Origin of the sequence: Aeromonas sp. QDB56, assembly GCF_027705505.1 — a bacterium.
Classification (GTDB): Bacteria; Pseudomonadota; Gammaproteobacteria; order Enterobacterales; family Aeromonadaceae; genus Aeromonas; species Aeromonas caviae.
Map to the genome: position 1 here is coordinate 15,840 of NZ_JAPDBZ010000008.1, position 49,758 is coordinate 65,597.

Genomic DNA, 49,758 nt, shown 5'->3' on the forward strand with positions numbered 1-49,758 from the left:
GTCGAGAGGCGAAGTAATCAAGTCAGTCACCGCCAAGAAAGCCGACGGCACCACCAATCTGCCGCTGACCACCGAGCAGCTGGCAGCTATCGAGAATGCCTTCAGCATCAGCGCGGCGGCGGGTAATGACAATAACGGCACCGTCAATTGGGTCTACGACATCAAAGCCAGCGACCTGGAGTTCCTGGCTGAGGGTGAAGTGGTTACCGCGGTGTTTACTATCACCGTTGATGACGACAATGGCGGCACGGCGACCCAGGACGTGACTGTCACCCTGACCGGCAGCAACGATGTGCCGGAGATCAGTGTGGTGGATGTGACCGGCGAGATCACCGATGGCAGCAGTGACCTGACTGACAGCGGGTCGATCAGCTTTACCGATGTGGACCTGACCGACCGCCCAACGGCGAGCGAAGTAACCAAGTCGGTTACCGCCAAGAAAGCGGATGGCACCGCGCTGTTGCTGACCACCGAGCAGCTCGCGGCGATCGAGAATGCTTTCAGCATTAGCCCGGCGGAGGGTAATGACAACGACGGTACCATCAACTGGACCTATGACATTGACGCCGGCGACCTGGAATTCCTGGCTGAGGGTGAAGTGGTTACCGCCGTGTTTACCATCACCGTTGACGACGGCCAGGGTGGCACGGCGACCCAGGACGTGACTGTCACCCTGACCGGCAGCAATGATGTGCCGGAGATCAGCGTAGGTGATGTTGCCGGCGAGATCACCGACGGCAGCAGTGACCTGACTGACAGCGGTTCGATCAGCTTTAGCGATGTGGATCTGACCGACCGCCCGACGGCGAGCGAAGTAATCAAGTCAGTCACCGCCAAGAAAGCCGACGGCACCACCAATCTGCCGCTGACCACCGAGCAGCTGGCAGCTATCGAGAATGCCTTCAGCATCAGCGCGGCAGATGGGAATTTCAACGACGGTACTGTCGATTGGACTTACGACATCGACGCTGGTGACCTGGAATTCCTGGCTGAGGGTGAAGTCGTTACCGCGGTGTTTACCATTACCGTTGATGACGGCCAGGGCGGCACCGCGACCCAGGATGTGACCGTTACCCTGACCGGCAGCAACGATGCGCCGCAGGTCACTGTTGACGCGCCTGAGGACTTTACCGAAGCAGGTGATGCTGCCGCCCAGGATCTGGTGCAGTCCGGCGAGGTGCACTTTGCGGATGTCGATCTGACGGACACGATCAACGTCAGCTTTGAGTCGAATGACGATATCACCTGGAGCCGCGCGGATGACAGTGTCGTAGGTACGCTGCCTGCAGGGCTGGCTCAGGCTCTGGTTGACGCATTCAGCACCGGTGCCACCGGGCTGGATAACGAAGGAAGCATTGGCTGGACGTACGATGTCCGTGGCCTTGACCTGGATTTCCTCAATGCAGGAGATGAAATCAATTTCAGCTACACCGTGACAGTAGAAGACAGTCAAGGCGCGACTGATCAGGCTGTTGTGAACTTCCGGATCCTTGGCACCAACGATGCCCCAGAAGTCACCGCGCGCGAGCTGAGCCGTGAGGAAACCACTGTGCAGCTGGGCGACCGCTATGCGCTCGAAGTGGACAGTCTGTTCTCCGACAAGGACTCGACGCTAAGCAGAGAGGACCTGGACTTCAGCATCAGCGGACTGCCGCGCGGGCTGGTTTACAACCCGGAGACCGGCTCGATCTCAGGTTCGCCGCGCGAGCCAGGTGTGTTCGAGGTTCAGGTAACGGCAATTGATGCCGAGGGTGCCACTGTCTCCAGAGTGTTTGAGCTGACGGTGACTGCCGTGCCTAACGAAGCTCCGGCCAATCCGGGTCCGGGCAGCACTCCGCCCGCGGCGCCCGATAGTGACTTCCAGCCGGTTGAACTCCCGCAGTCGGGTATGCCAGATGGGCTTGTCAGCGAGAGCGGCGACACGCGTGACCCGCTCGATTCCAGTGGCTTTATGCCGTCGTCCGGCCTTGGCTTCGAAAGTGTTGTTGAAGATGCCATTGGTGAAGGTAGCGAGCCGTCTGATGATCTGCAGGGTGCGGACAACGGTAGTGAAGACCGATCCGAGCAGGTCATTCTGTCCGAGCCCGGCGCCATCGCGGTCCAGGTCAGGAACTCCGATGGGTCAACGACCGTTCGCGCATCGGTTGACGTCAATGTAAACGAGGCTGGTCAGGTCGAGTTCACCCAGGTTCAGCAGGATGCATTCGATGTTGTTTCTCTGGTGGTAACCAGCATCCAGAGCAATTCCGAAGGGCAGGTGGTGATCGCGATTCAGGACACCAGCACCAACGGTGGTTCCCAGCGATACGGCGGAACGCTGTCGAGTGGTGAACAGCTCCCCGGCTGGATTCAGCTGGATCCAACCACTGGGTCGGTCACCATCAGCAATCCGCCTGCTGGTCAGAAAGAGGTCAGTATCCGGGTTCAGGCGATCGGCTCCGACGGGCAGATTCGTGTGCTTGAGCTCAAGCTTGACCTTGAGGAGCTGTTCAAGCGGGCGGCCGGCGCTGATGCGGAAACTGCGGAGCCTGCCGACGTCGAGTCAACGGGATTCATTCCGCTGAATGACCAGTTGGCTGCGGAAATAGCGGCACGTGACCACTATGGCAGCCGACTCGTGTCGATGCTCCAGTCAGTTTAAGGGGTATTGGTGAGCGATACTGTCGCGGCCCTTTTGGGGCTTGAACAGCAACTGCGCAAGGCTGAAAGCCTTGCGCAGTTGTTTTATACATTGGTCAATCAGACACATACCTGCGTGCCTTACACCCAGAGCGTTTTGCTGGTCGGTGAGCGCCTGCAGCGGCCGCACGTCGTTGCCGCGTCTGATTTGCCTACCGTTGATTACACCTCACCCTACATCGCCTGGGTTGAGCAATTGGCGCGTTTTGTAATTGGGCAGGGGAGTCCGGAAAATCAGACCCAGCTGAGGCCGGCTGATCTGAGCGCGGACCTTGCCAACGAATGGCGAGAGCTTGGTCTGCCCGACCATATCCTTTGGCAACCGCTGCGGATCGAGGCCAGAAATGGCGAGGTTGCAGGCGTTCTGCTTCTTCTGCGAGACAAAAACTGGAGCGAGGCCGAGCAGAGTGTGCTGCAGCATCTGGCGGGAAGTGCCGGGCACGCGCTCTTTGCGCTGCGTCGCGGTCAGCAGTTCACTCGTTTGAAAAGCAATCTGCAGCACCGCAAGGTGTGGCTGGCCAGCCTGTTGGCGGTTCTGCTGATAATGCTGCTACCGGTGCGCCTGAGCACCCTGGCGCCGGTTGAAGTGGTACCGAAGTCTCCCCATGTTGTCGCAGCCCCCCTGGAAGGGGTGGTCAGGCAGGTAGCGGTAAAGCCCAATCAGCAGGTGCGCCCGGGCGATGTGCTGATCGAGCTTGAGCAAAGTGAGCTTGCCAGTAAGGAGGCGGTTGCCAGGCAGGCGTTATCCGTTGCCGAGGCCGAGTTGAAAACGGTTCAGCAGGGCGGCTTTCTGGATCCCACGCAGAAAGCCAGGCTCGCCGAACTGGAAGCGCAGGTTCGTTTGAGACAGGCCGAGTGGCAGTTTGCCCGGGACCAGCTGGAACGCTCGGTGATTACGGCTGACCGGCCGGGTGTTGCGGTACTTGACAACCCGGACGACTGGAAGGGCCGGCCTGTGAGGGTAGGGGAACGGATTATGCAGGTTGCGGATCCGACCCAGGTGGAGTTCAGAATCATGCTACCGGTCAAGGATTCGATTTCCCTGGTATCGGGATCGGAGGTAAGGGTTTTTCTCGACAATGATCCTCTGCATGCCTGGTCGGCACAGCTCAGTGAGTCCGGTTACGAACCACAGACGACGCCGGATCAGCAGCTGGCCTACCGTTTGATCGCACAGCTCAGCGAGTCTGAGCTGCAGGCAGAGTCTCCCCGTGTTGGCCTGCGTGGTACCGCCAAGGTGTACGGTGAGAAGGTGAGCATCTTCTTCTACCTGTTTCGCCGCCCCATTACCTCGGTTCGGCAGTGGCTGGGATGGTAGAGTTCAGGCTACCTGCACTCAGGCAGGACCTGAAGCTGCTGCCGGGAGGGCATGACGAAGATGGTGCGCCACGTTATCTGCTGCATGATCGAGTGCGTAACCGTTATTTCACCCTGTCGATAGACGCCCTGGCGCTGATTCGCCACTGGCAGCCAGGCCGCACGCTGGAAGAGATGCATGCATTTCTGCAGGCCCGAGGGCTGGATCATGCGGTCGATGAGATTCGTGCGTTTTCCGAATTTCTGATTGCAAACAACCTGGTGCTTGCCCGCAGCAACGGCGCCAGTGACGCCTTTTATCGTCAACAGCAGGGCAGCCGGCCCAGCGTCTTGCAATGGTTACTGCATAACTATCTGTTTATTCGAATTCCGCTGTTTCGGCCTGACAACTGGCTGAATAAAGTCGGCCCGGAGCTGTCATGGCTGCTCGGCAGTACTGCACATCGGATCGTTATGGTTCTCGGCGTCCTGGGCGGCCTGCTGGTGCTGCGCCAATGGGACGAGTTCAGTGCGACCTTTCTTTACTTCTTCAGCCTGGAAGGGTTTCTGCTTTACGGTCTGACGCTGGTGCTGGTCAAGAGTGCCCATGAATTGGGGCATGCGCTGGTATCGCAAAGACTAGGTTGCAGAGTGGCGTCCATGGGCGTCGCATTCCTGGTGATGTTTCCGGTGCTGTATACCGATACTACGGATGCCTGGAAGCTGAAGTCCCGTCGTGATCGCCTGCGTATTGTCACTGCTGGCGTCCGAACAGAGCTCTATCTCGCGCTCATTGCCACGTTCCTGTGGGGTGTCCTGCCGGATGGTTCGCTGCGCAGTGCCGCGTTTTTTATTGCGACCACCAGTTGGGTTACCTCTGTCCTGGTCAACATCAGTCCGTTTATGCGGTTTGACGGGTACTACGCGTTTTCCGACTTGATTGGGGTAGAGAACCTTCAACAGCGTGCGTTCGAACTCGGACGCTGGCGGTTGCGTCGCTGGCTATGGGGGCTGAATGATCCGCTGCCGGAGCCGATGCCACGTCGACGCGCACGGCTGCTGATTCTCTATGCCTGGGGCACATGGTTGTACCGCTTTTTCCTGTTCCTGGGTATTGCTCTGCTGGTGTATCACTTTTTCTTCAAGGTGCTTGGCATCTTTCTATTCATTGTCGAGGTGCTCTGGTTCATCGTCATGCCCATATTCAAGGAAGTACGTACGTGGCGAGAGCGTCGCGCTGATTTTCACTGGACAGGCTGGCGATTGGCCGGGTGGGCACTGCCATTGCTGGCGCTAGTCTGGATGTTGCTGCCCTTGTCGGTTGATGTTCGGCTTCCATCCGTCTTGCGTGCTCAGCAGGTGCAATCGCTGTTTGCGTCGGAGCCGGCTCAGGTAGTGGCGGTTCACGTGCAGTCCGGCGATCGTGTGACGGCGGGTCAGGTACTTGTGCAATTGCAGTCGCCGGAACTCAGGCAGCAAGTGCAGGAAACGCTGGAACAGCTTCAGCTGGTTCGCCTGAAGCTCTCTCGTCAGTCGACTTTTCGTGATGACCAGGTCGCTCAGGCGGTCAACCTTGAGCGTCTGCAGCAGTTGAATGAACAGTTGGCCGGGTTGCGCCAGCGGGAGGCGAAGCTGGTCGTCAGGGCTCCGATCAACGGGTTTGTCGGCGCCATGGCAAGCCTGTCTGACAACCAGTGGATCGGACGCGATGAGCCGATTCTTACTCTGGTCAACAGTGACCAACTGATCATTGAAGGATTGGTAAACGAGCGTTATCTGACCTCTCTTGAACACGGTCAGGTCGGTGTATTTGTCGCATCCTCCGGTGAGGGCGAGCGAATACCTGTGCGGGTTGCACAAATCGATATCAGCGCTGTTCCGGCGTTGCCCTACGCAGAGCTCGGCTCTGACGCGGGCGGCCCTATCGCGGCGCGACTCAAGGATGACCGGCTGATACCGGAAGCTGCACATTATCGCGTTGAAATGACGCTTGAAGGCCCCGTACCCGAGGTTCTTCGACAGAAAAGGGAGGCCGGCGTGGCCGTCATTGAAGGCAAGCCACGGAGTGCATTGCTGCATCAGTTGCAGCGTTTGATTGCGCTTTTTATTCGGGAGTCCGGATTCTGAGCAAAATGATTTGCGCGCCTGCCCGATCCATGAGCGGTGCGCTGGCATGCAGGTGCAGAATGTCACGCGGGGCAAAGGCACCCCCAGGCTACCAGTTCTGCCAGTGCCGGTATGGCTTCGGCTTCATCCTCTGAACTAAACGCCAGCACCTGACTGAGCGTGCTGCCTGACCGAAAGGGCGCTAGCAGATCAGCCTGAAGCGAGCTTATCCGCTCCGTGTGAAGTTGCCACTGAGGGCGCCACACCAGCACGTTTTCCGGTTGCCAGTCTTCGGCGCAAGGCATCGGCAGCTGGTCTGTCTGGCTTTGCCATATCCGTAACAGCGGGCTGGTTGAGCTCGCCAATGCTGAAGTCACACGCATCAAGCTTATTGAAACAAGTGGCCTGGATAGCTTCCTCTGGGAGCAGATGAAGCGCGCCTACGGTTATGTGTCGCAGCAGCCGGGACTGCACGACTTCGTGATCGAGCTGTTCAAGGCTTGCTTCATGATGGGCACGGATCCTGAGTACAAGTCGCGCTTGTCTGCAGAGTCCTTAGTCTTTCTCCGGCGCTGGAAGGACAGCCGTTCGCATGAGAGCAGCTTCGAGCTGCTCTCTGCGCAGTGTGCAGAGGTGCTACAGATTGGTGACAAGCTGCATAAGCTCGATTATCGAGCCCTCCTGGATCTTGATTACTTTGAGCTGATCGACCGCAAGATCCTCAGTGAGCTGGTTCGCGCGACGGTAGTCCGAACGGCGACTGCTGCCGATGTCGAACAATCTGTGCGTCAACGGCGCCAGAGCCATTGGTTCAGCCATTTCGAGGATGTCTATCTGGCGCTGGACCATGCCGCGCAGTTCTTGCAGACGTTGGATGCAGCCAAGCTGGAAATGGCCTCCTTGGCCGATGGCGTGGAGAAGTATGCCAAGAGCTGGTATCGGCTAGATCAGCTGTATCGCAAATTCGTCCATCACGCGCGCAAGTCTGGCCAGGCCTCCTTGCTGGAGGAGCTCAGCGCTCAGATCGAAAACCAGTACACCAACAACTATCTGGCTCGTCTCAATGATCGTTGGCAGCAGTTTGTGGACTCTGCTCCGAGCTGGACGGCTGCTCCGATCATGCTGCAGCGGAATTTCTTCAGCCGCTGTGTAAAGCCCTTCCTGGAGCGCAAGACTAAGGTCTGCGTGCTGATCTCGGATGCCTTCCGCTACGAGGTAGGCGAAGAGCTTCAGAGCCTGATTCGCCGTGAAGACCGCTTTGAGGCCGAGCTGGAGCCGGCGCTTTCCATGTTGCCGAGTTACACGCAGCTGGGTATGGCCGCACTGCTACCTAACCAGGCACTGCAGCTGGCTGAAAACGATAGCGGCGATGCAATAGTGGATGGTCAGAGCGCTCAGGGCTCGACTAATCGCGGCAAGATCCTTGCTGCTGCGGTGCCGAGTTCTGCTGTTGTTTTGGCCAAGGATCTGCTGGCTATGAACCAGGCCGACTCACGGGCACTCCTGCGTGATAATGATGTGGTTTACGTCTACCACAACCTGATCGATAAGACTGGCGATACCCGTGATACCGAGGAGCGGGTATTTGCTGCGGCAGAAGAGACATTGTCCGAGCTTGTCCGGCTGATAAAGAAACTGACCAACGCCAATGCCAGCAACCTGTTGGTCACTGCAGATCATGGCTTCATCTACCAGCACCGACCGCTGGAGGAGAGCGATTTTCTCAGCAACGTACCGGAAGGCGACGAGGTGCTCTATCGCGACCGACGTTTCGTCCTTGGGCGCGGTCTGCGTAGTCAAGCAGGTTTCCGGACATTCACCCCTGAACAGCTGGGACTTGAAGGATCGCTGGATGTACAGATCCCTAAGTCGATCAACCGCTTGCGTCTCAAAGGCTCAGGCAGCCGGTTCGTACATGGCGGAGCCACGTTGCAAGAAGTGGTGATCCCGGTTGTGCGTATCAACAAAAAGCGCCAAAGCGATGTGGGCAGTGTCGACGTCGAGTTCATCGGTGGCGGCAGCAGGAGTATCACGACTGGCCAATTGGCTGTTGTGCTGTATCAGTCCGAGGCGGTCACCGAGAAGAAACAAGCTCGCCGCTTGCGTGCAGGCCTGTATACCCTGGACGGGGAGCTGATCTCCGACTCGCATGAGCTGACGTTCGATTTTGCGTCCGATAACCCGCGTGAGCGCGAGCTGTCGGTGCGCTTCATCCTGAGCCGGAAAGCCGATGAAGCAAACAACCAGCAGGTTGAGCTACGACTCGAAGAGCAGGTTGAAGGCACCTCGCATTTCACCCAGTACAAGGCCACTCGGTATACGATTCGTCGTTCGTTCACCAGTGAATTCGATTTTTAAGCGGGAGCCTTCATGAGTCAGCTCGATGACAAGATCAACCAGCATTTCGCGGGTTTAGTCGTTCGCAAGGATCTTGTCAAAGCTGTTAAGGGCAACGCCATCGTGCCGTCCTACGTGCTGGAGTACCGTAAGCGTCCGCCGAACTCACCTTGCGTGATTCAGGCAGGTACCCACTGATGCGGCAGTAGTTGGCCGATCTCACTCGCCCGCTGCGTCGGCAGTCGTGTCAGCACGTCCTTGAGATAGGCATACGGATCATGTCCATTCATCCGCGCCGACTGGATCAGGCTCATGATCGCCGCCGCGCGTTTGCCGCTGCGTAGCGACCCGGCAAACAACCAGTTCGAGCGCCCCAGTGCCCATGGCCGGATCTGGTTCTCGACCTGGTTGTTGTCGATGGGCACAGCTCCATCCTCCAGGTAGCGCGTCAGCGCTACCCAGCGTTTGAGGCTGTAATCCAAGGCTTTTGCCGTGGCTGATCCGTTGGGCACAAGATCACGCTGGGCCAGCATCCAGTCATGCAGCGTATCGAGGATCGGTGAGGCCTTTTCCTGCCGTATTCGCCAGCGCTCTTCATCGCTCATGTCCCGTGCCTGCCGCTCGATTTCGTATAAACCGCCCATCGCGTGCAGTGCCTGTTCAGCCAACTGGCTTTTGTTCGCCGCGTGAAGATCGAAGAACTTGCGGCGGGCGTGGGCCATGCAGCCAATTTCGGTGATGCCCTGCTCGAAGCTGGCCTTGTAACCGGCGAAGTCGTCGCAGACCAGCTTGCCGTTCCACTGACCCAGAAAATTGCGCGCATGCTCACCAGCACGGCTGGGGCTGAAGTCGTACACCACGGCCTTCAGATCGGTGAAGGGCGTGGTGCTGTAGGCCCAGACGTATGCCCGATGGGTTTTCTTCTCGCCTGGGGTGAGCATTTGCACCGGGGTTTCGTCAGCGTGGATCACGCGTTGGGCCAGCACGGCTTCGCGCAGCGCATCGACCAGCGGCTGGAGCTGCACGCCGGTTTGTCCGACCCACTGGGCCAGTGTCGAGCGAGCGATGGCCAGGCCGGCACGGGCAAAGATTTTCTCCTGCCGGTACAGCGGCAGGTGGTCGGCGAATTTGGCCACCATCACGTGAGCCAGGAGGCCGGCGGTGGGGATGCCCTTGTCGATCACCTGGGCCGGCACAGGGGCCTGGATCAGGGTTTCGCACTGGCGACAGGCCCATTTGCCACGCACGTGCTGCTCAACGGTGAACACGCCCGGCGTGTAATCCAGCTTTTCGCTGACGTCTTCACCGATGCGTTGCAGCTGGCAGCCGCAGGCGCACTGGGTGTTCTCCGGCTCGTGACGAATCACGGTTCGCGGAAATTGCGCGGGCAGCGCTGTGCGCTTGGGTTGTTGGCGTGGTTCGGCTGGAGCAACCGGAGGATTGACGGCTTTCAACTCCGCCTCGATGGCGGCGATGTCGGTGTCGAGCAGGTCATCCAGCAGGCTGCCCTGGTCAGGGCTCAGCTGCTCGCTGCGCTTGGCGAACTTGTGCCGCTTGTACCAGGCGATTTCGTGGGTGAGCTGCTCGATGATGGTTTGATCACGGTGGATCTTTTTGCCCATCGAATCGACCTGCGTGAGCAACTGCGCGGCCAGGGCGCGCAGTTGCTCAGCTGTCAGTTGGTCGAGATTGGGCGAGGAAGTCATGCCGCTGATTGTGCCAGAGCAGGCGCTCAGCGCAGATACACCGATGGGCTAATGGCTGGTGCTACAGCACTGTGATTGCGCCGGCTGCACCAACGCGCTGCCAGGGCAAACCCAGAACCAACGCCTGAAGTTGCTCGCCGTCGAGTTCGACTTCCGAACCGTGGCGGATGCCTGGCCAGTGAAACTTGCCCTGGTTCAATCGTCGTGCGGCCAGCCAGATACCCACGCCGTCATGCACCAGGACTTTCATGCGGTTGGCGCGACGATTGGCGAAGAGATAGGCGCAGTGGGGCTTCGCGGCACCGAACACCGCCACCACGCGGGCCAACGCGGTTTCAGTACCCGCGCGCATGTCCATGGGTTCGGTGGCGAGCCAGATGGTATCGATGCGGATCACTGGGTGAGCCCACGGACAAAGCGGGCGCAGCCTTCAGGGTCGGAGGCTGGCCATTTGACGGTGATCGCTTGCTCGCCAAGCGGTAGCTCGATCATCACCGATGCTTCAGTCGACCGTTTAGGCGCAGCCCTCACTGGAACGAATGCCGGCAACGCAGCTGGCAGTTGATCTCGATAAAGCGGTAGCCACTTGCGAATGACGTTGGCGTTGATGCCGTGGCGGATGGCAACGCTGGAGACGGTCGCGCCGGGTTGCAGGCACTCCTGAACAACCTGGGCCTTGAATGGTTTGGGGTAAGAGCTTCGTTGGCGCATGGGAATCCCGGCGATAAGGGCTATCGCGTCCGCTTAAAAATACGCGGACACCATCGCCCTTAATGCTGGAGTTCGGAAGGTGACTTGGCTGGACGCTTACGGAGTACCTGCTGGGCCAGTACTGCGCAACGAATGATGAGTCGACGATTCAAACCGGCATCGAGACGGTTAAAGAAATCCTGCGCAAGCACTATGTGCATCGCAACGAAGCGGGACTAGTGCGTTCGACGATTAAGGAGAAGGGGCGCCACAAGGTCATTGACCGTATAAGTGTTTCTCTCAACGACAAGGACGATGTGTACGAGGCTGAATTCGCCAACCTCGGGATAAAGAAGGTGCTGATCGACTCCAGCACAGTGAAAGCACATCAGAAGCTGTTGGTCGGTGGGGTATGGTGCATCGCTGATCTGGAGTATGACTACACCGAGGATAAGTCCGCCTCTCCTTGGGTGCTGGCGTCGCTTAAGCCTATCCAGATCTCTCGTTTTGATTTCGACGGCTATTTGGAGTCTCGCAAGCAGTTCACCACGGACGAGTGGATTGATCTGCTTATCCAGAGCATCGGCTTCAATCCGCAGATGTTCGGCAAGCGCAACAAGCTCTTGCAGCTGATCCGTCTGATTCCATTCTGCGAGCGGAACTACAATCTGATCGAGCTAGGGCCAAAGGGCACCGGCAAGTCGCACGTCTACTCCGAGTTTTCGCCCCACGGCATCCTGATTTCCGGCGGAGAGGTGACGGTGCCCAAGCTGTTTGTCCACAACGGTACGGGCAAGCTCGGCCTGGTTGGCTACTGGGACGTGGTGGCCTTCGACGAGTTCGCCGGCAAGCAGAAGCGGGTGGACAAGGCGCTGGTCGACATCATGAAGAACTACATGGCCAACAAGTCGTTCTCGCGGGGTGTGGAAACCCTTGGGGCCGAGGCCAGCATGGTGTTCGTGGGCAACACCGATCACACCGTTCCGTACATGCTTAAGCACAGCGACCTATTCGATCCGCTGCCGGAGAAATTTCACGACTCGGCCTTCCTCGATCGCCTGCACAGCTACATTCCGGGCTGGGAAGTGGACGTAATCCGTGGGGAGATGTTCTCCAGCGGCTACGGCTTTGTGGTCGATTATCTGGCCGAGATCCTTCGTTCACTGCGCAGCCATGACTTCTCGGATCGCTACAAAGGTCTGTTCACGTTGTCGGATGAAATCTCCACGCGTGATCGTGACGGTATCAATAAGACCTTCTCCGGTCTGATGAAGATCCTCTTCCCTCATGGCGAGGCGACTGAGTCTGAAGTCGAGGATGTGCTGCGCTGTGCCATCGAAGGGCGTAAGCGGGTCAAGGATCAACTGCTGCGCATAGACACCACCTACCCAACTGTTCGTTTTGCCTATCAAGGAAAAGATGGCGTCGAGAAGCTTGTCAGCACCTTGGAGGAGGGGGAGCACCCGAACCAGTACCACCGGCGGGTGGCGACTGAGGTCTCGGAGTCAGATCTGTTCGATACGGCTAATGTCGCTCCTAGCGAGCCGGTTAGCGATGCGGCCAGTCCCCAGCCCATTCAACAGCCTGCTGGCTCGGTGAGTAAAGAGACAGAGCTGAAACCTCAGCACCTGATTATTCAGGAGAACCAGCGCGGTGTCACCTTCGATAGGCTGTTTGGGCCCTATCTGAAAGGGGCTAGGGACAGTCTGAAAAAGACTTTCTGATTTTGGCAAAATAGCCGAACGCCCCCCCACCGAGTTTTCTGATGAAGCAGATGACCTTCGCCGATGCCGAGTACGCCGGCAAGCGCAAGCAGACCCGCAAAGAGCTGTTCCTGATCGAGATGGGCCGGGTGGTGCCGTGGAAGGGGTTGATTGCCTTGATCGAGCCGCATTACCCCAAGGGTGAAGGTGGCCGTCCGGCGTACCCGTTGATGGCGATGCTGCGGGTTCATCTAATGCAAAACTGGTTCGGTTATAGCGATCCAGCGATGGAGGAGGCACTGTACGAGACCACCATCCTGCGGCAGTTCGCGGGGCTGAGCCTGGAGCGTATCCCCGACGAAACCACCATCCTCAACTTCCGTCGCCTGCTGGAGAAACACGAACTGGCTGGCGGAATTTTGGCCGTGATCAATGGCTATCTGGGCGACCGGGGTTTGTCGTTGCGCCAAGGCACCATCGTCGATGCCACGCTGATCAATGCGCCAAGTTCGACCAAAAACAAGGATGGCAAACGCGATCCGGAAATGCACCAAACCAAGAAGGGCAACCAGTACTACTTCGGAATGAAGGCCCACATTGGCGTCGATGATGAGTCGGGTTTGGTGCACAGCGTAGTCGGCACTGCCGCCAACGTCGCGGACGTTACCCAGGTCGACAAGTTGCTGCATGGCGAGGAAAACGTGATCTGCGCCGATGCCGGTTATACCGGTGTCGAGAAGCGTGCCGAACATGATGGTCGTGAGGTGATCTGGCAGGTGGCGGCACGGCGCAGCACTTACAAGAAACTGGGCAAGAGCAGCCTGCTCTACAAAGCCAAGCGCAAGATCGAGAAGACCAAAGCCCAGGTGCGGGCCAAGGTCGAGCACCCGTTCCGGGTGATCAAGCGCCAGTTCGGTTATGTGAAGACGCGCTTCCGTGGCCTGGCGAAGAATACGGCACAGCTGGTGACGCTGTTTGCGCTGTCGAACCTGTGGATGGCGCGCCGGCATTTGCTGACGAATGCGGGAGAGGTGCGCCTGTAATGTGGGAAATGGCCGCTGCGAGGTTATCGCGGCGGCCAGAAACACTGAAATGAGCGGGTGATCTGATCGTTTTTGATTGGTTTGCTGCTTTCAAAATCGGCGACGGCTGAAGTCGATTGAAAATACAGGACTACTTCAGACCATCCCTAAGCGGATCATCGTTATTGATCCGTACCTGCGGATGTTCCATCAACTGCGCAACCTGATGGAGCTGATGGAGACGATCAGCAAGCAGTTGGTTTCAGGTGAGGAAGTAGCTGTACATGTGGTCACCGTGGAGGATGAGTTCAATGGTGATCGCCAGACCGAAAGCCTGCAGAAAATTGCTGACGCATGTGCAGGGGTGGGTATCAATTTCACTTGGGCGTATGACACGACAGGGACTAAGCATGATCGTGACATCACCACTGATACGGGCTGGAAAATCGTGCTTGGACGTGGGCTGGACATCTTCCAGCGCTTCGAACTGAACGACGCGTTTAGCTTTGCGAACCGGCTGCAGCAACATCGCCAATGCAAGGAGTTCAGTGCGACGTTCGTTAAAGTCGGGGATGCCAGCGAGTGAGCGATCTTGCTCCTGGTAACCAGGCAGAGCAAAAAAAAGAAAGCAGACAGTGGCATGGTTACAGCCTCTCAGCTGTAACCATGCTTTCTGACCAACTAGCGTTCAGACTTCGGTAGCCGATTAAAGATCCAGCACGCCAACACCAGAGCGATCAGCAATGGCGGAAAGCGCACCATCAGAATCGTCAGTAGCAATATCGCTAGGCAGCCAGCCAGGATCCCGGCAAACATGAGCGCGGCTGCGAACGTGCGTAGCAGTAACTTCATATCGCCTCCTCACAGGTAGCCCAGTTCTGCCAGTGACACGCAGCCTTCGTCCGCCACTACGATGTGATCGAGCGTGCGCACACCGACTAGATTCAGCGCGTCCTGCAGTTTCGTGGTGAGGTTGCGATCCGCCATGCTGGGCTCAGGGTCACCCGAAGGGTGGTTATGCACCAGGATCAGGGCAGCGGCGTTGTGCTCCAGGGCGAGCTTCACGACCTCCCTGGGGTAGACACTGGCGCCGTCCAGGGTGCCGCGAAACACTTCCTCAAATGCAATCACTCGGTGTCGGCTGTCGAGCATGAGCAGGGCAAATACTTCATGCTCATAGTTGGCCAGCAATGTTTGCAGGTGGCAGAACACGTCCTTGGGGGAAGTCAGTGCTCGGCCCTTGCGCAGGCGCAGACTGGCCAGTTGCTTGGCCATCAGCAGGATGTCGTTTTCCGTCACCGGCGACTCGACCAGGTAGGTGCCTGTCGTGTCACTGGCTTTCAGCTTGTGCAGGCGCATGGCGGCCTCCTTGGTTTTGGTCTGTGGGTGGGGTTTGACGTGCAGCCTGTGCATCGAGCTTTTCAGCCAGGCTGGGTTTGGTGGGGTTGAGTTGAGACATTGTTGCTACAGCAGTTGCTTCACCCTCGGGGTAGAACTCATCGACGATGGCGCCGACATCCTCCTCGCTGTCCTCGAACGCACCGTTGCCGAAGCCGCGTCGTGCAGCCTCATCCAAAGCATCCTGGTTGAAGCCTGCAGCCTGCCGCTGCGAATCGAGTTCACTGGCGGACACCAGGGCCACGGCCATTTCCATGCCGCCGCGTACCGTCAGGTCGGCGTAGAAGATCGGCGTGCCATGGCTCTGGCGAGTCGACTTGCCACGCAGGCGCAGCTCCAGCGGCAGACAGGCTAGGCGGTTGCCTGAGATGGCCTGGAAGTAATGCAGACGAGCGGCGAGGGTGCGTATGCTGTTGAAGCCGGTGGTGCGGAACACGAAGCTGCCCAGCGGATCCTCATCGCCAATGACCACATTCAGTCGGCCATAGGGCTTGCAGGCACCGCCTTTGGCGAGCGGACAGGCATCCGGCGAAGGGCACGGCAACGACTGCATGCCGTCTTGGGTAACCCGCTTGCAGGTCTCGCCATTGCCGACGCAGATAGGACGTCCGGACTGCCGGTCGAACAGCGTGTAATCCGCGCGGAAATTCAGCTCTGGCTCGTTGAACAGCAGGCGTACCGGAATGCTGCGCAGCTTGTCGTCCTTGCCTTGGCGCAGCTCGTCGTTGAGGGGGTGCAACAGCCAGCCGTCCCTGCCTTGCACCTGGGAAGTGATGGTGAACTGGTCATCCTTCTCCGGCAGCCGCTTGCCGTTTTTCTCGATGACCTTGCCGATGGAAATCCGTCCGAGTACCGGCGGGGTGATAGCCAGACCTTTGAGCATGGTGACTCTCCTGGAAATGAAAAAAGGCCAGCCACGCAGCGCGAACTGCATGGACTGGCCAAGGGGAGGGAAGGTTTGGAAGAGTTGGGCTTCAGCTGACTAAGAAGCGCCGCGCACCCGGTTTCAGTAGTGTGTACTTGGCTTGTAGGTAGGGCTTGTCTTTGAGCAACTGAGCGACATCGAGACCGATGCTGTCCTTGGCTTTGCGCCAGCTGACATAGCCGCTGGAAAACTCCGCTCTGCTGGCATCGCCCATGGCCTGCTGCAGCATCTGCTTTAGCTCAGCCTCGCGTTTTTCCTTGTCGGCAATCGACTGACGAACTGCCCTCAGCTCGACGTAAGCCGCGCTGAGCCCGGCATGCTGGGTGAAGTCGACGACTTGGCCGTTGTCCTCCGGGTAGAGGCAGCGCAGTGCTGACTCTGCCGAAGCGGTGCCATCAGCCGGTGGCGGCGTATCAGTCTCCACGTAGTGCCAGAACTGGCGCTCCAGCTCGATCAGGCGAGCGATCATCTGCTCATCCCGCTCGATGCGGTGGATCTCCAGCGTCTGACCACCCAGCAGTACCGCCACATCCGCCGCCTGCTTGCCGGTGACGGCGAGCTGGTGCATCACCTGCAGTTGCACATACTCGGGTACGCCCTCTTTCCATAGGCGTGCGCCGTTTATGCCGGCGGTCTTGCATTCGAGGATTTGCACGCCATCGGCCCCGATCACCTCGCGGTCGATGTTGGCCAGCATCCAGGGCAGCTCCGGATCTGGGTGCTGCAGTACGGCGTTGATGCGCCGTACCTTGTTCTTCGTGCGCTTGCTGTAATGCCAGGCCACGATGGGCTCCAGCACGTTGCCCCAGTACATCGGGCTTTCCTCATCGTGCGGGTCGGCCTTGGGCAATGTGGTGTCGCGGCCGGTTTTTTCCATCCACAACTCCAGCTGCGATTTATACGGATTGAGGCCGACGGCTGCGCCGGCATCCGAGCTGCCGATGCCTTGCTTGCGGATCTGCAGCCAGTCCTCACGGGGCAATTCCTTGGTGCTGATCAGGCGTAGGGCTGGGCGGGGTTTGCTGGGGCTGCGGTTCAATGAAGTAGCTTTCATCATGTTTCTCCTGCAGGCATAAAAACGCCCAGCCAGCACAAGGCTGACCGGGCGTTTATGGTGGTAGGTGGATGGCTAGTTAGGGATATGCCTTTGACATATCCCGCTTGATTGGCACAATGGGCTATACGCAAGGCATATCCCCAGGAGGTTTCCATGGAACAAGGTGCAGTTTTTCAGAGCAACCGCAGTCAGGCGGTGCGTTTGCCCAAGGCGGTTGCGCTGCCTGAGGATGTGAAGCGGGTGGATGTAGTGGTAGTTGGTCGAGCCCGAATCATCACGCCGGCAGGCGAGGCCTGGGACGTCTGGTTCGATGGCGAAGGTGTGACCGCTGACTACATGGCGGATCGCGAGCAGCCTGCAGATCAAGAGCGAGATGCGTTCTGATGCTGAAGTACATGCTTGATACCAACATCTGCATTTTCACGATCAAGAATCGTCCTGAGCAGGTGCGGGAAGCCTTCAAGCGCCATTCAGGGCAGCTGAGCATCAGCACTGTCACCCTGATGGAGCTTATTTACGGCGCCGAGAAGTCCGCTAATCCCGAGCGTAATCTGGCGGACGTTGAAGGTTTTGCTGCGCGCCTGGAAGTACTGCCTTACGACGCTCAGGCAGCGGCTCATTCCGGGCAATTGCGAGCTGAGCTGGCTCGTATCGGCAAGCCTATTGGCCCGTATGATCAGATGATTGCAGGACACGCACGTGCCCAGGGACTGATTCTGGTCACGAATAATCTTCGTGAGTTCGAGCGAGTCCCAGGTTTGCGCGTCGAGGATTGGGTGAACGCCTGATTAAGGGCGATCATTTAATGCAGAGCAGCTGAACAACCCCTGATCACCCTTGTGGCGATCAGGGGTTGTGTTTATGCCGCATCAGCTTAAGCGGCGAGCTGCAGCGCTGCGTCCAAGGCGCGTTGCTTGATCTGCGCGCCCTGGCCGAACCAGGCTGAGTCGAGGCGATACTCAGTGCTGCGCGCCCGGCGCTCGTGATCGACGTACTCGGTGACGGCATTGAGCAGGCCCCAGGCGGTGCCACGTGCCGAGTCGAGCTGACTGCCACGGCCACGACCTTCGTACAGCTCCTGCACTTTGCGCAGAGCGCGCTCGTTCGGCAGCTGTTCAGGAAGCGGACCGGTCGGGCTGGTCTCACACATCACGTTCATAAAGAAGCTCAGTGCCTCATGCCACTGCACCTTGCGTTCCGCCAGGTGGCGCATGCGGTACATGAAGTCGTCCCATTGCGAGACGGCGACACCAAGCTGCTTCTTCACCAGCTCACCATCGAAGCGGGTGCTGTGCGGCACCTTGATCGCACGGCTGGTGCCGTCCAGGGCGATGGTGAGGGTGTTGTTGCAGACCACGCGAATGGTGGTGGGCGTTGCCGTGGTGGCCAGGGTGCCGTCGCAGGAAGTGGCCAACAGCAGGTAGCCATTCACTTGGTCGTTGCCCTTGAGCGCAGCGCCCTGGCCGGTGCGTGCAAGCGCCCAGAACTTGCGACCACCCTTGAGCACGCCAGCTGTTTCCAACTCGTAGCCGGAGACTTCGGTCAGGTCGCGATAGAACTCCAGCACTTCCCGTGGCTGCACAGTGTGGTAACGCTGCGAGACCACCGACAGCGGTGCCTTGGTGTCCGAACGGTAGAGCACCTTCTGCTCGGGGAATGAGTAGATCGCGCCCAGATGGCCGATTGCGTCCGACTTGAAGTGCACGGGGCTTTCCAGGATCTGCCAATCCATGCCGGCTTCGCGTTGCCAGGCTTCGATGGGCTGTTTCTGCGGCAGGTTGTTGCCCAGGCCGTGCCAGGGGGTAGCGCCGGCGTAAGCCATGGTTTCGACGAGATGAGCCATTACAATACTCCTTCTACGTATTTATACGTAATAACGTTTCGTTTATCGGTAAGATGAATTCAACGCTCATTTTGTGTAAAAGCAGTACCGCAGTGATGACATTCATAGTTGTCGAGTACGTGAGAATCAAACTCTTCACCCATCTTAGCGCCGGCCAAGCCTCCAGCAGTTCCACCGGCCAGGCCGCCCAGAATCGCGCCAGCCAGACTGCCAAGAGTAATACCCACGGGACCAGCGAAAGCCCCTATAAGCGCGCCGCTTTTTGCGCCAGCCATAGCGCCTGCTGCTCCGCTCGCCGTGCCGCCAACGGCACCAATAGCGCCCCCGACTTTCCGACCATGATTGCGCGCTACAACTCGAAGAGAACCGCAGGAAGGACAGCAAATACTCATCATTCAGACTCCTGTTCAAAAGAGGATACCCAGAGGTAGAAACGAGCCTTTCGTGCTCGTCTTCCCATGGGTAATAAAGGTCTGAAATATTTTTGAATCGACTTCTGCGGAGGGGCTTTAGGGCAAGCAGAGCTGCTGTGTGATTTTCCACGGGTGTTGAGCGGTACAGTGTTATTGCACCGTATTGCGCTGTCGGCTACTGTGCCGGGATAGCAATGCGAGATATCGCCGTGACCACTAGCAGCACCCTCCTGATGCGAGTCATCAAGGCCCTGGCCCGTTGGCGCTGGCGCGCCTGACTTCTCCTTGCCGGCTCGTCCGGTCCGTCCTTGTTCGTTCCTGCTTCCCTAGCCTTCGGCTGCTTACCCCTAGCTCACCGCAGCACAATAAAAAGCGGGTATATATGCGGGTGTCATGGCAGTAGAAGTTAATAAAAAAGCAGTAAAATCAAGAGGTTATGCTAAAAATGCTGCTAATGGTCGACAACGGATGCTTCTTCAGGTTGCGCAGCGAATCCCAACTGAAGGTGCCGATGGACACCATGATCATCACTGCCACCAGCGCAGCCATTGGGATCTGCTTCAGCCAGTCGCCGAGGAAAACCACCATCAGCAGCAGAAATACGCCTGCGGCAAGAGACGACAGGCGAGAACGACCGCCGGATTTCACGTTAATGATCGACTGACCAATCATCGCGCAGCCAGCCATACCGCCGATCAGACCCGAAGCAATGTTGGCCACGCCCTGGCCCTTGCACTCGCGGTTCTTGTCACTCGGGGTGTCGGTCAGGTCGTCGACAATGGTCGCGGTCATCATCGACTCCAACAGACCGACCACAGCCAGTGCTGCCGAATAAGGAAAGATGATGGCCAGCGTCTCGAATGTCAGCGGCACATCAGGCCAGAGGAAGATCGGTAGCGTATCCGGCAGTTCACCCATATCACCGACCGTGCGGATATCCAGACCAACCGACATGGCGACGGCGGTCAGCACGATGATGCACACCAGCGGCGATGGGATGAGCTTGCCGATCTTGGGGACATAGGGGAACAGATAGATGATGCCGAGGCCTGCGGCTGTCATGGCGTAGACGTGCCAGGTGACATTAGTCAGCTCGGGCAGCTGAGCCATGAAAATCAGGATCGCCAGTGCATTGACAAAACCGGTCACCACCGAGCGCGAGACGAAGCGCATCAGCGATCCGAGCTTCAGGTAGCCAGCAGCAATTTGTAGCACGCCACATAGCAGCGTGGCGGCCAGCAGATATTCAAGACCATGGTTCTTGACCAGAGTCACCATCAGCAGTGCCATGGCACCCGTTGCGGCCGAAATCATGCCTGGGCGGCCACCGACAAAGGCGATCACCACAGCGATACAGAAAGAGGCGTAAAGGCCGACCTTAGGGTCAACGCCAGCAATGATCGAGAAGGCGATGGCTTCAGGGATTAGGGCCAGTGCGACCACAAGACCGGCGAGGATGTCGCCACGGATGTTGGATAACCAGGTTTGTTTTAACGAGTGGAGCATCAGAATTCCCAAGGCAATGGATCGCGCAGCACAGCATGGCGCAGGCCAAGTGCAGCTGGTCGATACGAGGTCAAATGTCGGATGTAGAGGAGCTGTGGCGGGTGTTAAAACCTAAAGCACAGCAGAAAGCGACCGCTGGCAGAGCAAGCAGTCACAGATGATGCGGGGGGGCGAAGCGCTATGGCGGCGTAGGCAGCCAGATCATGTTTTGCAGGGTAAGCATGAGGTCTTATCGAGTGTCTTTAGTAACTCAATGGCCGCAACAGTCTACAGGAAGAGGGCAATTTCTGCGAGTCACCCCCGGACTAGGGCGTCCTGTTTGGATGTCAGCCTGAGCTATACCCTAACTGGATGTCAGGCAAGGCGCATCACGCCGTCAGAATAGAGTCCGCTTTCACATTCTTTGACACATGCTTGCCAAGGTCATAGATTTCAGCCTGACAAATTCAAGGCTTCGGGCGCAATGGAACCAAAAACCAACGCAAGCCCTGCCGCCCATCCAGCCCATGGAGGCATCTTGCAGGGACAACGCATCGGTTACGTCCGGGTCAGCAGCTTCGACCAGAACCCGGAACGCCAACTTGAACAGGTCGAGGTCGGCAAGCTGTTCACCGACAAAGCCTCGGGCAAGGACACCCAGCGTCCCCAGCTGGAGGCCATGCTCGGTTTCGTTCGCGAAGGCGACACCGTGGTGGTGCACAGCATGGATCGCCTGGCACGAAACCTCGATGATTTGCGCCGCCTGGTGCAGAAGCTGACCCAGCGCGGTGTGCGCATCGAGTTCTTGAAGGAAGGCCTGGTGTTCACCGGCGAGGACTCGCCGATGGCCAACCTGATGCTGTCGGTCATGGGGGCCTTTGCCGAGTTTGAGCGCGCCCTGATTCACGAGCGGCAGCGCGAGGGCATCGCCCTGGCCAAGCAGCGCGGTGCCTACCGGGGCCGCAAGAAAGCCCTCTCCGACGAGCAAGCCATCACGCTGCGGCAGCGGGCCGCTGCGGGCGAGCCGAAGGCGCAGCTCGCCCGCGAGTTCGGCATCAGCCGAGAAACCCTCTATCAGTACCTTCGCAAGGACGACTGAACCATGCCGCGTCGCTCGATTCTCTCGGCTACGGAGCGCGACACCTTGCTTGCGTTGCCGGAAAGCCAGGATGACCTGATCCGCTACTACACCTTCAACGACTCCGACCTGTCGCTGATCCGCCAGCGGCGCGGCGACGCCAACCGCCTGGGCTTCGCGGTGCAGCTCAGCCTGCTGCGCTACCCCGGCTATGCGTTGGGCACCGACAGCGAGCCGCCCGAGCCGGTCATCCAGTGGGTGGCCAAGCAAGTTCAGGCCGACCCGGCGAGTTGGTTGAAGTACGGCGAACGCGACGTGACTCGCCGCGAGCACGCCCAGGAACTGCGCACCTACCTACAACTGGCCCCGTTCGGCCTGTCCGACTTCCGCGCCCTGGTGCGCGAGCTGACCGAGTTGGCCCAGCAGACCGACAAGGGCTTACTGCTGGCCGGTCAGGCCCTGGAGAGCCTGCGACAGAAGCGGCGCATTCTGCCGGCGTTGAGCGTAATTGATCGAGCTTGTTCGGAGGCCATTGCGCGGGCCAATCGCCGAGTCTACCGCGCCCTGGTCGAACCACTCACGGACTCGCATCGGGCCAAGCTGGACGAGCTGTTGAAGCTCAAGGCCGGCAGCAGCATCACCTGGTTGACCTGGCTGCGACAGGCACCGCTGAAACCGAACTCCCGCCACATGCTCGAACACATCGAGCGGCTGAAGACATTTCAGCTGGTGGACTTGCCCGAAGGCCTGGGCCGACACATCCACCAGAACCGCCTGCTCAAGCTGGCCCGCGAGGGTGGGCAGATGACGCCCAAAGACCTCGGCAAGTTCGAGCCGCAGCGACGCTACGCGACCCTGGCCGCCGTGGTGCTGGAGAGCACCGCGACGGTGATTGATGAGTTGGTCGATCTGCACGACCGTATCCTGGTCAAGCTGTTCAGCAGCGCGAAGCACAAGCATCAGCAGCAGTTCCAGAAGCAGGGCAAGGCGATCAACGACAAGGTGCGCCTGTACTCGAAGATCGGCCAGGCTCTGCTGGAAGCCAAGGAAAGCGGTAGCGATCCCTATGCCGCCATTGAGGCGGTGATTCCCTGGGACGAGTTCACCGAGAGCGTCAGCGAGGCCGAGCTGCTGGCCCGGCCGGAAGGCTTCGACCATCTGCACCTGGTCGGCGAGAACTTCGCCACTCTGCGCCGTTACACGCCGGCCTTGCTGGAGGTGCTGGAACTGCGCGCTGCCCCGGCTGCGCAAGGCGTGCTGGCAGCCGTGCAGACCCTGAGCGAGATGAACGCCTACAACCTGCGCAAGGTGCCGGCCGATGCGCCCACCGCCTTCATCAAGCCGCGCTGGAAGCCGCTAGTGATAACCCCGGAAGGCCTCGACCGGCGCTTCTACGAAATCTGCGCCCTGTCCGAGCTGAAGAACGCGCTGCGCTCCGGTGACATCTGGGTCAAGGGCTCGCGGCAGTTCCGCGACTTCGACGACTACCTGCTGCCGGCAGAGAGGTTCGCCGCGCTCAAGCATGCGCAGGCTCTGCCCCTGGCGATCAACCCGAACAGCAACCAGTACCTGGAAGAGCGCTTGCAGCTGCTGGACGAGCAGCTGGCCACCGTCACCCGCCTGGCCAAGGACAACGAGCTGCCCGATGCCATCCTCACCGAGTCCGGGCTGAAGATCACCCCGCTGGATTCCGCGGTGCCCAATACCGCGCAGGCGCTGATCGACCAGACCAGCCAGTTGCTGCCGCGCATCAAGATCACCGAACTGCTGATGGACGTGGACGACTGGACGGGCTTCAGCCGCCACTTCACACACCTGAAGGACGGTGCCGAGGCCAAAGACCGGACATTGCTGCTGTCAGCGATCCTGGGCGATGCAATCAACCTCGGGCTGACCAAGATGGCCGAGTCGAGCCCCGGCCTGACCTACGCCAAGCTGTCCTGGCTGCAAGCCTGGCACATCCGAGACGAAACCTACTCGGCGGCCCTGGCCGAGCTGGTCAACCACCAGTACCGTCATACCTTCGCCGCTCACTGGGGCGACGGCACGACCTCTTCTTCCGATGGCCAGCGCTTCCGGGCGGGTGGTCGAGGCGAAAGCACCGGCCACGTCAACCCGAAGTACGGCAGCGAGCCGGGGCGGCTGTTCTACACCCACATCTCCGACCAGTACGCACCGTTCAGCACCCGCGTGGTGAATGTCGGCGTGCGCGACTCTACCTATGTGCTCGACGGTCTGCTGTACCACGAGTCCGACTTGCGGATCGAGGAGCACTACACTGACACGGCTGGCTTCACCGATCATGTCTTCGCCCTGATGCACCTGCTGGGCTTCCGCTTCGCACCGCGCATCCGCGACCTCGGAGAAACCAAGCTGTATGTTCCGAATAGCGTCCAGGACTACCCGACATTGCGCCCAATGGTTGGCGGCACCCTGAACATCAAGCACGTCCGCGCCCATTGGGACGACATCCTGCGCCTGGCCAGCTCGATCAAGCAGGGCACGGTCACCGCCTCGCTGATGCTGCGCAAGCTCGGCAGCTATCCGCGCCAGAACGGCCTGGCCGTGGCCCTGCGCGAGCTGGGCCGGATCGAGCGCACGCTTTTCATCCTCGATTGGTTGCAAAGCGTCGAGCTGCGCCGGCGCGTGCATGCTGGACTGAACAAGGGCGAAGCCCGCAACTCCCTGGCCAGGGCGGTGTTCTTCAACCGCCTCGGCGAGATCAGGGATCGGAGCTTCGAGCAGCAGCGCTACCGGGCCAGTGGCCTCAACCTGGTGACGGCCGCCATCGTGTTGTGGAACACGGTGTACTTGGAGCGCGCCACCCAGGCGATGGGCGATGCGGGGAAGTCGGTGGATGGTGAGCTGCTGCAATACCTGTCGCCGCTGGGGTGGGAGCACATCAATCTGACCGGCGATTATGTCTGGCGGCAGAGCCGCAGGCTGGAGGACGGGAAGTTTCGGCCGCTAAGGCTGCCCGGAAAACCTTAGCGTACGATTTTTTCCGTTTTCTCTATTCGCCCCAACAACCCCGCCAACCCGGATGCCCACTACCGCTCCACCGGCCCCGAGATCTGGCGCCAGAGCGGCGGGGCGGTCACTCACTTCGTCTCGGCCATGGGCACCACGGGCACCATCATGGGGGTCTCCCGCTACCTCAAGGAGCAGAACCCGGCGGTGGCGGTGATCGGCCTGCAACCGGCCGAGGGGAGCCAGATCCCCGGCATTCGCCGCTGGCCCGAGGCCTACCGGCCCGCCATCTTCGAGCCTGCGCGGGTCGATGGGGTGCTGGATGTGACACTGGAAGAGTCCCTCGTCATGATGCGCCGCCTGGCGCGGGAGGAGGGGATCTGCTGCGGTGTCAGCTCGGGTGGCGCCGTGGCCGGGGCCTTGCGGGTGGCGGCAGAGATCGGGCAGGGGGTGGTGGTGGCGATCATCTGCGATCGGGGGGATCGCTACCTCTCCACCGGGGTCTTCACCCCCGATGCCTGACGGGCAAGGGCCCGTTACTCCCAGACTCGCTCCAGCAGGACCAGCAACTGGTCCCTGTCCGCATCCTTGCGGTTGTAGAGCAGGGCGCCATCGTTGATGGCGAGATCCCGGATCCCGGGCAGCAGCGCCTTGTCGGTGAGGCCCGCCTCCCGCAGGGTGCGGGGCAGCTTGACCGTCTGCCACAGGGTATCGCGCAGTGCCTGCAACGCCTCGATGGTGGCCTGGGGTCTCCCCTCGGCCGGGGTCGCGGCAAAGCGCTCCGGCCCCACCAGGGGCAGCAGCAGGCGGGCGAGCTCGGGGTCGATGCCGGGCCGGTTGTAGTCGAGCACGGTGGGCAGGAAGAGGTTCATACAGAGGCCATGGGGCAGGTGGCAGCGCGCCCCCAGACTGTGGCCGAGGGCGTGCACCAGCCCCACCATGGAGTTGGAAAACGCCATGCCCGCCAGGGTGGAGCCCTCTGCCAGTTGCAGCCGCAGGCCCTTGTCCGTCGGGTGGGCCAGCACCCTGGGCAGGGCGGTGGCAATCTTCTCCACCGCCATCAGGGCCAGGGCGTCACTGACCGGGTTCTTGCCGTTGCCGATGAAGGCCTCGATGGCGTGGGTCATGGCATCCATGGCGGTGGCAGCGGTGATGGGCAGCGGCAGCCCCAGGGTGAAGCGGGGATCCAGCACCGCCAGCCGGGGCAGCAGGAAGGGGGAGGTGAAGGGCACCTTGCGCCCGCTCCCTTCATCCTTGATCACCGCCACCAGGGTCACTTCGGAGCCGGTCCCCGCCGTGGTGGGGACCACCGCCAAGGGGTTGAGGGGATGGGTCAGGCAATCCGCACCGGCATAGTCGAGCAGCCGTTCGCCCCCCAGGGTCGCCAGTATGTTCACCGCCTTGGCGGTGTCGATGACGGAGCCGCCGCCAAGGGCTAGCAGGCTGTCACAGCCCAGCTCCCGGTAGTGGCGGGCGATCCGCTCCACCACGGCGGTGGAGGAGTCTGCCGGGATCTCGTCCCAGATGGCGGCGACCGGCAAGGCCCCTTCGGCCATCACACCGGCCAGCAGGGTGGCGAGCCCGCTGCCGCTGACCCCCTTGTCGGTGAGCAGCAGCGGGCGGCCAGCCCCCAATCCCCTCAAGGCATCCGGCAACTGCTCCAGTGCCTGCTCCCCTGCCATCAGCTTGACCGGGCAGAAAAAATCGTAATAACGGCTCATCCCGTTCTCCTCGTGTTCAACCGGTCAGCAGACCCAGATAGATGTGGCAGGCCCGCGCGAGCTTGCGATGCGGGTCCGGGTAGTGGCGAAGCAGGGGCCGCGCGATGAAGGCGGGCAGGATCAGGCTCTGCAACTGCTCAAGCGCCCGCACCAGGTGCATGGCCGCGTCGAGATCCCCCTCCACCAGCAGCCGGTTTTCGCAAAAGGCCTGGTTGATGCCGAGGCGAAAGCTGAGGGCGCGAAAGGCGACGGCGGGGTGCTTGAAGCGCACCCGCAGGAGGTGGTGGCCGTCATGGGCACAGGTCGAGTGCGCCCTGCCAGCCTCCTCACCGCAGTGCCAGCGCCCCGCGAACTTGTAGAGACTCAGCCCCCGGGTCATGCCGTTTACCTCGAGCCTGATGGTGAGGCCGTCCGGCAGGGGGGCAAGCTCGCGGCGCACCGCCTCGTCGACCCGGGCGGCGCGGCACAGGGTGCGGCCGATGATCCAGAGCAGGCTGCCAATCCAGAGGCGTCTGCCGGTGGCAAGCAGGGCGTCAGGGCGCATGGGAACCTCCGCTGATGGCGGACCAGAAGAGGGTGAAGGCGCTCTCCTGCCAGTGGGGGTCTTCTCCCAGTTCAGGCTGATCGACAAAGAGGGAGGCGCAGGCCAGAAACTGGCCCTGGCACACCTCCAGCATCAGGGCAGGCGGGGCCGACATCAGCTCGCCGCTGGCCTGGCCCCGGGCGAGCAGGCTCGGCAGAAAATGCAGGGTCTCCGCCAGGATCTGGCTGCGCAGGGGGCGGGCCAGCAGGGGGGAGTGGAAAAAGCCCAGCACGAACCTGAGCTCACGGGGGTGGGCCTGCATCCAGCCCATGGCCTGGTGCCAGTAGTGGCGGGCCTGCGCCTGGAGCGGCAGGGCGGCATCGGCCTCGGTGATGGCGGCGCCAAGGCGCAGCTTGATGTCCTGGTAGAGGCACTGGATCAGCACCTCCTTGCTGGGAAAGTGATGAAACAGGGTGCCATTGGCCACCCCGGCCGCCTTGGCGATGCGGGCGGTGGCGGCGCCCTGCAGGCCATCCTCCGCGCACAGGGCCAGGGCGGCATCCAGGATCTGGCGGCGTTTGTCGGTCATGGTTTCTCGCATCTCGCCTCCTAGCGCAGGAACAGGGCCATCATCAGCCGCTGGTACCAGCGCCGATAGGGGGGGTGAATGAGGGAGCCTGTGCTGAAGCGCCCGCGGCGCAGCACGGTCTTGGCCTTGGAGAAGGTGAGAAACCCCTCGCGGCCGTGATAGTGGCCCATGCCGGAGGGACCGATGCCGCCGAAGGGGGCATCGTCCGCCGCCACCTGGAACAGGCTCTCGTTGATGGCCATGCCCCCGGCGTGGGTCTCCCGAATGAGGCGGCGCTGCAGCGTCTCGTCCAGGCTCATGAGATAGAGCGCCAGGGGGCGGGGCCGGGCCACCACATAGGCCAGGGCCTCCTCGATGTCGTCATAGGGCACCAGGGGCAGCAGGGGGCCGAAGATCTCCTGCTGCATCACTTGGCAGTGGCCGGGTACCTCGGTCAGCAGGTGGGGCACCAGTTTGCGGGTGGCGTCATCCCGGGCGGGCGTGACGCAGGGGTGGGTCTGGGCGCCGGCCTGCCTCGCCTCTTCCAGCCAGGCGGTGAGCCGCTCGTACTGGGGAGCGTTGATGATGGCGCCATAATCCGGGCTCTCGAGCCCTTTGGGGTAGAGGCGGCGAAAATGGGCCTGATAGGCCTCGATGAAGGCCTGCTCCTGCCCCCTCGGCAGCAGCACGTAGTCGGGGGCCACGCAGATCTGGCCGGCGTTGAGGCTCTTGCCGAAGATCATCCGCTCCACCGCCAGGGCCAGGGGCATGTCGGGGGCGATGAGACAGGGGCTCTTGCCGCCGAGCTCCAGGGTGAGGGGGGTGAGCTGGGGGGCGGCCGCGGCCATCACCAGCCGACCCACCGCCGTGGAGCCGGTGAAGATGAGATGGTCGAAGGGGAGGGCGCTGAAGGCGGCCGCGATCTCCGCATCCCCCTCGATGACCACCACCTCGTCACCGCAGAGGGCCTCATCGAGCAGGGAGCGCAGCACGGCGTTGGTGTGAGGGGTGAACTCGGAGAGCTTGATCATGGCGCGGTTGCCGGCGGCGAGGGCGCCGATGAGGGGCCCGAGGCTCAGCATCACCGGGAAATTCCAGGGCACCATGATGCCGACCACGCCGAGGGGCTGATAGTGCACCTCGACCCTGGCGGGGGCCAGCAGCAGGCCGGAATGACGGCGCTCCGGTTTCATCCACCCCTTGAGCCGTTTCAGGGTGTAGTTGATCTGCATGACGCAGGGGAGCACATCGGCGATCAGGCTGTCGTAGTCGCTACGCAGGCCATAGTCCCGGGCCAGGGCCTGACACAGTGCCTGCTTGTGGTGCAGCAGCCCCTGCTTGAGGGCGTCAAGTCTGGCGAGGCGGGACGCCAGATCCGGCATGGGGGTGGCCTGGCTGGCCTGCCTGAGCCGATGCAGCTGCTCGGGGAGGGAGAACTTGTCCGGTGAGGCGGGGGTGACGGTGGTGTCCATGGCATGCTCCGCACGAAAAGTGACCGACTGATTAGTCGGTCCAAATCTAGCGATTCGTTGCCGACTTGTAAACCGGGTGAGGGCAGAGGGTGGCTGCCAGTGGGCAGCGTTGCCCGGAACTGTGTCCGGGCTCCCATTTTTGAGGCATCCGGATTGGTCTTCTATCTAATAAGGGGTAATTGTGGGGCACCAACTCGGAGGGAGAACCGCACATGACCAGGGAATTGCATAGCCTGCTGGCCCGGCTGGATGACGTGATCGCGCGCATGCCGGACAGTTTCAACACCTATGAGTTTGCCCAGAAGCTGGCGCTGCAACATCAGCAGGAGTATTTCGCCGCGGGCCACTCCCTGGCGGGCCAGGAGAAGAACCTGCTGCGCCTGCTCCACGAGAAGATTGCCCTGGCGCTGGCGAGCCATGAGGACGTCATCGAGGGGGCCCTGCTGCCCTGCATGACCCCCTGGGGAGAGCGCGCCACCTCGCCCCGCTGGCACCGCAAGCACTGACCCGGCAACAACATGAAAAGGCCCCGAGGGGTCTTTTCATGTTTGGGGTCGCACCTACTGGACCAGCCTGCGGGCCTGCCAGTAGCGGCTGTTCCAGTAGACGTTGTCGAGGCGCGAGCGGATCACGCCCTTGCTGGTGGAGGCGTGGATGAACTCACCTGCCCCGGTGTAGACCCCGACGTGGTACTGCTGCCAGCCGGTCTTGAAGAAGACCAGGTCCCCGTGCTGGAGACGGTATCTGTCCACCGGGCGGCCGAGGCTCGCCTGGGATTCCGTGGTGCGGGGCAGGGTGAAGCCCAGCACCTGGCTGTAGGCGAGCTGGGTGAAGGCGGAGCAGTCGAGACCGGCGCGGCTGGTACCGCCCATGCGATAGGGCACGCCGCGCCACTGCTGATAGAAGTTGTCGAATGCGCCGCTCTGGCGCACGGGAGGGGGAGGCTCCGGCGTGCTGGAGCAGGCGGCGAGAAGCAGGGCCAGCAGGGGAAGCAGCAAGGTGCGAAACATCTCAACTCCTTGATAGGGCACGGGGTTCATCATAGACGATGATCCTGCCTGGAACCTGAATGACAACGGCATTGAGGAGTGGCCGCCTGTGGGGGCAGCCACTGGATCACCCCGCCGGTTTGGGGGTAATGAGCGGCGTCAGCAGCTCGGCAATCTTGTAGAAGGTCTGTACCCGGGTGGTGCTGGGGCGCCACACCAGGCCTATCTCCCGATAGGGTTTCTCACCGGGCAGGGGAATGGCCACCAGGTCCGTGTTGTCGAGGATGCCCGCATCTATGGCCATCTGGGGCAGGAAGGTGGTGCCAAGACCGGCCCCTACCATCTGCACCAGGGTGTGCAGACTGGTGGCGGCGAACGGGTTGATCTTGCTCTTGTCCCGCAGCCGACAGGCGCTCACCGCGTGCTCCGTCAGGCAGTGCTCCCGCTCCAGCAGGAAGATGCTCTGGTTGGGCAGCTCCTTGTAGTCGAACGGCATGTGCAGGCCCGCCGCCATGTGGGAGGGCATCACCATGTGGAAGGGATCCTGGCCGACGGTCTTGCTGTGGAAGCCGCCGATCTCCACCGGCAGCGCCAGGATCAGCAGATCGAGCTGCCCCTGCTCCAGCTGCTTGAGCAGATTGGTGGTGGTGTCTTCCCGCAGCAGCAGCTCCAGATCCGGATAGGCCTTGCCGCACACCTGCAGCAGCTTGCTCAGCAGGAAGGGGGCGATGGTGGGGATGCAGCCCAGGCGCACCGTGCCGTGCATGACGCCCCCCTGCTGCTGCCCCAGTTCCATCAGATCCCGGGCGTCGGAGAGCAGGTTGCGCGCCCGCGCCACGATTTCCATGCCGACCGGCGTCATGATGAAGCTCTTGTGATCCCGCTCTACCAGTTGCAGGTTCATCATGTCCTCCAGGGTCTGGATCCCGGTACTCAGGGTCGACTGGCTGACATGGCAGGCCTTGGCGGCGCGGTTGAAATTCTTGTGCTCGTCCAGAGCGACCAGATACTGGAGCTGCTTCAGGCTGGGCCAACGTTGCATAGGAGAAACCCGATCGATGCTATCTATTTGATTTGATTAATCTACCATCGAGAGGCACCGTTGTCGCCGACAAATCGGTGCCCCCTGGCAGGCGCACTGCTTCACGCACATGGGGGCCTGCGCCGATGAGCTGGCGACCCCTGATGCGTCAGGAGCTTATCCCCTTGTGCCGCGCCATTGAAGGGGCGCCGCCATGGGATGTGACGGGGATCGGCCTTCCGGCGGGGCGCCCTGCGCGCAGGAGCGGCCATAAAAAAACGCGCCGGTGGGCGCGTTTTTGCAGAAGGGGGACGGACTATTCGTCGAAGATACCGAAGTGATCCTTGGCGAAGTTGACCCGCTGCTCCACGTTCATCTTGACCTGACCCAGCTTCTCGATGGTCTTGAGGTTGGGCACCAGGCCGCGACCGTTGGCGATCTGGATGGCAAGGCCCGGACGGGCGTTGAGCTCCAGCAGCATGGGGCCGCGGAACTTGTCCAGCACCATGTCGGTCCCGATGTAGCCAAGACCGGACATCTCGTAGCAGGAGGCCGCCAGGTTGAGCAGGGTGTCCCAGTGGGGCACCTTCAGATCATAGAGATCCAGGCCGGTGTCCGGGTGGTGGCGCAGCGGGTTGCCAAACTGCACCGCCCGCAGGGCGCGGCCGGTGCGCAGGCACAGGCCCACCCCCACGGCGCCCTGGTGCAGGTTCGCCTTGCCATCGGAAGCCGAGGTCGAGAGGCGCATCATAGCCATCACCGGGAACCCCTTGAAGATGATCACCCGGGCATCGGGGACCCCTTCGAAGGAGTAGCCGTCGAACACGTCGTCGAAGTTGATGAGCCCTTCCACCAGCGCCACGTCGGGCTTGCCGCCGAGGGAATAGAGCCCCGCCAGGATGTTGGAGACATGGCGCTCCAGATCCTGGCCGTTGGCGGCGCTGCCGTTGGGCTTGTAGAAGAGGCCGTCCTCCTGGCGGAGGATCACCAGGATCCCCTTGCCGCCGGAGCCGCGGGCCGGCTTGATGCAGAAGCCCGGCCAGTCCTTCACCAGCTCGGTGATGCGAGTCACGTCGTGCTGCTCGCGGATGGTGCCGATGAGTTCAGGCACCGTCACCCCCGCATCCAGCGCGATGCGCTTGGTCTTGAGCTTGTCATCCACCAGCGGATAGAGGCGGCGCGGGTTGTAGCGGCTGATATAGGAGTGGTTGCGCTTGTTCATGCCGAGGATGCCTGCCTGGGACAGGCTCCACGGACTGGTGTATTTCTGCCAGAACCACATCTGTTACTTGTCCTTACCCGGGGTGGCACCAGACTTCATCTCGTCCACCAGCGGCTTGAAGCGCTTGAGCTCGCTCAGCTTGTAGCCGGTGTAGTTACCCATCAACAGCACGGTCGCCATCAGCACCAGCTGCAGGCCGAGGAAGTTGAAGGTGAGGTGACGAATGAGCTCGTTGTCCATGGCCAGGTAGGCGATGACCGCCACCAGCAGGGAGCCGCCGCCCTGGCGGAACACCTCTTTGGGACCCTCTTCTTCCCACAGGATGGACATGCGTTCGATGGTCCAGGAGAGGATGATCATCGGGAAGAAGGTGATCTTCATGCCGTCGGTCAGCCCCAGCTTGAAGGCGAACGCCGAGAAGATGCCGATCATCGAGATCACCATGATGATGATCGCCGATATCCGGGCGACCAGCAGCAGGTTCAGCCTCGAGAGGTAGGAGCGGATCACCAGGCCGGTGCCGACGATCAGCAGGAAGCCGATGAGGCCGGTGACCAGCGAGGTCTGGATGAAGGCGACCGCGATCAGCACCGGCATGAAGGTGCCGGAGGTCTTGATCCCCACGATGACCCGCAGGAACACCACCATCAGCACGCCGATGGGGATGAGCAGCAGACCCTTGAACAGGGCTTGCTCTTCCAGGGGCAGGCTGTGGATGGAGAAGTTCATCATCTCGGATTTTTCGAACTTCTGGGCCAGGGCCACGTTGACCGGTTGCTCCTGCTCGATCATCGAGAAGGTGACGCGGGAGTTGTGACCGCCGGTGACGTCCAGGAGGGCGCCGGAGTTGTACTCCCACAGCAGCAGGTTGGCCGGTTGACCCTGTTCACCGCTTTGCGGGTTGAACAGCTTGTAGTCGGTCGGGCTGTTGAAGACCTGCAGGTAATCCACCAGCTCCTGACGGCGGCGGCCATCTTCCAGACTGAGGGCGTGAACCACCCGGGCCGGGACGTCCGCGTTGTTGAGCAGCTCGGCAATCAGATTGGCGCGGCTCTTGTGGGACTTGAGCAGCTCGGCGTTCTGTTCCTGCTTCTCGATCTCCTTGATGATCTCGCGGGTCAGGGTGTAGCCGTCGGCGGAGCGCTCCTGGGCGCGCTCCAGGATTTGCTTCATGGCCGTGGCGTAGGGCTCGCTCTCGATCTGCTTCTCGATGGCGGGCGGCTGCGGGTTGGCGGCGGGCTTGGCATGGGCATCGGCCATCATGTCGACCCGGTAGTAAAGCTCCTGACGGCCGGAGGCGGTGCGGATGGACCACTCGGCGCGGGCATCCCCATCTTTTTCCACGAACGACAGGCCATAGCCCGGGCTCGCGGCGTTCTCGTTCATCAGGGTGAAGCCGGGCTGGGTGCCCGGAATGGCCAGGGAGGCGATCACCGGCTCGCCGGTGGCCTCGAACTCGAGCTTGGCTTCGATGGACCAGATCTGGCGCTTTTCACCCGGCGTGAGCGGGACGTCCAGCGCGATGTGATGATAGAAGGTCATCCCCAGGCCGACGATGTAGAGCAGGGCGACCAGCAGATAGAACGGCTTACGGGAAACCATGGATTATTTCACATCCTTGAGCTTGGGTTTGGGTTGGATATATTCGCGGGCCACGTCGACCACGGCGATGTCTTTGAGGAATTCACGGCCCAGCAGCACGGGGAAGGTCATGTCGCTGCGGTCCTTCAGGGTAAATTCGGCCTTCTCGGTCATGTCGCCGATGCGCACGGCGAGGCGGACCACGGGGCGACGGTCGAGATCGTCGGCGGAAGCCTGACGGACCCGCACGTGACGCACCAGGGGCGCTTCAATCTGGATCTTGTCGTCCATCTCCTGGTGGCTCAGGAAGAAGCGCACCCAGTTCTTGCCGTTGCGCTCGAAGATGGTGATCTCCTGGGCGCTGATGGAGGAGGTAGTTGCGCCGGTGTCGACCCGGGCCTGGAAGGCGTCGTTGGCGGCGTCAACCCAGATCCACTCCGCTTCACCCACCAGCAGCTTGCCATCGACGGTGTGGCCCTGGCTCGGCGCCGGGCACTTCTCGGCGGGAATGGGCATGGCCTTGGGCGGCTCGGGAGGCAGGGTAGCCAGCTTGCTGTCGACTTTCTTCACGGACTCTTTCATGTTGGTGACATCGGTGTTGAGCTGAACCAGCAGGTGCTGTTGCTGCACATACTGCTTCTGTTGCTGTTCCATGGATGTTTGCAGACGTTGCTCGCTCAACGAGATCTCGTTGCGCAGCTCGGCCAGCGTCAGGGTCGGGGCCGGGGGGGCTTTTTCCATACTGACACACCCGCCGAGACTGAGCAGGGAGAGCAGGGTCATTCCTTTTAATTTGCTTTTCATGTCATTCATTTAACTGTGCTTCCTGGAATTGGGTCAGTGTAACTTCCACAGCCGCCATCGGCTAGTCTTTGGCCTTTCTGGCGATCAGTACGGCACGTTTGGGTGCCGGGTATCCTTCGACCGTGAGTGCAGGATTGTGTGGATCCAGATAGTCACTCAGGGACTCGTTAATCATCCAGTCGGTACGACGCTGTTCGTCGGTGCTGGTCATATTCTCGTCGACGATGCGCACCTCGGTGAACCCGCAGCGCTCGACCCAGCGTGTGAGGGCCGCGCTCGAGGGGAGGAACCAGACGTTGCGCATCTTGCCGTAGCGATCGGAGGGCATCAGCACCTGGTTTTCGTCGCCGTCCACCACCAGGGTCTCGAGCACCAGCTCCCCATCGTCTTTGAGCTGGTTGCGCAACTGCTCGATGTGCTCGATGGGGGACTTGCGATGATAGAGCACCCCCATGGAGAAGACGGTGTCAAAGGCCCGCAGATCCGGCAGCTCCTGGATACCGAGGGGCAGCAGGTGGGCGCGCTGGTCGTTGCCTGCGAAGTGGCGAATGGCTTCGAACTGGCAGAGGAACAGCGGGCTCGGGTCGATGCCGACCGCCAGTTTCGCCCCTTCCCCCACCATGCGCCAGAGGTGGTAGCCGCTGCCGCAGCCCACGTCCAGCACGTAGCGGCCCTGGAGCGGGCTGATGTGGGGCAGCACCCGATCCCACTTCCAGTCGGAGCGCCACTCGGTGTCGATGTGGATGCCGTGCACATGGAAGGGGCCCTTGCGCCAGGGCATGAGCTGGCGCAACAGGCTCTCGGTCTTCTTGCGCTCACCCTCTCCCAGGCTATCGGAGCCGCCGATGGCGACCCGCTCTTTGAGCTCGATCCGGCCGGGGGCCACGACGGGCAGCTTGGCGAGGGCGCGGTTCCAGCGCGGCAGATCCCCGTGCAGGTTGTCGTGCTGCCAGGCGTGCAGCTGGGCGGGCAGGGTGTGCAGCCAGTGGCTCAACCGGTTCTTGGCGATCAGTTGATAAAAATGGGCGAAATCGATCATGGCTTAGTTGGTGTCGCTGGCTTTGATGGCAATCATGGAGCCGAAGTTGAAGCACTGGAACCAGAGGTCCAGGTGGGTGAAGCCGGCGTCCCGCAGGCGCGCCTGATGGACCGCCAGGGTGTCGGTACGCATCACGTTCTCAAGGGCGGTGCGCTTCTGGCTGATTTCCAGCTCGCTGTAGCCGTTGGCCCGCTTGAAGTCGAGGTGCAAGTCGATGAGCAGCTCGTTGACCTGCTCGTCATCGAAGCGGAACTTCTCGCTCAGGATAAGGATGCCGCCGGGGCGCAGGCCGTCAAAGATGCGCGCGATGAGGGCGGCCCGCTTCTCGGGGGCGACGAACTGCAGGGTGAAGTTGAGCACCACCACGGAGGCGTTCTCGATGGGGATGTCGCAGATGTCCGCCTCGATGAGTTCCACCGGCACCTCGGACTTGAAGCCCGAGAGGTGAGCGCGGGCCCGCTCGATCATGGGGTGGGAGAGATCCACCGCCGTGATCTGGCAGCCGGGCTGGGTGACGTGGCGGCGCATGGCCTGGGTCGCGGCGCCGAGGGAGCAGCCGAGATCGTAGAGGCGGCTCTGGGGCTGGGCGTAGCGGGCGGCCATCATGCCGATGGCGGAGATGATGTTGCTGTAACCGGGCACCGAGCGCTGGATCATGTCGGGGAAGACGTCGACGACCTGCTCGTCAAAGCAGAAGTCTCCCAGACGGGCGATAGGGGCGGCAAAAATCTGATCGTGCATGCTGACGCAACCTGACAGCCGGTGTGGTGGGCGGCTGTTTTATTCAATTGAATCTTGGGTGGACGGGCATCGAAATGGCGTCGTCACCGGTTGACGAACGGGGTGGCTTGCTCCGGGATCCTTCGGGCTGCCCCTGTTCGCAACGGGCCATGGTCCGGGCCCTCAGGGTGCCGGGCTGGGGTGGGCAACGCATTGCCATGCACCCAGGCCCGGGACCTTACTTGGGGCGCTAGTGTAGAGGAAAGGCGGGCGTTTGTCTTGACGCCAACCCCGGTGGGACCACAAAAAAAGCGGCTTTTTTTGGGGACGGAGAAGGGGCGGGGAGGGGGCCGCTCAAAAGGGCAGCACCCCCTGGCGGGCGCGATCGTTTTCTCCTGGCCAGGGGGCCATCTCCTGGCCGAGCAGGCGGCTGATCTGCCGTGCGAGTTCGGGGGCCTGGGCATTGTCAGCGGTGTGGACAAAGAGGTAGAGATCCTTGCCCTCCTGGAGCCATCGTTTCCAATGTGGCAACCATGGTGGCAAAAATGGGTGATTGTCCTCGATTTGAGGCAAACCAATCAGGCGCACCACCGGGGCACCCCCCGTGGCCAGCAGATGGACCGGCAACCTGGGTTTCTTGCCCTGGGCATCGATCATGGCGGCCGTGGTGGCGGGCACCGAGAAGAGCGGTCGGCTGTCGAGCATGATGCGATTGATGTCCCGCGCCATCAGCATCCGGTTGAGGGCCCGTTCCGCCTCCCCCTTGGCGAAGAAATCGGGGTGGCGCACCTCGAGGGCATAGGTGAAATCCTGGGGCAGCCGCGCGAAGAAGGCATCCAGACGGGCCAGCCCCTCTGGCCCGAAGCGGGCGGGCAGTTGCAGCTTGAGCAGCCCCAGCTTGTCATGCAGGGGGGCCAGCAGGCGGATGAAGGCCGTCACCTGTTTGTCCGCGCTCACCAGATCGCTCTGGTGGCTGATCTCCTTGGGAAACTTGAAGCTGAAGCGAAAGTGGTCGGGGACCGCATCAGCCCAGCGCTGCACCGTCTCCGGGGTCGGTGAGGCGTAGAAGGTGGTGTTGCCCTCCACGGAGTTGAACACCCGGGCATAGTCGGCGAGGTGCTCGGCGGGCCTGGCATTCATCCCCAGCAACTGGCCGGGCCAGGCCGGGTGTGACCACTGGGGCAGGCCCAAATAGAGGCTCATGATGGTTCCTGTCGGCAGGTTGGCGCACTTTTGCCCTCCTTTTTGCGCCAGAACAACAAAAAACAGGGTAAAGGGGGCTGCGGGCCATTTTACCCAAATGGAGGTTTTCCTCTATAATGCCAACCCTTTTGTTTGCCACATTGTCGTAATGCGCGCGACCGAGCCCCCGGGTGACGATGATCGCGGCCCGGCAGTGGCCAGACAACGACGCCAGCCGATACCCCGGCGCCCACTCGTCATCCCGGTCGGGATCGGGGGCATGCCTGGGGCGGCGGCAAGAATCCGGCTCGGGGAGCCGGATGACCCGAGACAGATTTCAAACCGGGCAAGAAGCAGGATCTGGCCAGCTGTGAGACAGACGGTGCTTGCCAGTCGTGCCCGGCGACCCAGGATGAACCGTCTCTCTACCATTTCGAAGGAAGAAGTCCATGCGCTCTATCTATTGCGGACAGGTCAATGAGGCCCATGCCGGGCAGACCATTACATTGTGCGGTTGGGTCCATCGTCGTCGTGATCTCGGCGGCCTCATCTTTATCGACATGCGCGACCGCGAGGGCATCGTGCAGGTGTTCTTCGATCCGGACAAGCCGGACGCCTTTGCCCTGGCCTCCGAGCTGCGCGGCGAGTTCTGCATCCAGGTGACCGGCGTGGTGCGTACCCGCCCCGACTCCCAGCGCAACAGCGACATGGCCACCGGTGCCATCGAGGTGTTCGCCCACGAGCTGACCATCATCAACCGTGCCGAGCCGCTGCCCCTTGACTTCAACCAGGTCAACAGCGAAGAGGTGAGCCTCAAGTACCGCTACCTGGATCTGCGTCGCCCCGAGATGGCCAAGTACCTGAAGACCCGTGCCAAGGCCAGTGCCTTCGTGCGCCGCTTCATGGACGAGCACGGCTTCCTCGACATCGAGACCCCGATGCTGACCAAGGCGACCCCGGAAGGGGCCCGTGACTACCTGGTGCCGAGCCGCGTGCACAAGGGCAAGTTCTACGCCCTGCCGCAGTCCCCCCAGCTGTTCAAGCAGTTGCTGATGATGTCCGGCTTCGACCGCTACTACCAGATCGTCAAGTGCTTCCGCGACGAAGACCTGCGTGCCGACCGCCAGCCGGAATTCACCCAGATCGACGTGGAGACCTCCTTCATGACCGCGCCCCAGGTGCGTGAAATCATGGAAGAGATGATCCGCAAGCTCTGGCTGCACATCCTGAACGTGGACCTGGGTGACTTCCCCATCATGACCTTCGACGAGGCCATGCGCCGCTTCGGCTCCGACAAGCCGGACCTGCGCCTGCCGATGGAGCTGGTGGACGTGGCAGATCTCTTGACCGAGGTGGAGTTCGCCGTGTTCGCCGGTCCTGCCAAGGATCCGAAAGGCCGTGTGGCGGCCCTGAAGGTACCGGGTGGCGCGGAGCTGTCCCGCAAGCAGATCGACGAGTACACCAAGTTCGTCGGCATCTACGGTGCCAAGGGCCTGGCCTGGATGAAGGTCAACGACGCGGCCAGCGGCCTCGAGGGCGTGCAGTCCCCGGTGGCCAAGTTCCTCTCTGACGCCATCGTGCGCGAGATCCTGGCCCGCACCGGCGCGATGGATGGCGACATCATCTTCTTCGGCGCCGACTCCAAGAAAGTGGTGTGCGACGCCATGGGCGCCCTGCGCCTCAAGGTGGGCCGCGATCTGGGTCTGGTGGAGAACGTCTGGAAGCCGCTCTGGGTCATCGACTTCCCCATGTTCGAGGAAGACGGCGAAGGCGGTCTGGCGGCCATGCACCACCCCTTCACCGCCCCGAGCAACCTGGGCCCGAGCGAGCTGAAAGCGAACCCGGTGGGCGCTTACGCCAACGCCTACGACATGGTGATCAACGGCTACGAAGTGGGTGGCGGCTCTGTGCGTATCCACAACAGCGAGATGCAGGCCACCGTGTTCGACATCCTGGGGATCACCCCGGACGAGCAGCGCCTGAAGTTCGGCTTCCTGCTGGATGCCCTGAAATACGGCACCCCGCCCCACGCCGGCCTGGCGTTTGGTCTGGACCGCCTCAGCATGCTGCTGACTGGCACCGACAACATCCGGGATGTCATCGCCTTCCCGAAAACCACGGCGGCCGCCTGTCTGATGACGGACGCCCCGAGCTTTGCCAACCCGACCCAGCTGGGCGAGCTGGCGATTGCGACCACCGTCAAAGACGAGTCGGTGTTTAAAGGCAACAAATAAGAAAGGGACTGGCCGCTAATGCGGTCAGCCCAATAATTCTCTAATTGATTGAAATATAACGGAGAGTCCCTATGGCAGGTCACAGTAAATGGGCCAACATCAAACACCGCAAGGCGGCGCAAGACGCCAAGCGCGGCAAGATCTTCACCAAGCTGATCCGCGAAATCACCACCTCCGCGCGTCTGGGTGATGCGGATCCTGCCAACAACCCCCGCCTGCGTGCGGCGGTAGCGGCAGCCCTGACCAGCAACATGACCCGCGACACCATCAACCGCGCGATCGCCCGTGGGGCCGGCGGCGGTGACGGCGAGCAGCTCGAGACCATCGTGTACGAAGGGTACGGCCCGGCCGGTTCCGCCGTCATGGTGGAGTGCTTGACCGACAACCGCAACCGTACCGTGGCCGAAGTGCGTCACGCCTTCAGCAAGTGCGGCGGCAACCTGGGGACCGACGGCTCCGTGGCCTATCTGTTCACCAAGAAGGGGGTGCTGACCTTCGTGGGCGCCGATGAAGACGCCCTGATGGACGCCGCGCTGGAAGCCGGTGCCGACGACGTGGTGACCGAAGAAGATGGCACCATAGAGGTCTACACCACCCCGAACGACTTCGGCACCGTGCTGGACGGTCTGGAAGCTGCCGGCTTCAAGCCCGAGAGCGCCGAAGTGACCATGATCCCCTCCACCGAGGCGGAACTGGATGCCGAGACCGCGCCCAAGCTGATGCGCCTCATCGACATGCTGGAAGATCTGGACGATGTGCAGGAGGTGTACCACAACGGCTCCATCTCCGACGAGATCGCCGCGACCCTGTGATCCCCCAGGGCAAGGGGAGGGCGACCACAACGGTCCTCTGCCCTGGCTCCGACGAGATCGCCGCGACCCTGTGATCCCCCAGAGCAAGAGGGAGGAGGCCATAACGGTCCTCTTCCCTGGCTCCGGCGAGATCGCCGGCCTCTCGCGACCCTGTTCAGGTTCGCGAACACACAGGTGCGACACCTTGTTTACCTTCGCAAAAACGGCAGCCCGGGCTGCCGTTTTTTTATGTGCCAGACCGCGCACCTCCCCTTGTGGTTCGATTTCCTCTCTTAATGTTCGCTTAAGTTTGCCGTCCTAGGATGACCCCGTATCTGGATCTCCCTGGCTCTTGTCCTGTTTTTCAGGGCCGAGTGTCGGGATGGTCACCACGAAGCCTGCTGGCAGGTTGTTAGTTCCACTGGTTTGTCGGAGTCTCTCTATGCGTCTCACTCTGGGAGTGATGAAGGTCAATCTGTTGCTGGTGCTGCTGTTTGCACTGGTCTTCAACTGGCCCATTTTCCTGCACTTTTATCGCATTCTCAGCGCCCTTGAACACGTCAAGGCGGGGTTTGTCCTTTCCATTCCCCTGGTACTGGTGGCGGCCCTCAACGCGGTGTTCCTGCCCTTTACCTTCCGTTATCTGCTCAAGCCCTTTTTCGCCTTGCTCATCCTGACCGGCTCCCTGGTCAGCTACGCCATGCTCAAGTACGGGGTGATCTTCGACATGGGCATGATGCAGAACATCATCGAGACCAACAGCGGGGAGGCGGGCTCCTACCTCAACGGCTCCGTGGTGCTCTGGTTCCTGCTGACCGGCCTGCTGCCGGTGCTGGTCCTGCTGTGGGTGAAGATTGAGTACCCCCGTCCCTGGTACAAGGGACTGGGTCTGCGCCTCGGTTCCATCGCCCTCTCCTTGCTGTTTCTGATGGGGGCTGCCGCCCTCTATTACCAGGATTACGCCTCGGTCGGGCGCAACAACAAGTCCCTCGGCAAGGAGATAGTGCCCGCCAACTATGTGCATGGGCTCTACAAGTACGCCCGGGATGTGGTCTTCGCCACTCCCATTCCCTACCAGCAGATCGGCACCGATGCCAGGGTGATCGGCCAGCATGAGAAGCCGACCCTGATGTTCCTGGTGGTGGGGGAGACGGCCCGCAGCCAGAACTACTCCCTCAACGGCTACGAGAAGGAGACCAACGGCTTCACCGAGAAGGAGGCCAATGTGGTCTCGTTCAGGAACGTGCGCTCCTGCGGCACCGCCACGGCGCTCTCCGTGCCCTGCATGTTCTCGAACATGACCCGGCGCGGCTATGACGAGGCCAGGGCCCAGTCCCAGGACGGCTTGCTGGACGTGCTGCAACATGCCGGGATCTCGGTGCTCTGGAAGGAAAACGACGGCGGCTGCAAGGGGGTGTGCAAAAACGTCCCCACCATCGAGATTGAGCCCAAGGCATTCCCCGCATACTGCTCCGGCAATGCCTGTCATGACGAGGTGCTGTTGCAGGGGCTGGATCAGCAGATCGCCGACATGCAGGGCAAGCAGGGCAGCAAGCTGGTGGCCTTCCACCTGATGGGCAGCCACGGTCCGACCTACTATCGCCGCTACCCGGCCGCCGATCGCGTCTTCCTGCCGGACTGCCCGCGCAGCGACATCGAGAACTGCAGCAACGAAGAGCTGGTGAACACCTATGACAACACCATCCGCTACACCGACAAGGTGCTGGCCCAGCTCATCGACAAGCTCAAGAGCCTGGAGAGCCAGTACAACGTGGGGCTGGTCTATCTGTCGGATCACGGCGAATCCCTCGGCGCCATGGGGCTCTATCTGCACGGCACCCCCTACAAGTTCGCACCGGACGATCAGACCCGGGTGCCGCTCCTGACCTGGTTCTCTCCCCAGTTGCAGGCAGACCGTCAGCTCAATCTGGATTGCCTGCAACAGGAGGCAGCCAGCAAGCGCTTCTCCCACGACAACCTGTTTCACTCCATGCTCGGCATCATGGACGTGCAGACCCAGGTCTATGACGGCAAGCTGGATCTGTTCAAACCGTGCCGGGCAGGGTGAACCACGGCGTCCGATTACGCCGCTACGGGGCTAATCGAACCTACGCTCTGTTCAAACTTTGTAGAGCGGGGTGAACCGGCGATAACAGACCATAAAAAAACGGCAGCCACTGGCTGCCGTTTTCGTATCCGAAGGGGTGGGCCTACTTCTGCTCCATGATGATCTGCAGCAGATCCCCTTCCAGCAGGGAGCGCTTGACCAGGGCGAAGCCGCCGATGGTGGGCTGGTTCTGGAAGCGCGCCTTCACGATGGGCAGGCCGCGATGGAAACTTGGCAGAGACTGGTGTTCGACGCAGCGGCGGATGGCCGGGATCAGGATCTCTTCGGCGGCGGTGATTTCACCGGCGATGAGCACCTTCTGGGGGTTGAACAGGTTGACCGTGATGGCGATGGCGCGCCCCAGGTGCTCCCCCACGTTCTCGATCACGCTGCGGGCCAGCTCGTCACCGGCCACCGCCGCCTTGCACACCTCCTGGATGGTGATGTGCTTCTCTTGCAGCGAACTCAGGTGACCGCGGCTGATGAGCTCCTTCACCTTGTCGACGATGGCCTCGTTGGAGGCGATGGTCTCGAGGCAGCCGAAGTTGCCGCAGTGGCAGCGCTTGCCGAGCGGTTCGACCTGGATGTGGCCTATTTCACCGACGTTGCGGTTCTGGCCGAGAAACACCTTGCCCTTGGTGATGATGCCAGATCCCGTCCCTTGGTGGACACTCACCAAGATGGAGTCCATGCAGTCGCGGGACTCGCCGAAGAAGTGTTCGGCCAGCGCCAGCGAACGGGTGTCGTTGCCCACGTAGCAGGGGAGGTTGAAGTGGTGCTCCAGGAGCTTGGCGAGCCCCAGGTTGCGGATCTGGTAGGTGGGGGTGTAGATGACCATGCCGGATTCCGGGTTGACCAGACCCGGCATGGTCAGCGCGATGCTGATGAGGTTGCGGCTGCGATCCTGATTGGCGTCGATGAAGGCGCCAATCTCCCGCAGCAGCATGTCCACCACGGGTTGCTGCTCGATCTCGGTCACCTGGGTGATGTGTTGATCGAGCTCCTTGCCGTCGAGGTCATACAGGGAGAGCTGCAGGTAGCCGCGACCCAGCTTGGCGGACACAAACTGGAAGCGATGCTTGATGGTGGTCAGGGAGATGGCGCGGCGCCCGCCAGTGGAGGCTTGCGGCGAGGTTTCCCTGATGAGACCGTGCTCGATCAGTTGCCGGGTTATCTTGGTCACGCTGGCCGGGGCCAGCTGACTCAACTCGGCAATTTTGACCCGCGAGATGGGCCCCTGCAGGTCAATGAGGCGATAGACGACCGCACTGTTTACCTGCTTGATAAGATCTACGTTTGCTATTTGTCCGCCAGTCATAGTGTCACTGTGTTGTGTAGTGTCCGTTAACCACGGTCCCGCAGACCGCGAAGGCCTGATCAAAGACGGTGAGGTTGGCAATTTTTCCGACCTGGATACTACCGAGACGCGAGTCCCATCCAATGGCGCGAGCGGGGTAAAGGGTGGCCATTCTCAGTGCTTCGTCGAGCGGCAATCCGACCTGTTTGACCAGATTTTCCACCCCTTCGATCATGGTGAGGGCGGAGCCGCCGAGTGTACCATTCTCATCGACGCACTGACCATCGCGGAAATAGACGGTTGCGCCGCAAAAATCAAATTTCTCAAAGCCTTCCGGTGCACCTGCCGCCGCGGTGGCATCGGTGACCAGCACCAGCCGCTCCCCCAGCATCCTGTGCGCCAGGCGCACGTTGGCCCAGTGTACGTGGTGGCCGTCGACGATGATGCCCGCATAGACATCCTTGCGATCGTAGATGGCACCGACCACGCCGGGCTCGCGACCGTTCAGGGTCGGAGTCATGGCGTTGTAGAGGTGGGTGGCAAAGCGCATGCCGTTGTCAAAGCCCGCCATGGCCTGGTCGTAGTTGGCGGCGGTATGGCCGGCGGAGACCAGGATGCCGGCTTCCACCAGACGGCGGATGTGCTCGGGCTTGTTGCGCTCCGGCGCCAGGGTGATCTTGGCGATGGCGTCCGCGTTGTCGCAGAAGAAGTCGATCATCTCGTCGGCGGGCTGGCGGATCTGTTCGGCCGGGTGGATCCCCTTGCGCTTGAGGTTGGTATAGGGCCCTTCCAGATGGACGCCAAGCACCTCGTTGGGGTGGGCGGCCATGTAGTCGCGGGTGACGGCGACGGCCTGCTTCATGTCCGCATCCGGGCTGGTGATCAGGGTCGGCAGGAAGCTGGTGGTCCCGGATTTCAGGTTGGCCGCCTGCATGGTGGCCAGGGTGTCCGTGGTGATGTGACCGTTGAACATGACGCCACCGCAGCCGTTGAGCTGCACGTCGATGAAGCCGGCGCTGAGGTTGGCGCCCTGGAGGTCAATCTGCTCGATGCCGGCGGGCAGTTCTGCCTGGCGGGAGATGGCGACAATCTTGTCGCCATCGATGACCACGCCATAACCGGTCAGCACGCAGCTGCCGGTGTAGAGAGTGCAATTAGTCAGAGCGTACATGGGGGCTCCTCAGAGGTGTTTGATGTTGTCGGCTTCCAGTTGCTGGAAGTAGCGCACCGTCTTGACCTTCAACTCCATGGTGGAAGGTTCGTCGCACACCACAATCCCTTTCGGATGCAGTTGCAGGGTGGAGATGGTCCACATGTGGTTGACGCTACCCTCCACGGTGGCCTGCAGGGCCTGGGCCTTGGCGTGACCGACCACCAGGATCAGGATCTCTTCGGCGTCCATCAGGGTGCCGACACCCACGGTCAGGGCCAGCTTGGGCACCTGCTCCATGTCGCAGCCAAAGAAGCGGGAGTTGGCGATGCGGGTGTCTTCGGTCAGGGTCTTGACCCGGGTACGGGAAGCCAGGGAAGAGGCCGGTTCGTTGAAGGCGATGTGGCCGTCATTGCCGACGCCGCCCATGAACAGGTGGATTTTGCCGTAGGACTTGATCTTGTCTTCGTAGCGCTGGCACTCGGCCACCAGATCCTCGGCGTTGCCATTGAGGATGTTGATGTTTTCCGGGCGAATGTCCACGTGATTGAAGAAGTTGTTGTGCATGAAGCTGTGGTAGCTCTCCGGATGTTCCTTGGGCAGCCCCACGTACTCGTCCATGTTGAAGGTGACCACGTTCTGGAAGCTCACCTCGCCGGCTTTATGCAGCTCAATCAGGCGCTTGTAGGTGTTGAGCGGGGTGCCGCCAGTGGGCAGACCCAGCACGAAGGGGCGCTCGGCAGTGGGTTTGAACGCATTGATGCGGTCAACGATGTAACGGGCAGACCAGAGACCCACCTGGCTGGCAGACTTCAACGGGATCAGGCGCATTCTATATACCTCAGTACGGTTGCCGCACAGGGAATGACGGCAAGGGACCAGACACGGATTCAAGTTGTTTTATAGCGTAAATAAAGATTGCGAACTAAGCCACATCTATCGGCTACCTTTATCTCTGTTGAGTGATAATGATCACGAAAGCTGGTTTATTAATTTGCGCAGCGAAATAAAACACATAGACTGCCAATCAAGCCTTGATGGCTTATGCGTCGAACGTGATAAGCACTTAATTTCTAGAAAAACACCAACTAAGGAGAGGAACCGTGAACATTCTCGGTTATTTGCAAAAGATCGGCCGTGCCCTGATGGTGCCGGTAGCGGTATTGCCTGCCGCCGCGATCCTGATGGGGATTGGCTACTGGATTGACCCGAACGGTTGGGGTGGCGGAAGCCCTCTGGCTGCGTTTCTGATCAAGGCGGGCGCCGCCATCATCGACAGTATGCCCATTCTGTTCGCCGTCGGCGTCGCTTACGGCATGTCCAAGGATAAAGACGGTTCCGCCGCGCTGGCCGGTCTGGTCGGCTTCCTGGTGGTCACCACCCTGCTGAGCCCGGGCGCCGTGGCCCAGATCAAGGGTATCCCGGCCGACCAGGTGCCGGCAGCCTTTGCCAAGATCAGCAACCAGTTCGTCGGCATCCTGTGTGGTGTCATCGCCGCCGAGCTGTACAACCGCTTCAGCAGCGTGGAGCTGCACAAGGCGCTGGCTTTCTTCTCCGGTCGTCGTCTGGTGCCGATCGTGACCTCCGTGGTGATGATCGTCGTCTCCTTCATCCTGATGGCCGTCTGGCCGGTCATCTACGGTGGCCTGGTGAGCTTCGGTGAATCCATCGTCAGCATGGGCTCCACCGGTGCCGGCATCTATGCCTTCTTCAACCGTCTGCTGATCCCGGTCGGTCTGCACCACGCCCTGAACTCCGTGTTCTGGTTCGACGTTGCCGGCATCAACGACATCCCGAACTTCCTGGGTGGCCAATCCTCCATCGACGCCGGCAAGGCCGTCGTGGGCGTGACCGGCATGTACCAGGCCGGCTTCTTCCCCATCATGATGTTCGGTCTGCCGGGTGCCGCACTGGCCATCTACCACAGCGCGAAGAAAGAGAACAAAGAGAAGGTTGCGTCCATCATGATCGCTGCCGCCTTTGCCGCCTTCTTCACCGGGGTGACCGAGCCGCTCGAGTTCTCTTTCATGTTCGTGGCGCCGGTACTGTACGTCATCCACGCCCTGCTGACCGGTATCTCCGTGTTCATCGCAGCCTCCATGCACTGGATCGCCGGTTTCGGCTTCAGCGCCGGTCTGGTGGATATGGTGCTCTCCAGCCGCAACCCGCTAGCGACCCAGTGGTACATGCTGCTGGTACAGGGTCTGGTCTTCTTCGGCCTCTACTACGTGGTCTTCCGCGCAGTGATCGCCAAGTTCAACCTGAAAACCCCGGGTCGTGAAGATGACGAAGCCGTGCCGGTACAGGCTCAAACCACCGACCGCACCGAGCTGGCCAAGCAGTATCTGGAAGTGCTGGGTGGTCAGGACAACCTGGTGACCATCGACGCCTGCATCACCCGTCTGCGTCTGACCCTGAAAGACCGCAGCATCGTTGACGAGCGTAAGCTCAAAGCCCTGGGCGCGGCCGGTGTGGTCAAGCTCGGTGAGCAGAACCTGCAGGTGATTCTGGGCCCATTGGCCGAGATCATCGCCGGTGAGATGAAAGCCCTGCGTTAATCGAGCGACTCGCTCACCTCAAGTCTAAGTCCATTGTTGACATAACTAAGGGCCCCGCCTCGGGGCCCCATATAAAAAAAGCCAAGAAAATCCAACCTTTACTTCAAATGAGAGCAGCAGTTATGAACTTGAAACATTCTCTGTTAGCCATTGCCATGTCTACCGTTTTCGCCGGTCCCGCACTTGCAGCTGATGCTGCCAGGCAAGCGGTGGTCGACGCCCTCGCCAGCAACCTCGTCGTCAAGTACGAAGTCGTCACCAATGACGGTGCCGGCGCCGGTCTTGACTGCCAGGCGCTGGGCTCCGAGTGGGCAAGCTGCGGCGTTGCCAAGCTGCACCTGACCAATACCGGTGCCGACGTCACCTCCAAGGACTGGAGCATCTATGTCTCCTCCATCCGCCGCATCCAGCGGGTGGACAACGACCAGTTCACCATCACCCACCTGACCGGCGACCTCTATCGTTTGACGCCGACCGAGAAGTTCCAGGGCTTTGCCAAGGACGCCACGGTCGAGGTGCCCCTGGTGGTGGAATACTGGGTATTGTTCGAATCTGACATCATGCCGAACTGGTATGTCGCCAGTGAAGGGGCCGAGCCGAAAGTGCTGGCCAGCATGAGCAACATCGACGATGCCAGCACCTACGAGAAGCCGATGCCTGCCGATGGCTGGAAGCGCACCAAGGATGACAACAACATCCTGATGAACAGCGAGACCCGTTTCGCCGCGAACCAGACCAGCACCCTGCTGCCTGCCGGCAAGATTGACGACCGCATCCTGCCGAGCCCGATGAAGCAGGTGGTCAAGGCCGGCCCGCAAGTCGACTTCTCCACCATCAAGCTCAATGCCCTTGACCTGCCAAGCGATCGCGCCGAGGCCCTGAAGGCGCAACTGACCAAGCTGGGTGTTACCCTCTCCGACACCGGCTACCCGGTCACCATCAAGCTCGGCAGCAAGCTCAAGCAGGCCGAAGGCTACGACATGACCATCGGCAAGAAGGGCACCGTCATTCAGGGGCACGACGTTGACGGCGCCTTCTGGGGCGCCCAGTCTCTGATCTCTCTGCTGGGGGTTGACGACAAGCTGGTGAGCCAGATGAGCGTCGAGGATGCGCCGCGCTTTGAATACCGTGGCATGCAGACCGACGTGGCCCGTCACTTCAGAAGCCCCGAGACCATGAAGAAGCTGGTTGACCAGATGTCCGCCATGAAGCTCAACGTGCTGCACCTGGGGCTGACCAACGATGAAGGCTGGCGTCTGGAGATCCCGGGCCTGCCGGAGCTGACCGACGTCGGCAGCCAGCGTTGCCACGACGAGTCCGAAACCAAGTGCCTGATGCCGCAGCTCGGCTCCGGCCCCACCAGCGACAACCAGGGCTCCGGTTTCTACAGCAAGGCGGACTACATCGACCTGGTGCGTTACGCCAAGGCCCGCGGTGTGACAGTGATCCCCGAGATCAACATGCAGGCCCACGCCCGTGCCGCCGTGGTCTCCATGGAGGCACGCTACAAGCGTCTGATGAGCGAGGGCAAAGAAGCCGAGGCCAATCAGTTCCGTCTGACTGACCCGGCCGATACCTCCAACGTCACCTCGGTACAGTTCTACGACAAGATGTCCTTCATCAACCCCTGCCAGCCGGGTGCCGCCACCTTCGTGGCCAAGGTGATGGACGAAGTGGCCCAGATGCACCAGGCCGCCGGCCAGCCGCTGACCGCCTGGCACTACGGTGGTGACGAGGCGAAGAACATCATGCAGGGCGGTGGTTACCAGGATCCGGCCGTCACCAAGAAAGAAGATCTGGTGGCCTGGAAGGGCAACGTCGACTCCAGCAAGCAGGACAAGCCGTTCGGCAAGTCCCCCATGTGCCAGAAGATGATCGACGATGGCAAGATCAAGGATGTGGCCGAGCTGCCGGTCTACTTTGCCAAGGAAGTGAGCGAGATGGTCAAGGGCCACGGCTTCTCCACCCTGCAGGCGTGGGAAGATGGCCTGAAGGTAAGCGTTCACCAGCCCCCCGTTGACAGTCGAATGTGACGATCATCTCTTGATCCCCTTTCGGGGGTTGATAGATC

General features: G+C 61.1%; 40 protein-coding genes and 3 pseudogenes. 19 read left to right on the forward strand and 24 right to left on the reverse strand.

Annotation, left to right across the window (positions count from 1 at the left end):
• The 5 genes from OKB81_RS02410 to OKB81_RS02430 all read left to right on the forward strand — a co-directional run.
• A partial coding sequence (locus OKB81_RS02410) for a VCBS domain-containing protein (RefSeq protein ID WP_270805118.1) occupies window positions 1–2,641 on the forward strand: 2,641 nt, incomplete at its 5' end.
• 9 nt (window positions 2,642–2,650) lie between these two features.
• Window positions 2,651–3,997: an efflux RND transporter periplasmic adaptor subunit gene (locus OKB81_RS02415; RefSeq protein ID WP_236544920.1), complete on the forward strand. Its 1,347-nt coding sequence runs from the start codon at window positions 2,651–2,653 to the stop codon at window positions 3,995–3,997.
• Complete coding sequence (locus OKB81_RS02420) at window positions 3,991–6,102, forward strand: HlyD family efflux transporter periplasmic adaptor subunit (RefSeq protein WP_201035471.1); 2,112 nt, start codon at window positions 3,991–3,993, stop codon at window positions 6,100–6,102. Before OKB81_RS02415 ends, OKB81_RS02420 begins: the two co-directional genes overlap by 7 nt.
• Window positions 6,103–6,429: 327 nt before the next feature.
• The gene (gene pglZ, locus OKB81_RS02425; RefSeq protein ID WP_270670149.1) at window positions 6,430–8,439 is read left to right on the forward strand and encodes a BREX-1 system phosphatase PglZ type A; all 2,010 of its coding nucleotides are present in this window, start codon (window positions 6,430–6,432) and stop codon (window positions 8,437–8,439) included.
• Window positions 8,440–8,451: 12 nt separating this feature from the next.
• Window positions 8,452–8,616 carry an anti-phage BREX system Lon protease BrxL gene (locus OKB81_RS02430; protein WP_201035472.1) on the forward strand — a complete coding sequence of 55 codons (165 nt, stop codon included), beginning with the start codon at window positions 8,452–8,454 and terminating at the stop codon, window positions 8,614–8,616.
• On the opposite strand, the gene tnpC is transcribed toward OKB81_RS02430, so the two are convergent.
• The 3 genes from tnpC to tnpA form a co-directional block, all read right to left on the reverse strand.
• Window positions 8,598–10,124 carry an IS66 family transposase gene (tnpC, locus tag OKB81_RS02435; RefSeq protein WP_143507942.1) on the reverse strand — a complete coding sequence of 509 codons (1,527 nt, stop codon included), beginning with the start codon at window positions 10,122–10,124 and terminating at the stop codon, window positions 8,598–8,600. The genes OKB81_RS02430 and tnpC overlap by 19 nt on opposite strands.
• 61 nt (window positions 10,125–10,185) lie before the next feature.
• Window positions 10,186–10,521 (reverse strand): IS66 family insertion sequence element accessory protein TnpB, encoded by a 336-nt coding sequence (tnpB, locus tag OKB81_RS02440; protein WP_058173910.1) that lies wholly within the window; start codon window positions 10,519–10,521, stop codon window positions 10,186–10,188.
• The gene (gene tnpA, locus OKB81_RS02445) at window positions 10,518–10,835 is read right to left on the reverse strand and encodes an IS66-like element accessory protein TnpA (protein WP_071542627.1); all 318 of its coding nucleotides are present in this window, start codon (window positions 10,833–10,835) and stop codon (window positions 10,518–10,520) included. The genes tnpB and tnpA overlap by 4 nt, the downstream gene beginning before the upstream one ends.
• A gap of 110 nt (window positions 10,836–10,945) precedes the next feature.
• Between tnpA and brxL the strand changes: the two genes are divergently transcribed.
• From brxL to OKB81_RS02460, 3 genes are all read left to right on the forward strand, one after another.
• A complete protein-coding gene (brxL, locus tag OKB81_RS02450) occupies window positions 10,946–12,538 on the forward strand; it encodes a BREX system Lon protease-like protein BrxL (RefSeq protein ID WP_270670147.1) in 1,593 nt (530 codons plus the stop codon).
• A gap of 41 nt (window positions 12,539–12,579) precedes the next feature.
• A complete protein-coding gene (locus OKB81_RS02455; protein ID WP_270670128.1) occupies window positions 12,580–13,560 on the forward strand; it encodes an IS5 family transposase in 981 nt (326 codons plus the stop codon).
• A 76-nt stretch (window positions 13,561–13,636) separates the two neighbouring features.
• Complete coding sequence (locus OKB81_RS02460) at window positions 13,637–14,125, forward strand: MIT C-terminal domain-containing protein (protein ID WP_270670126.1); 489 nt, start codon at window positions 13,637–13,639, stop codon at window positions 14,123–14,125.
• A gap of 95 nt (window positions 14,126–14,220) precedes the next feature.
• Here the strand turns inward: OKB81_RS02460 and OKB81_RS02465 are convergent, their stop codons facing one another.
• The 4 genes from OKB81_RS02465 to OKB81_RS02480 form a co-directional block, all read right to left on the reverse strand.
• Complete coding sequence (locus OKB81_RS02465; protein WP_270670124.1) at window positions 14,221–14,391, reverse strand: hypothetical protein; 171 nt, start codon at window positions 14,389–14,391, stop codon at window positions 14,221–14,223.
• Window positions 14,392–14,400: 9 nt separating this feature from the next.
• The gene (gene radC / locus OKB81_RS02470) at window positions 14,401–14,898 is read right to left on the reverse strand and encodes a RadC family protein (RefSeq protein ID WP_270670122.1); all 498 of its coding nucleotides are present in this window, start codon (window positions 14,896–14,898) and stop codon (window positions 14,401–14,403) included.
• Window positions 14,870–15,820, reverse strand: a complete 951-nt coding sequence (locus OKB81_RS02475; RefSeq protein WP_270670121.1) for a recombination directionality factor — start codon at window positions 15,818–15,820, stop codon at window positions 14,870–14,872. Before OKB81_RS02475 ends, radC begins: the two co-directional genes overlap by 29 nt.
• A 91-nt stretch (window positions 15,821–15,911) precedes the next feature.
• Window positions 15,912–16,919, reverse strand: coding sequence for a YqaJ viral recombinase family nuclease (locus OKB81_RS02480; protein ID WP_270670119.1), 1,008 nt, complete (start codon window positions 16,917–16,919; stop codon window positions 15,912–15,914).
• Window positions 16,920–17,072: 153 nt separating this feature from the next.
• Between OKB81_RS02480 and vapB the strand changes: the two genes are divergently transcribed.
• Complete coding sequence (gene vapB, locus OKB81_RS02485; protein ID WP_003285520.1) at window positions 17,073–17,303, forward strand: type II toxin-antitoxin system VapB family antitoxin; 231 nt, start codon at window positions 17,073–17,075, stop codon at window positions 17,301–17,303.
• Window positions 17,303–17,707, forward strand: a complete 405-nt coding sequence (gene vapC, locus OKB81_RS02490; RefSeq protein WP_009408500.1) for a type II toxin-antitoxin system tRNA(fMet)-specific endonuclease VapC — start codon at window positions 17,303–17,305, stop codon at window positions 17,705–17,707. The genes vapB and vapC overlap by 1 nt, the downstream gene beginning before the upstream one ends.
• An 86-nt stretch (window positions 17,708–17,793) precedes the next feature.
• On the opposite strand, the gene OKB81_RS02495 is transcribed toward vapC, so the two are convergent.
• Window positions 17,794–18,762: a DUF932 domain-containing protein gene (locus OKB81_RS02495; RefSeq protein ID WP_253085966.1), complete on the reverse strand. Its 969-nt coding sequence runs from the start codon at window positions 18,760–18,762 to the stop codon at window positions 17,794–17,796.
• An 869-nt stretch (window positions 18,763–19,631) separates the two neighbouring features.
• Window positions 19,632–20,681 (reverse strand): annotated as a pseudogene (locus OKB81_RS02500) (SulP family inorganic anion transporter); the annotation flags it as partial.
• Between the two features lie 517 nt (window positions 20,682–21,198).
• On the opposite strand from OKB81_RS02500, the gene OKB81_RS02505 reads away from it, so the two are divergent.
• The 3 genes and pseudogenes from OKB81_RS02505 to OKB81_RS02515 form a co-directional block, all read left to right on the forward strand.
• Window positions 21,199–21,759, forward strand: a complete 561-nt coding sequence (locus OKB81_RS02505; protein ID WP_131653834.1) for a recombinase family protein — start codon at window positions 21,199–21,201, stop codon at window positions 21,757–21,759.
• A gap of 3 nt (window positions 21,760–21,762) precedes the next feature.
• On the forward strand, window positions 21,763–24,729 hold the full coding sequence (locus tag OKB81_RS02510) for a Tn3 family transposase (RefSeq protein WP_161508000.1): 2,967 nt from the start codon (window positions 21,763–21,765) through the stop codon (window positions 24,727–24,729).
• A gap of 33 nt (window positions 24,730–24,762) precedes the next feature.
• Window positions 24,763–25,230 (forward strand): annotated as a pseudogene (locus tag OKB81_RS02515) (pyridoxal-phosphate dependent enzyme); the annotation flags it as partial.
• 14 nt (window positions 25,231–25,244) lie between these two features.
• On the opposite strand, the gene OKB81_RS02520 reads toward OKB81_RS02515, so the two are convergent.
• The 4 genes from OKB81_RS02520 to OKB81_RS02535 are packed head-to-tail and all read right to left on the reverse strand — an operon-like array spanning window position 25,245 to window position 28,992.
• Window positions 25,245–26,429 carry an iron-containing alcohol dehydrogenase gene (locus OKB81_RS02520; protein ID WP_270662093.1) on the reverse strand — a complete coding sequence of 395 codons (1,185 nt, stop codon included), beginning with the start codon at window positions 26,427–26,429 and terminating at the stop codon, window positions 25,245–25,247.
• A 16-nt stretch (window positions 26,430–26,445) separates the two neighbouring features.
• Entirely contained in the window at window positions 26,446–26,973 is a 528-nt protein-coding gene (locus tag OKB81_RS02525) for a hypothetical protein (protein ID WP_041215547.1), read from the reverse strand.
• Window positions 26,963–27,553, reverse strand: a complete 591-nt coding sequence (locus OKB81_RS02530; protein ID WP_160836858.1) for a TetR/AcrR family transcriptional regulator — start codon at window positions 27,551–27,553, stop codon at window positions 26,963–26,965. Before OKB81_RS02530 ends, OKB81_RS02525 begins: the two co-directional genes overlap by 11 nt.
• 8 nt (window positions 27,554–27,561) lie before the next feature.
• Complete coding sequence (locus tag OKB81_RS02535; protein ID WP_160836856.1) at window positions 27,562–28,992, reverse strand: coniferyl aldehyde dehydrogenase; 1,431 nt, start codon at window positions 28,990–28,992, stop codon at window positions 27,562–27,564.
• Between the two features lie 212 nt (window positions 28,993–29,204).
• Between OKB81_RS02535 and OKB81_RS02540 the strand changes: the two genes are divergently transcribed.
• Entirely contained in the window at window positions 29,205–29,498 is a 294-nt protein-coding gene (locus tag OKB81_RS02540) for a hypothetical protein (protein ID WP_041212706.1), read from the forward strand.
• A 54-nt stretch (window positions 29,499–29,552) separates the two neighbouring features.
• Here the strand turns inward: OKB81_RS02540 and OKB81_RS02545 are convergent, their stop codons facing one another.
• The 8 genes from OKB81_RS02545 to OKB81_RS02580 all read right to left on the reverse strand — a co-directional run bounded on the left by OKB81_RS02545 (window position 29,553) and on the right by OKB81_RS02580 (window position 37,571).
• Window positions 29,553–30,002, reverse strand: coding sequence for a C40 family peptidase (locus tag OKB81_RS02545; protein WP_029314241.1), 450 nt, complete (start codon window positions 30,000–30,002; stop codon window positions 29,553–29,555).
• 106 nt (window positions 30,003–30,108) lie between these two features.
• Complete coding sequence (locus OKB81_RS02550) at window positions 30,109–31,023, reverse strand: hydrogen peroxide-inducible genes activator (RefSeq protein ID WP_010674086.1); 915 nt, start codon at window positions 31,021–31,023, stop codon at window positions 30,109–30,111.
• A gap of 295 nt (window positions 31,024–31,318) precedes the next feature.
• Window positions 31,319–32,284 carry an alpha-L-glutamate ligase-like protein gene (locus OKB81_RS02555; RefSeq protein ID WP_039039849.1) on the reverse strand — a complete coding sequence of 322 codons (966 nt, stop codon included), beginning with the start codon at window positions 32,282–32,284 and terminating at the stop codon, window positions 31,319–31,321.
• Between the two features lie 3 nt (window positions 32,285–32,287).
• Window positions 32,288–33,826 carry an inactive transglutaminase family protein gene (locus OKB81_RS02560; RefSeq protein WP_010674088.1) on the reverse strand — a complete coding sequence of 513 codons (1,539 nt, stop codon included), beginning with the start codon at window positions 33,824–33,826 and terminating at the stop codon, window positions 32,288–32,290.
• A gap of 3 nt (window positions 33,827–33,829) precedes the next feature.
• A complete protein-coding gene (locus OKB81_RS02565; RefSeq protein WP_042882005.1) occupies window positions 33,830–34,618 on the reverse strand; it encodes an ATP-dependent zinc protease family protein in 789 nt (262 codons plus the stop codon).
• Between the two features lie 52 nt (window positions 34,619–34,670).
• Complete coding sequence (cmoB, locus tag OKB81_RS02570; RefSeq protein ID WP_160836854.1) at window positions 34,671–35,648, reverse strand: tRNA 5-methoxyuridine(34)/uridine 5-oxyacetic acid(34) synthase CmoB; 978 nt, start codon at window positions 35,646–35,648, stop codon at window positions 34,671–34,673.
• A 3-nt stretch (window positions 35,649–35,651) separates the two neighbouring features.
• Window positions 35,652–36,389: a carboxy-S-adenosyl-L-methionine synthase CmoA gene (gene cmoA, locus OKB81_RS02575; protein ID WP_042017352.1), complete on the reverse strand. Its 738-nt coding sequence runs from the start codon at window positions 36,387–36,389 to the stop codon at window positions 35,652–35,654.
• Window positions 36,390–36,722: 333 nt separating this feature from the next.
• Window positions 36,723–37,571 (reverse strand): DUF72 domain-containing protein, encoded by an 849-nt coding sequence (locus tag OKB81_RS02580; protein ID WP_270662084.1) that lies wholly within the window; start codon window positions 37,569–37,571, stop codon window positions 36,723–36,725.
• 428 nt (window positions 37,572–37,999) lie between these two features.
• Here OKB81_RS02580 and aspS point away from each other — a divergent pair, with 428 nt between their 5' ends.
• The 3 genes from aspS (at window position 38,000) to OKB81_RS02595 (ending at window position 42,643) form a co-directional block, all read left to right on the forward strand.
• Complete coding sequence (aspS, locus tag OKB81_RS02585; RefSeq protein ID WP_160836850.1) at window positions 38,000–39,784, forward strand: aspartate--tRNA ligase; 1,785 nt, start codon at window positions 38,000–38,002, stop codon at window positions 39,782–39,784.
• Between the two features lie 71 nt (window positions 39,785–39,855).
• Window positions 39,856–40,596 carry a YebC/PmpR family DNA-binding transcriptional regulator gene (locus OKB81_RS02590; protein ID WP_010674094.1) on the forward strand — a complete coding sequence of 247 codons (741 nt, stop codon included), beginning with the start codon at window positions 39,856–39,858 and terminating at the stop codon, window positions 40,594–40,596.
• Window positions 40,597–41,017: 421 nt separating this feature from the next.
• On the forward strand, window positions 41,018–42,643 hold the full coding sequence (locus tag OKB81_RS02595; RefSeq protein WP_160836848.1) for a phosphoethanolamine transferase: 1,626 nt from the start codon (window positions 41,018–41,020) through the stop codon (window positions 42,641–42,643).
• Between the two features lie 142 nt (window positions 42,644–42,785).
• On the opposite strand, the gene nagC is transcribed toward OKB81_RS02595, so the two are convergent.
• From nagC to nagB, 3 genes are read right to left on the reverse strand one after another with little or no spacing between them, the layout of a single operon-like run.
• Window positions 42,786–44,000, reverse strand: a complete 1,215-nt coding sequence (gene nagC, locus OKB81_RS02600) for a DNA-binding transcriptional regulator NagC (protein ID WP_010674096.1) — start codon at window positions 43,998–44,000, stop codon at window positions 42,786–42,788.
• A gap of 4 nt (window positions 44,001–44,004) precedes the next feature.
• A complete protein-coding gene (gene nagA / locus OKB81_RS02605) occupies window positions 44,005–45,150 on the reverse strand; it encodes an N-acetylglucosamine-6-phosphate deacetylase (protein WP_039039842.1) in 1,146 nt (381 codons plus the stop codon).
• 9 nt (window positions 45,151–45,159) lie between these two features.
• Entirely contained in the window at window positions 45,160–45,960 is an 801-nt protein-coding gene (gene nagB, locus OKB81_RS02610) for a glucosamine-6-phosphate deaminase (protein WP_270805119.1), read from the reverse strand.
• A 272-nt stretch (window positions 45,961–46,232) separates the two neighbouring features.
• On the opposite strand from nagB, the gene nagE reads away from it, so the two are divergent.
• Window positions 46,233–47,687 (forward strand): N-acetylglucosamine-specific PTS transporter subunit IIBC, encoded by a 1,455-nt coding sequence (gene nagE, locus OKB81_RS02615; RefSeq protein ID WP_010674099.1) that lies wholly within the window; start codon window positions 46,233–46,235, stop codon window positions 47,685–47,687.
• 122 nt (window positions 47,688–47,809) lie between these two features.
• A pseudogene (locus OKB81_RS02620) lies at window positions 47,810–49,681 on the forward strand (family 20 glycosylhydrolase); the annotation flags it as partial.
• Window positions 49,682–49,758: the final 77 nt, after the last annotated feature.

Excerpts from the sequence above, each read along its gene's own strand:
- OKB81_RS02530 (WP_160836858.1), bottom strand. The coding sequence starts at position 27,553 with ATGCGAGAAACCATGACCGACAAACGCCGCCAGATCCTGGATGCCGCC.
- OKB81_RS02475 (WP_270670121.1), bottom strand. The coding sequence starts at position 15,820 with ATGCTCAAAGGTCTGGCTATCACCCCGCCGGTACTCGGACGGATTTCC.
- OKB81_RS02550 (WP_010674086.1), bottom strand. The coding sequence starts at position 31,023 with ATGCAACGTTGGCCCAGCCTGAAGCAGCTCCAGTATCTGGTCGCTCTG.
- OKB81_RS02580 (WP_270662084.1), bottom strand. The coding sequence starts at position 37,571 with ATGAGCCTCTATTTGGGCCTGCCCCAGTGGTCACACCCGGCCTGGCCC.
- nagA (WP_039039842.1), bottom strand. The coding sequence starts at position 45,150 with ATGTACGCTCTGACTAATTGCACTCTCTACACCGGCAGCTGCGTGCTG.
- OKB81_RS02535 (WP_160836856.1), bottom strand. The coding sequence starts at position 28,992 with ATGGACACCACCGTCACCCCCGCCTCACCGGACAAGTTCTCCCTCCCC.
- OKB81_RS02510 (WP_161508000.1), top strand. The coding sequence starts at position 21,763 with ATGCCGCGTCGCTCGATTCTCTCGGCTACGGAGCGCGACACCTTGCTT.
- cmoB (WP_160836854.1), bottom strand. The coding sequence starts at position 35,648 with ATGATCGATTTCGCCCATTTTTATCAACTGATCGCCAAGAACCGGTTG.
- tnpA (WP_071542627.1), bottom strand. The coding sequence starts at position 10,835 with ATGCGCCAACGAAGCTCTTACCCCAAACCATTCAAGGCCCAGGTTGTT.
- tnpC (WP_143507942.1), bottom strand. The coding sequence starts at position 10,124 with ATGACTTCCTCGCCCAATCTCGACCAACTGACAGCTGAGCAACTGCGC.
- OKB81_RS02520 (WP_270662093.1), bottom strand. The coding sequence starts at position 26,429 with ATGAGCCGTTATTACGATTTTTTCTGCCCGGTCAAGCTGATGGCAGGG.
- OKB81_RS02590 (WP_010674094.1), top strand. The coding sequence starts at position 39,856 with ATGGCAGGTCACAGTAAATGGGCCAACATCAAACACCGCAAGGCGGCG.
- nagB (WP_270805119.1), bottom strand. The coding sequence starts at position 45,960 with ATGCGCCTGATCCCGTTGAAGTCTGCCAGCCAGGTGGGTCTCTGGTCT.
- OKB81_RS02555 (WP_039039849.1), bottom strand. The coding sequence starts at position 32,284 with ATGTGGTTCTGGCAGAAATACACCAGTCCGTGGAGCCTGTCCCAGGCA.
- OKB81_RS02465 (WP_270670124.1), bottom strand. The coding sequence starts at position 14,391 with ATGAAGTTACTGCTACGCACGTTCGCAGCCGCGCTCATGTTTGCCGGG.
- vapB (WP_003285520.1), top strand. The coding sequence starts at position 17,073 with ATGGAACAAGGTGCAGTTTTTCAGAGCAACCGCAGTCAGGCGGTGCGT.
- OKB81_RS02545 (WP_029314241.1), bottom strand. The coding sequence starts at position 30,002 with ATGTTTCGCACCTTGCTGCTTCCCCTGCTGGCCCTGCTTCTCGCCGCC.
- aspS (WP_160836850.1), top strand. The coding sequence starts at position 38,000 with ATGCGCTCTATCTATTGCGGACAGGTCAATGAGGCCCATGCCGGGCAG.
- cmoA (WP_042017352.1), bottom strand. The coding sequence starts at position 36,389 with ATGCACGATCAGATTTTTGCCGCCCCTATCGCCCGTCTGGGAGACTTC.
- OKB81_RS02480 (WP_270670119.1), bottom strand. The coding sequence starts at position 16,919 with ATGATGAAAGCTACTTCATTGAACCGCAGCCCCAGCAAACCCCGCCCA.
- OKB81_RS02540 (WP_041212706.1), top strand. The coding sequence starts at position 29,205 with ATGACCAGGGAATTGCATAGCCTGCTGGCCCGGCTGGATGACGTGATC.
- OKB81_RS02430 (WP_201035472.1), top strand. The coding sequence starts at position 8,452 with ATGAGTCAGCTCGATGACAAGATCAACCAGCATTTCGCGGGTTTAGTC.
- OKB81_RS02595 (WP_160836848.1), top strand. The coding sequence starts at position 41,018 with ATGCGTCTCACTCTGGGAGTGATGAAGGTCAATCTGTTGCTGGTGCTG.
- vapC (WP_009408500.1), top strand. The coding sequence starts at position 17,303 with ATGCTGAAGTACATGCTTGATACCAACATCTGCATTTTCACGATCAAG.
- nagC (WP_010674096.1), bottom strand. The coding sequence starts at position 44,000 with ATGACTGGCGGACAAATAGCAAACGTAGATCTTATCAAGCAGGTAAAC.
- OKB81_RS02560 (WP_010674088.1), bottom strand. The coding sequence starts at position 33,826 with ATGGTTTCCCGTAAGCCGTTCTATCTGCTGGTCGCCCTGCTCTACATC.
- radC (WP_270670122.1), bottom strand. The coding sequence starts at position 14,898 with ATGCGCCTGCACAAGCTGAAAGCCAGTGACACGACAGGCACCTACCTG.
- OKB81_RS02565 (WP_042882005.1), bottom strand. The coding sequence starts at position 34,618 with ATGAATGACATGAAAAGCAAATTAAAAGGAATGACCCTGCTCTCCCTG.
- OKB81_RS02525 (WP_041215547.1), bottom strand. The coding sequence starts at position 26,973 with ATGCGCCCTGACGCCCTGCTTGCCACCGGCAGACGCCTCTGGATTGGC.
- OKB81_RS02420 (WP_201035471.1), top strand. The coding sequence starts at position 3,991 with ATGGTAGAGTTCAGGCTACCTGCACTCAGGCAGGACCTGAAGCTGCTG.
- OKB81_RS02495 (WP_253085966.1), bottom strand. The coding sequence starts at position 18,762 with ATGGCTCATCTCGTCGAAACCATGGCTTACGCCGGCGCTACCCCCTGG.
- OKB81_RS02455 (WP_270670128.1), top strand. The coding sequence starts at position 12,580 with ATGAAGCAGATGACCTTCGCCGATGCCGAGTACGCCGGCAAGCGCAAG.